The sequence below is a fragment of the Rhodococcus spelaei genome (assembly GCF_006704125.1).
GTDB classification, from domain to species: Bacteria; Actinomycetota; Actinomycetes; order Mycobacteriales; family Mycobacteriaceae; genus Rhodococcus_G; species Rhodococcus_G spelaei.
The window spans coordinates 461374-515099 of the sequence record NZ_VIGH01000002.1; the positions used below are offsets into that span (position 1 = coordinate 461374).

General features: G+C 68.8%; 63 protein-coding genes, 4 tRNA genes and 1 riboswitch (2 of these 68 only partly in view). Of the genes, 38 read left to right on the forward strand and 29 right to left on the reverse strand.

Going from position 1 to position 53726, the window contains the following annotated elements:
• A protein-coding gene (locus FK531_RS05955; protein ID WP_142096208.1) for a DUF2771 family protein crosses the window boundary here: on the forward strand, positions 1 to 222 show its 3' portion. The gene continues 246 nt to the left of window position 1, outside the view; the window shows 222 of its 468 coding nt (coding positions 247-468); the start codon falls outside the window, past its left edge; it ends in the stop codon at positions 220 to 222.
• On the opposite strand, the gene FK531_RS05960 is transcribed toward FK531_RS05955, so the two are convergent.
• Complete coding sequence (locus FK531_RS05960) at positions 219 to 635, reverse strand: cold-shock protein (protein ID WP_142096723.1); 417 nt, start codon at positions 633 to 635, stop codon at positions 219 to 221. The genes FK531_RS05955 and FK531_RS05960 overlap by 4 nt on opposite strands.
• A gap of 121 nt (positions 636 to 756) precedes the next feature.
• Here FK531_RS05960 and FK531_RS05965 point away from each other — a divergent pair, with 121 nt between their 5' ends.
• From FK531_RS05965 to FK531_RS05980, 4 genes are all read left to right on the forward strand, one after another.
• Positions 757 to 981, forward strand: a complete 225-nt coding sequence (locus tag FK531_RS05965) for a hypothetical protein (protein WP_142096211.1) — start codon at positions 757 to 759, stop codon at positions 979 to 981.
• Positions 981 to 1388 carry a YccF domain-containing protein gene (locus FK531_RS05970; RefSeq protein WP_142096215.1) on the forward strand — a complete coding sequence of 136 codons (408 nt, stop codon included), beginning with the start codon at positions 981 to 983 and terminating at the stop codon, positions 1386 to 1388. Before FK531_RS05965 ends, FK531_RS05970 begins: the two co-directional genes overlap by 1 nt.
• On the forward strand, positions 1385 to 2707 hold the full coding sequence (locus FK531_RS05975; RefSeq protein WP_142096218.1) for a glycosyltransferase 87 family protein: 1323 nt from the start codon (positions 1385 to 1387) through the stop codon (positions 2705 to 2707). Before FK531_RS05970 ends, FK531_RS05975 begins: the two co-directional genes overlap by 4 nt.
• A 131-nt stretch (positions 2708 to 2838) precedes the next feature.
• Positions 2839 to 3041, forward strand: a riboswitch (cyclic di-AMP (ydaO/yuaA leader).
• A 3-nt stretch (positions 3042 to 3044) separates the two neighbouring features.
• Positions 3045 to 3665 (forward strand): transglycosylase family protein, encoded by a 621-nt coding sequence (locus tag FK531_RS05980; RefSeq protein WP_142096221.1) that lies wholly within the window; start codon positions 3045 to 3047, stop codon positions 3663 to 3665.
• Between the two features lie 67 nt (positions 3666 to 3732).
• On the opposite strand, the gene FK531_RS05985 is transcribed toward FK531_RS05980, so the two are convergent.
• Positions 3733 to 3927 carry a hypothetical protein gene (locus tag FK531_RS05985; RefSeq protein WP_142096224.1) on the reverse strand — a complete coding sequence of 65 codons (195 nt, stop codon included), beginning with the start codon at positions 3925 to 3927 and terminating at the stop codon, positions 3733 to 3735.
• A gap of 60 nt (positions 3928 to 3987) precedes the next feature.
• Here FK531_RS05985 and FK531_RS05990 point away from each other — a divergent pair, with 60 nt between their 5' ends.
• The 5 genes from FK531_RS05990 to FK531_RS06000 all read left to right on the forward strand — a co-directional run bounded on the left by FK531_RS05990 (position 3988) and on the right by FK531_RS06000 (position 9399).
• Positions 3988 to 6300, forward strand: a complete 2313-nt coding sequence (locus FK531_RS05990) for a helicase-associated domain-containing protein (RefSeq protein ID WP_142096227.1) — start codon at positions 3988 to 3990, stop codon at positions 6298 to 6300.
• Positions 6301 to 6406: 106 nt separating this feature from the next.
• Positions 6407 to 6532, forward strand: coding sequence for a hypothetical protein (locus FK531_RS22850; protein ID WP_290367599.1), 126 nt, complete (start codon positions 6407 to 6409; stop codon positions 6530 to 6532).
• Positions 6533 to 6697: 165 nt separating this feature from the next.
• Positions 6698 to 6862, forward strand: a complete 165-nt coding sequence (locus FK531_RS22280) for a hypothetical protein (RefSeq protein WP_181762839.1) — start codon at positions 6698 to 6700, stop codon at positions 6860 to 6862.
• Positions 6863 to 7041: 179 nt separating this feature from the next.
• A complete protein-coding gene (locus FK531_RS05995; RefSeq protein WP_142096230.1) occupies positions 7042 to 8700 on the forward strand; it encodes a DNA repair helicase XPB in 1659 nt (552 codons plus the stop codon).
• A gap of 27 nt (positions 8701 to 8727) precedes the next feature.
• Positions 8728 to 9399 (forward strand): DUF3239 domain-containing protein, encoded by a 672-nt coding sequence (locus tag FK531_RS06000; RefSeq protein ID WP_142096233.1) that lies wholly within the window; start codon positions 8728 to 8730, stop codon positions 9397 to 9399.
• Here the strand turns inward: FK531_RS06000 and FK531_RS06005 are convergent.
• On the reverse strand, positions 9396 to 9965 hold the full coding sequence (locus tag FK531_RS06005) for a GNAT family N-acetyltransferase (protein ID WP_142096236.1): 570 nt from the start codon (positions 9963 to 9965) through the stop codon (positions 9396 to 9398). The two genes, FK531_RS06000 and FK531_RS06005, sit on opposite strands and share 4 nt — an antisense overlap.
• Before the next feature lie 9 nt (positions 9966 to 9974).
• A complete protein-coding gene (locus FK531_RS06010; RefSeq protein ID WP_142096239.1) occupies positions 9975 to 10964 on the reverse strand; it encodes an LLM class F420-dependent oxidoreductase in 990 nt (329 codons plus the stop codon).
• A 55-nt stretch (positions 10965 to 11019) separates the two neighbouring features.
• On the opposite strand from FK531_RS06010, the gene FK531_RS06015 reads away from it, so the two are divergent.
• Entirely contained in the window at positions 11020 to 11979 is a 960-nt protein-coding gene (locus tag FK531_RS06015) for a sigma-70 family RNA polymerase sigma factor (protein ID WP_142096242.1), read from the forward strand.
• On the opposite strand, the gene FK531_RS06020 is transcribed toward FK531_RS06015, so the two are convergent.
• Positions 11906 to 12508 carry a carboxymuconolactone decarboxylase family protein gene (locus tag FK531_RS06020; protein ID WP_142096245.1) on the reverse strand — a complete coding sequence of 201 codons (603 nt, stop codon included), beginning with the start codon at positions 12506 to 12508 and terminating at the stop codon, positions 11906 to 11908. The two genes, FK531_RS06015 and FK531_RS06020, sit on opposite strands and share 74 nt — an antisense overlap.
• A gap of 124 nt (positions 12509 to 12632) precedes the next feature.
• Between FK531_RS06020 and FK531_RS06025 the strand changes: the two genes are divergently transcribed.
• Both FK531_RS06025 and FK531_RS06030 read left to right on the forward strand, forming a co-directional pair.
• The gene (locus tag FK531_RS06025; protein WP_142096248.1) at positions 12633 to 13814 is read left to right on the forward strand and encodes a pyridoxal phosphate-dependent aminotransferase; all 1182 of its coding nucleotides are present in this window, start codon (positions 12633 to 12635) and stop codon (positions 13812 to 13814) included.
• Entirely contained in the window at positions 13811 to 14830 is a 1020-nt protein-coding gene (locus FK531_RS06030; protein ID WP_142096251.1) for an AraC family transcriptional regulator, read from the forward strand. Before FK531_RS06025 ends, FK531_RS06030 begins: the two co-directional genes overlap by 4 nt.
• Positions 14831 to 14845: 15 nt before the next feature.
• Here the strand turns inward: FK531_RS06030 and FK531_RS06035 are convergent, their stop codons facing one another.
• Positions 14846 to 15271 carry a VOC family protein gene (locus tag FK531_RS06035; RefSeq protein ID WP_142096254.1) on the reverse strand — a complete coding sequence of 142 codons (426 nt, stop codon included), beginning with the start codon at positions 15269 to 15271 and terminating at the stop codon, positions 14846 to 14848.
• A gap of 156 nt (positions 15272 to 15427) precedes the next feature.
• Here FK531_RS06035 and sigJ point away from each other — a divergent pair, with 156 nt between their 5' ends.
• The gene (gene sigJ / locus FK531_RS06040; protein WP_142096257.1) at positions 15428 to 16306 is read left to right on the forward strand and encodes an RNA polymerase sigma factor SigJ; all 879 of its coding nucleotides are present in this window, start codon (positions 15428 to 15430) and stop codon (positions 16304 to 16306) included.
• Here sigJ and FK531_RS06045 read toward each other — a convergent pair.
• From FK531_RS06045 to FK531_RS06060, 4 genes are all read right to left on the reverse strand, one after another.
• A complete protein-coding gene (locus tag FK531_RS06045) occupies positions 16300 to 17763 on the reverse strand; it encodes an MFS transporter (RefSeq protein WP_142096260.1) in 1464 nt (487 codons plus the stop codon). The genes sigJ and FK531_RS06045 overlap by 7 nt on opposite strands.
• Before the next feature lie 220 nt (positions 17764 to 17983).
• Complete coding sequence (locus FK531_RS06050; protein WP_142096263.1) at positions 17984 to 18412, reverse strand: CBS domain-containing protein; 429 nt, start codon at positions 18410 to 18412, stop codon at positions 17984 to 17986.
• Between the two features lie 107 nt (positions 18413 to 18519).
• Positions 18520 to 19164: a LysE family translocator gene (locus tag FK531_RS06055; RefSeq protein ID WP_142096266.1), complete on the reverse strand. Its 645-nt coding sequence runs from the start codon at positions 19162 to 19164 to the stop codon at positions 18520 to 18522.
• 179 nt (positions 19165 to 19343) lie between these two features.
• Positions 19344 to 19742, reverse strand: coding sequence for a VOC family protein (locus FK531_RS06060; RefSeq protein WP_142096270.1), 399 nt, complete (start codon positions 19740 to 19742; stop codon positions 19344 to 19346).
• Between the two features lie 106 nt (positions 19743 to 19848).
• Here FK531_RS06060 and FK531_RS06065 point away from each other — a divergent pair, with 106 nt between their 5' ends.
• On the forward strand, positions 19849 to 20844 hold the full coding sequence (locus FK531_RS06065; RefSeq protein ID WP_142096273.1) for a helix-turn-helix transcriptional regulator: 996 nt from the start codon (positions 19849 to 19851) through the stop codon (positions 20842 to 20844).
• A gap of 52 nt (positions 20845 to 20896) precedes the next feature.
• Complete coding sequence (locus tag FK531_RS06070) at positions 20897 to 21580, forward strand: alpha-ketoglutarate-dependent dioxygenase AlkB (RefSeq protein WP_142096276.1); 684 nt, start codon at positions 20897 to 20899, stop codon at positions 21578 to 21580.
• On the opposite strand, the gene FK531_RS06075 is transcribed toward FK531_RS06070, so the two are convergent.
• The 4 genes from FK531_RS06075 to FK531_RS06090 form a co-directional block, all read right to left on the reverse strand.
• Positions 21546 to 22646, reverse strand: coding sequence for a 3-deoxy-7-phosphoheptulonate synthase (locus FK531_RS06075; protein ID WP_142096279.1), 1101 nt, complete (start codon positions 22644 to 22646; stop codon positions 21546 to 21548). The two genes, FK531_RS06070 and FK531_RS06075, sit on opposite strands and share 35 nt — an antisense overlap.
• Before the next feature lie 252 nt (positions 22647 to 22898).
• Positions 22899 to 24236: an MFS transporter gene (locus tag FK531_RS06080; protein WP_142096281.1), complete on the reverse strand. Its 1338-nt coding sequence runs from the start codon at positions 24234 to 24236 to the stop codon at positions 22899 to 22901.
• Positions 24233 to 25600, reverse strand: coding sequence for an MBL fold metallo-hydrolase (locus FK531_RS06085; RefSeq protein ID WP_142096284.1), 1368 nt, complete (start codon positions 25598 to 25600; stop codon positions 24233 to 24235). The genes FK531_RS06080 and FK531_RS06085 overlap by 4 nt, the downstream gene beginning before the upstream one ends.
• 119 nt (positions 25601 to 25719) lie before the next feature.
• Positions 25720 to 26370 (reverse strand): ArsR/SmtB family transcription factor, encoded by a 651-nt coding sequence (locus FK531_RS06090; protein ID WP_142096287.1) that lies wholly within the window; start codon positions 26368 to 26370, stop codon positions 25720 to 25722.
• 93 nt (positions 26371 to 26463) lie between these two features.
• Between FK531_RS06090 and FK531_RS06095 the strand changes: the two genes are divergently transcribed.
• Both FK531_RS06095 and FK531_RS06100 read left to right on the forward strand, forming a co-directional pair.
• Positions 26464 to 27648 (forward strand): cysteine desulfurase family protein, encoded by a 1185-nt coding sequence (locus FK531_RS06095; protein ID WP_142096290.1) that lies wholly within the window; start codon positions 26464 to 26466, stop codon positions 27646 to 27648.
• Between the two features lie 150 nt (positions 27649 to 27798).
• Entirely contained in the window at positions 27799 to 28332 is a 534-nt protein-coding gene (locus tag FK531_RS06100) for a glutathione peroxidase (protein WP_142096293.1), read from the forward strand.
• 104 nt (positions 28333 to 28436) lie between these two features.
• Here FK531_RS06100 and FK531_RS06105 read toward each other — a convergent pair whose 3' ends face one another.
• Positions 28437 to 29165, reverse strand: coding sequence for an alpha/beta fold hydrolase (locus FK531_RS06105; RefSeq protein ID WP_142096296.1), 729 nt, complete (start codon positions 29163 to 29165; stop codon positions 28437 to 28439).
• On the opposite strand from FK531_RS06105, the gene FK531_RS22855 reads away from it, so the two are divergent.
• Positions 29068 to 29937, forward strand: a complete 870-nt coding sequence (locus tag FK531_RS22855) for a helix-turn-helix transcriptional regulator (protein WP_290367600.1) — start codon at positions 29068 to 29070, stop codon at positions 29935 to 29937. The genes FK531_RS06105 and FK531_RS22855 overlap by 98 nt on opposite strands.
• Positions 29938 to 30019: 82 nt before the next feature.
• Here the strand turns inward: FK531_RS22855 and FK531_RS06115 are convergent, their stop codons facing one another.
• The gene (locus tag FK531_RS06115) at positions 30020 to 30598 is read right to left on the reverse strand and encodes a TetR/AcrR family transcriptional regulator (protein WP_142096299.1); all 579 of its coding nucleotides are present in this window, start codon (positions 30596 to 30598) and stop codon (positions 30020 to 30022) included.
• An 88-nt stretch (positions 30599 to 30686) separates the two neighbouring features.
• Here FK531_RS06115 and FK531_RS06120 point away from each other — a divergent pair, with 88 nt between their 5' ends.
• Both FK531_RS06120 and FK531_RS06125 read left to right on the forward strand, forming a co-directional pair.
• Entirely contained in the window at positions 30687 to 31661 is a 975-nt protein-coding gene (locus FK531_RS06120) for a quinone oxidoreductase family protein (protein WP_142096302.1), read from the forward strand.
• Between the two features lie 102 nt (positions 31662 to 31763).
• On the forward strand, positions 31764 to 32183 hold the full coding sequence (locus FK531_RS06125; RefSeq protein ID WP_142096305.1) for a hypothetical protein: 420 nt from the start codon (positions 31764 to 31766) through the stop codon (positions 32181 to 32183).
• Positions 32184 to 32232: 49 nt separating this feature from the next.
• Here the strand turns inward: FK531_RS06125 and FK531_RS06130 are convergent, their stop codons facing one another.
• The gene (locus FK531_RS06130; RefSeq protein ID WP_142096308.1) at positions 32233 to 32604 is read right to left on the reverse strand and encodes a hemophore-related protein; all 372 of its coding nucleotides are present in this window, start codon (positions 32602 to 32604) and stop codon (positions 32233 to 32235) included.
• A gap of 185 nt (positions 32605 to 32789) precedes the next feature.
• Here FK531_RS06130 and FK531_RS06135 point away from each other — a divergent pair, with 185 nt between their 5' ends.
• Positions 32790 to 33245 carry a MarR family winged helix-turn-helix transcriptional regulator gene (locus FK531_RS06135; protein ID WP_142096312.1) on the forward strand — a complete coding sequence of 152 codons (456 nt, stop codon included), beginning with the start codon at positions 32790 to 32792 and terminating at the stop codon, positions 33243 to 33245.
• Positions 33246 to 33266: 21 nt separating this feature from the next.
• Positions 33267 to 33695 carry an organic hydroperoxide resistance protein gene (locus FK531_RS06140; protein WP_142096315.1) on the forward strand — a complete coding sequence of 143 codons (429 nt, stop codon included), beginning with the start codon at positions 33267 to 33269 and terminating at the stop codon, positions 33693 to 33695.
• Positions 33696 to 33698: 3 nt separating this feature from the next.
• Here the strand turns inward: FK531_RS06140 and FK531_RS06145 are convergent, their stop codons facing one another.
• Together FK531_RS06145 and FK531_RS06150 are read right to left on the reverse strand one after the other, a co-directional pair.
• Positions 33699 to 34232 (reverse strand): VOC family protein, encoded by a 534-nt coding sequence (locus FK531_RS06145; RefSeq protein WP_142096318.1) that lies wholly within the window; start codon positions 34230 to 34232, stop codon positions 33699 to 33701.
• A 9-nt stretch (positions 34233 to 34241) separates the two neighbouring features.
• Positions 34242 to 35120 carry an oxidoreductase gene (locus tag FK531_RS06150; protein WP_142096321.1) on the reverse strand — a complete coding sequence of 293 codons (879 nt, stop codon included), beginning with the start codon at positions 35118 to 35120 and terminating at the stop codon, positions 34242 to 34244.
• Between the two features lie 48 nt (positions 35121 to 35168).
• On the opposite strand from FK531_RS06150, the gene FK531_RS06155 reads away from it, so the two are divergent.
• On the forward strand, positions 35169 to 35390 hold the full coding sequence (locus FK531_RS06155; protein ID WP_142096324.1) for a hypothetical protein: 222 nt from the start codon (positions 35169 to 35171) through the stop codon (positions 35388 to 35390).
• Between the two features lie 127 nt (positions 35391 to 35517).
• On the opposite strand, the gene FK531_RS22860 is transcribed toward FK531_RS06155, so the two are convergent.
• Positions 35518 to 35646: a hypothetical protein gene (locus FK531_RS22860; RefSeq protein WP_290367601.1), complete on the reverse strand. Its 129-nt coding sequence runs from the start codon at positions 35644 to 35646 to the stop codon at positions 35518 to 35520.
• Between the two features lie 156 nt (positions 35647 to 35802).
• Between FK531_RS22860 and FK531_RS06160 the strand changes: the two genes are divergently transcribed.
• A complete protein-coding gene (locus tag FK531_RS06160) occupies positions 35803 to 36900 on the forward strand; it encodes a Gfo/Idh/MocA family protein (RefSeq protein WP_142096326.1) in 1098 nt (365 codons plus the stop codon).
• Between the two features lie 73 nt (positions 36901 to 36973).
• Here the strand turns inward: FK531_RS06160 and FK531_RS22285 are convergent, their stop codons facing one another.
• Positions 36974 to 37120, reverse strand: coding sequence for a hypothetical protein (locus FK531_RS22285; RefSeq protein WP_181762840.1), 147 nt, complete (start codon positions 37118 to 37120; stop codon positions 36974 to 36976).
• Between the two features lie 226 nt (positions 37121 to 37346).
• On the opposite strand from FK531_RS22285, the gene FK531_RS06165 reads away from it, so the two are divergent.
• Together FK531_RS06165 and FK531_RS06170 are read left to right on the forward strand one after the other, a co-directional pair.
• Positions 37347 to 38246, forward strand: a complete 900-nt coding sequence (locus tag FK531_RS06165; protein ID WP_142096329.1) for a pseudouridine synthase — start codon at positions 37347 to 37349, stop codon at positions 38244 to 38246.
• Between the two features lie 86 nt (positions 38247 to 38332).
• A complete protein-coding gene (locus FK531_RS06170) occupies positions 38333 to 39544 on the forward strand; it encodes a globin domain-containing protein (RefSeq protein ID WP_142096332.1) in 1212 nt (403 codons plus the stop codon).
• 117 nt (positions 39545 to 39661) lie between these two features.
• Here FK531_RS06170 and FK531_RS06175 read toward each other — a convergent pair whose 3' ends face one another.
• Together FK531_RS06175 and FK531_RS06180 are read right to left on the reverse strand one after the other, a co-directional pair.
• Positions 39662 to 40585 carry an MBL fold metallo-hydrolase gene (locus FK531_RS06175; RefSeq protein ID WP_142096335.1) on the reverse strand — a complete coding sequence of 308 codons (924 nt, stop codon included), beginning with the start codon at positions 40583 to 40585 and terminating at the stop codon, positions 39662 to 39664.
• Positions 40586 to 40590: 5 nt separating this feature from the next.
• Positions 40591 to 41145 carry a TetR/AcrR family transcriptional regulator gene (locus FK531_RS06180; RefSeq protein ID WP_142096338.1) on the reverse strand — a complete coding sequence of 185 codons (555 nt, stop codon included), beginning with the start codon at positions 41143 to 41145 and terminating at the stop codon, positions 40591 to 40593.
• A gap of 94 nt (positions 41146 to 41239) precedes the next feature.
• Here FK531_RS06180 and FK531_RS06185 point away from each other — a divergent pair, with 94 nt between their 5' ends.
• Both FK531_RS06185 and FK531_RS06190 read left to right on the forward strand, forming a co-directional pair.
• Positions 41240 to 42109 (forward strand): alpha/beta fold hydrolase, encoded by an 870-nt coding sequence (locus FK531_RS06185; RefSeq protein ID WP_142096341.1) that lies wholly within the window; start codon positions 41240 to 41242, stop codon positions 42107 to 42109.
• Between the two features lie 26 nt (positions 42110 to 42135).
• Positions 42136 to 42651, forward strand: coding sequence for an HPP family protein (locus FK531_RS06190; RefSeq protein WP_246097921.1), 516 nt, complete (start codon positions 42136 to 42138; stop codon positions 42649 to 42651).
• Positions 42652 to 42935: 284 nt separating this feature from the next.
• Here the strand turns inward: FK531_RS06190 and FK531_RS06195 are convergent.
• The 5 genes from FK531_RS06195 to FK531_RS06215 all read right to left on the reverse strand — a co-directional run bounded on the left by FK531_RS06195 (position 42936) and on the right by FK531_RS06215 (position 45382).
• Positions 42936 to 43012, reverse strand: a tRNA-Phe gene (locus FK531_RS06195).
• 38 nt (positions 43013 to 43050) lie between these two features.
• Positions 43051 to 43124 (reverse strand) — tRNA-Asp (locus tag FK531_RS06200).
• An 85-nt stretch (positions 43125 to 43209) separates the two neighbouring features.
• Positions 43210 to 43282 (reverse strand) — tRNA-Glu (locus FK531_RS06205).
• 80 nt (positions 43283 to 43362) lie between these two features.
• Positions 43363 to 44091 carry a TetR family transcriptional regulator gene (locus tag FK531_RS06210; protein ID WP_142096344.1) on the reverse strand — a complete coding sequence of 243 codons (729 nt, stop codon included), beginning with the start codon at positions 44089 to 44091 and terminating at the stop codon, positions 43363 to 43365.
• A gap of 268 nt (positions 44092 to 44359) precedes the next feature.
• Complete coding sequence (locus FK531_RS06215) at positions 44360 to 45382, reverse strand: magnesium transporter CorA family protein (protein WP_181762841.1); 1023 nt, start codon at positions 45380 to 45382, stop codon at positions 44360 to 44362.
• A gap of 221 nt (positions 45383 to 45603) precedes the next feature.
• On the opposite strand from FK531_RS06215, the gene FK531_RS06220 reads away from it, so the two are divergent.
• From FK531_RS06220 to FK531_RS06240, 5 genes are all read left to right on the forward strand, one after another.
• Entirely contained in the window at positions 45604 to 46047 is a 444-nt protein-coding gene (locus tag FK531_RS06220; protein ID WP_142096347.1) for a MarR family winged helix-turn-helix transcriptional regulator, read from the forward strand.
• Positions 46044 to 47441 (forward strand): MFS transporter, encoded by a 1398-nt coding sequence (locus FK531_RS06225; protein ID WP_142096350.1) that lies wholly within the window; start codon positions 46044 to 46046, stop codon positions 47439 to 47441. Before FK531_RS06220 ends, FK531_RS06225 begins: the two co-directional genes overlap by 4 nt.
• Before the next feature lie 15 nt (positions 47442 to 47456).
• Positions 47457 to 47529, forward strand: a tRNA-Lys gene (locus tag FK531_RS06230).
• Positions 47530 to 48011: 482 nt separating this feature from the next.
• Entirely contained in the window at positions 48012 to 48380 is a 369-nt protein-coding gene (locus FK531_RS06235; protein WP_142096353.1) for a hypothetical protein, read from the forward strand.
• A gap of 117 nt (positions 48381 to 48497) precedes the next feature.
• On the forward strand, positions 48498 to 48887 hold the full coding sequence (locus FK531_RS06240; protein ID WP_246097923.1) for an SPW repeat domain-containing protein: 390 nt from the start codon (positions 48498 to 48500) through the stop codon (positions 48885 to 48887).
• A 103-nt stretch (positions 48888 to 48990) separates the two neighbouring features.
• Here FK531_RS06240 and FK531_RS06245 read toward each other — a convergent pair whose 3' ends face one another.
• Positions 48991 to 49596, reverse strand: coding sequence for a hypothetical protein (locus FK531_RS06245; RefSeq protein ID WP_142096359.1), 606 nt, complete (start codon positions 49594 to 49596; stop codon positions 48991 to 48993).
• Positions 49597 to 49727: 131 nt separating this feature from the next.
• Here FK531_RS06245 and FK531_RS06250 point away from each other — a divergent pair, with 131 nt between their 5' ends.
• The 4 genes from FK531_RS06250 to FK531_RS06265 all read left to right on the forward strand — a co-directional run.
• Positions 49728 to 50324: a DUF937 domain-containing protein gene (locus tag FK531_RS06250; RefSeq protein WP_142096362.1), complete on the forward strand. Its 597-nt coding sequence runs from the start codon at positions 49728 to 49730 to the stop codon at positions 50322 to 50324.
• Between the two features lie 249 nt (positions 50325 to 50573).
• Positions 50574 to 51527: an acyl-ACP desaturase gene (locus tag FK531_RS06255; RefSeq protein WP_142096365.1), complete on the forward strand. Its 954-nt coding sequence runs from the start codon at positions 50574 to 50576 to the stop codon at positions 51525 to 51527.
• Between the two features lie 66 nt (positions 51528 to 51593).
• Positions 51594 to 52751, forward strand: coding sequence for a tRNA dihydrouridine synthase DusB (gene dusB, locus FK531_RS06260; RefSeq protein ID WP_142096368.1), 1158 nt, complete (start codon positions 51594 to 51596; stop codon positions 52749 to 52751).
• Positions 52752 to 52915: 164 nt separating this feature from the next.
• A protein-coding gene (locus FK531_RS06265) for an LCP family protein (protein WP_435531023.1) crosses the window boundary here: on the forward strand, positions 52916 to 53726 show its 5' end (the start). Its footprint extends 914 nt past the window's final position; 811 of the gene's 1725 nt are visible here — the first part of the coding sequence; its start codon is at positions 52916 to 52918; its stop codon lies beyond the right edge, outside the window.

Sequence of the window (53726 nt, forward strand, 5' to 3'; positions counted from 1 at the left end):
CTGTCACTGCCCAAGGACGTGTCGAACTCCGACTGGCGGCTGAATGTGCAGATCGGCAACCCGAAGACCGGTGAGGTGTTCAACGGGTACCGCGACTACACCCCGGGCGAGGCGGCCGCCGTGACGGTGCCGTCCGGCAAGGACGAGCAGCTCCTGGGCGTCGTCATCCAGCTGCCGACCGACGGCGGCCTCGCACCGGTGTGGGCGGTCCAGACGTTCTAGCTGTCGAGTTCCCGGGCCACAGCGCGCACGACCTCTGAGATCCGCTGCGCGGTCTTGCGGTCCGGGTACTTGCCCCGACGCAGGTCGGGCTGCACCTTGGCCTCGAGCAGCGTGATCATGTCCTCGACCATGCCGTGCAGCTCGTCGGGGGTGTGCTTGCGGGCGGCGTCGGCGGTGCGACTGCCGCCGCCGCTCTGACGAAGCGTCGGAGCCGGGTCGAGCACCTTCAGGCTCAGCGCCTGCGGCCCGCGGCGGCCCGCGGCCATCCCGAACTCGACGCGCTGACCGGCCTTCAGTCCCTCGACACCCGCGGGCAGCGCAGACGACCGGACGTAGACGTCCTCACCCTCTTCCTGGGCGAGGAAGCCGAAGCCCTTTTCAACGTCGTACCACTTCACCTTGCCGGTAGGCACTGTGTTCACCTGCTCATCCACATAAAGGAACGCGCCCCACCGTGTGTGAGACGCGACATCCGCAGTCTACCCCCGCGTGCCCCTGGGGGGCACCGGGGATTTCAGGGGATAACGTTGAGCGGTGGCCAGTGAATCGTCCCCCCGCGGCGCCGTGACCCTCCGCGTCGCGCTCGTCCTCTTCGCACTCGGCATCGCCGCCATCGTCGCGATCTTCGTGGTCTACGCCACCGGCCACGAACCGGGCCTCGGCCTGTACCTGCTGGCCCTCGCGTGTCCGCTCGGATTCCTGCTCGGCATCGTGTCCGCGCTGCAGTCCGGACGGCGCGTCCGACGAAGGGACGAATGATGAGGATTCTGCTCAACATCATCTGGCTGATCTTCGGAGGCCTCTGGCTCGCACTCGGCTACTTCGTGGCCGGGGTGATCTGCTGCATCCTGATCATCACCATCCCATTCGGCATCGCCTCGTTCCGGATCGGCGTGTACGCACTGTGGCCGTTCGGCAAGACGGTGGTCAGCAAGCCGACCTCCGGCCTGGGCTCCCTGATCGGCAATGTGATCTGGCTGGTCCTGTGTGGAATCTGGCTGGCCATCGGCCACGTGGTCAGCGCGGTCGCGATGGCCATCACCATCATCGGTATCCCACTGGCGATCGCGAACCTGAAGATGGTGCCGATCTCGCTGATGCCGCTCGGCAAGGACATAGTCGACGTCGGCTCGACACCGAGCTACCCGGCGAGCTACGGCTCGTGAGCACCACGCCCCGCACCGTCCCGGTCGCGGGGCGGGCGCTCCCCTCGACCCCCTGGCTGGTCGGGATCCTCGCGGCCCTCGCCGGCACGGTGGTCGTCGCGCACGACCGGGTGGTACCGCTCGGCTACCCGCTGTGGGGCCTGTTCCGCAACGGCCTCGACCTGCTGGTCTACCGCAGTGGCGGCGCCACCGTGTGGACCGACGCCGGCCTCTACGACCACGCACTGCACGGCGGCATGTGGTTCACCTACCCGCCGTTCTCCGCGATCCTGTTCGCGCCGTTGCGGGCCTTCTCCCCCGACATGACCAGCCTGCTCGGCTACATCGCGAACTTCGCGTTCCTCTATCTCGTGGTGGTGTTGTGCTGGCGTCAGCTCGGGTACCGACCTGACCGCACGTTGTACGTCGTCAGCGCACTGCTGACGGTGATCTTCACCTGGCTCGAACCAGTGCGGACAACCATCTGGCTCGGCCAGATCAACCTGCTGTTGATGCTGCTGGTGATCTGGGACCTCGGCAGGCCGCAGGGCAGCAGGCTGCGCGGCTTCGCGGTCGGGCTCACCGCCGGTATCAAACTGACGCCCGCACTGTTCATCGTGCAACTGGTCGTCACCCGGCAGTGGAGGGCGGCAGCGACCGCCGTCGCGACCTTCGCCGTCACCGTCGCGATCGGCTTCGCGGTGATCTTCTCCGACTCCTGGGCCTACTGGACCGTCACGCTCCGGCAGTCGACCCGGATCGGGGAGACGGCGTGGCCGGCGAACCAGTCCGCCGCCGGGGTGATCGCCCGCTGGCTGCACGTGGCGGAACCGCCGCGGCTGCTGTGGCTGGCCGTCGCGGCGGTGCTGGCGGCCCTCGGCATGTCGGCGGTGCACCTGGCGCACCGACACGGCCAGGCCCTGCTCGCGACCACCATGTGCGGCCTGACCGCGTGCGCGGTCTCCCCGTTCTCCTGGGGCCACCACTGGGTGTGGTTCGTGCCCCTGATCATTCTGGCGATCGACCGCGCATTCCGCTCGTCGCGGGCGGTCGCCTTCGCCCTGCCGGTGGCCCTCGCTGCGCCGCTGCTGTGCTGGGCGCACCAGTTCCCGGACGGGGTGTGGGCGGTCGGACTGTTCATGATTCCGGCGCCCACCGCGCTCGTCCCGGTCTTCGCTGCGGTGTACCCGTTGCTCTTCGTCGTGACCGCGGTCACCGTGGTCGCGACACTCGCCCGACGGCGCGTCGAGGAACCCGAGGTCAGCCCCCAGACGTCCTGTGATCTGCCTCACATCACGGTGGGATCACGGGAGGGTCTCGGGCCGACACCGGTCGCCTGACCTGCAAAAACATCGAAAAACTCGGGCGAAACGCCGAAGATCCCGAAAATTCCACAGGAGATGACTCACCGCGTTCGGCCACGTACGGTCATGTGCGGCCGGAACTTCGGCCGATCCGGACCGCCGCGCCAAACCTTGTCCCGCGGAACGGATTCCCACGAATTACCCAGGGACGAGGACGGGGGACCCACGTCCCCAGCGGACACCGGAAGGCAAGCACCAGGCCTTCCTTGGGGTGAAGCCGGAATCGCATCGATCACGACGCGATAACGGCCGGGCGACCTCTCAGCCCGAACCCGACAGCTGACCTCGCAGGCGCGTGCGGAGAGGAACCACCATGACCGCTGGACGCCATCGCAAACCGACGAACACGCGCAAGACTGCCGCCAAGGTCGTCGTCACCACCGCAGTCTTCGGCGCAGCGGGTGCGGCCTTCGCGGCCCCCGCCAATGCAGCTCCCGACTCCGACTGGGACCGGCTCGCGCAGTGTGAGGCCGGCGGCAACTGGGGCATCAACACCGGCAACGGCTTCCAGGGCGGCCTGCAGTTCTCGCCCAGCACCTGGACCTCGCACGGTGGCGGGCAGTACGCCGCGACCGCCAACCAGGCCAGCCGGGAGCAGCAGATCGCCGTCGCCGAGAAGGTCCTCGCCTCGCAGGGTTGGGGCGCCTGGCCGTCCTGCTCCGCCAGCCTCGGCCTGACCAGCGGCTCCACCCCGCGCACCGCGCCCGCCGCCACCCCGGCGCCGGCTCCCGCGCCCACCAAGACCCCCGCCGTGACCAGCGTCCCGACCACCAACGGCACCGCCGACGTGCTCGAGTCGCTGGACAGCACCCTCGCGACCGTGAAGTCCCACGTTGCCATCGATCCGCAGATCGAGGCGCTCTACGAGCAGGCGAAGCTGAACCCGCAGGTGATCGAGTTCCTCAAGGCGAACTCCGCCCTGCTGCCCCACTGACAGCAACAGTTACACGGAAAAGGCCCCGCACCTTCGAGGTGCGGGGCCTTTTCCGTGTGCGCGGCCGTCAGCGGTTGATGACGGTGTGCGGGTGTGCGTACGGCAGTTCCGACACGGGGCGAGGGAACTCGGTGTCCTCCCCGAACGGGGACAGCCCACCGGAGCGCGTCGACGAGAGCTCCGTGACGGCGTGGTCGCCGTCCTGGATCTCCGCCGCCGGCCAGCCTGGATCAACGTATTGCTTGCTCGAATTGTTAGCCACAAGGCCATTTTGACACCGAGGCCGCGCCTGGACCACCCCAGGTATCTAATCTGAAGAGCGATGACCGACACCGAAGGTGCTGCCCCGGCCGCCGACACTCCTGGCGGCCCCGCCGCGGCGACAGAGAGCTTGGCGCTCTGGCTGGCCGCGCGGAGCGACGCCGAGCTGGCGGAGCTCCTGCGATTGCGCCCGGACCTGGCGGTCCCGCCGCCCGCCAACCTGGCGGTGCTCGCCGCCCGCGCGGAACAGCGCGCCTCGGTGCTGCGCGCCGCCGACGACCTCAACGTCCTCGAGTTGACGTTGCTCGGACTGCTGGCCCTCGAACGGGCGGCGGAGGTAGGCGTGCGCCGCGAGCAGCTCACCGACGCCCTCGCCGGGCGGGCGCCGGTCCGGGCGGTGGACAAGGCTCTGGGCGCGCTGCGAGAGCGGGCTCTCGTGTGGGGCGCCAAGGTGCTGCACGTCGCGGTCGCGGCGGCGGGCGCGGTGACCTGGCGTGTCGATCAGCCGGGCGAGTCCATGACCGCGGACCAGATCGAGGCGTCCCTCGGCCACCTGACGGACGCCGAACGTCGCCTGCTCGAGACGCTGGCGACCAGTTCGCCGATCGGCCGTACCCGGGACGCCGCTCCCGGCACCGCGCCCGACCGGCCCGTGCAGCGGCTGCTGGCACTCGGACTGCTGCACTGGATCGACGACCAGACCGTCGAACTGCCGTACCAGGTGGGCCAGGCGCTGCGCGGCGAGACCGTCACCGACCCGACGGCGCTGACGCCTCCGCCGATCCGCGCGAGCAAGCACAAGATCGCGGACGTCAACGCGGCCGCGGCCGGTGAGGCGTTCGAACTCGTCCGGCACAGCGAGGACCTGATCGCGGCGCTCGGCGACCAGCCCGCCCCGACCCTCAAGGCGGGCGGACTGGGAGTGCGCGAGACCCGCAGGCTGGCGAAGGTCGCGGGCATCGACGAGGCGAGGGTGAGCCTGCTGGCCGAACTGCTCGCGGCGGCCGGGCTGATCTCGAGCGGCGCACCCGACCCGTTGCCCGCGTCGGACACCGGCGACGACTACTGGGCGCCGACCGTCGCCGCCGACGCCTGGCTGAACTCGAGCACCGCGCAGCGCTGGCAGACGATCGCGCAGGCCTGGCTCGAGATGCCGCGCCGACCCTGGTCGGTCGGGCTGCGCGACGTCAACGACAAGCCGATCGCGGCGCTGTCCGAGGAGGTCCGCGCGTCCGGAGCGCCGCGCGACCGCCGATTCGTGCTGGAACTGCTCGCCGAGTTGGGCACCGGCCACGGCGCGACCGTCGCCGAGGTGGCGGCGGCGGTGGCCTGGCGACGACCCCGCTGGTCGGCCCGACTGGGCGCGGGCGCCGTCGAGCACACCCTCGCGGAGGCGACCGCCGTCGGGCTGGTCGGACGCGGCGCACTGACCTCCCCCGGCCGCAGCCTGCTGCACGGCGCGCCACCCGAGTCGGTGCTGGCGGAGATGAACGCGGCCCTGCCCGCCCCCATCGACTACGTGCTGGTGCAGGCCGACCTGACCGTCGTCGCGCCGGGACCGCTGGTGCCCGACCTGCAGGAGCAGATCACGATGGTCGCGGACATCGAGTCGGCGGGCGCGGCCACGATGTACCGGATCGGCGAGTCGAGCGTGCGGCGGGCCCTGGACGCCGGCCAGAGCGCGGCGGAACTGCAGTCCCTGTTCGCGAATCACTCGAGGACACCGGTGCCGCAGGCCCTGACCTACCTGATCGACGACGTCGCCCGTCGGCACGGTCGGCTGCGCGCCGGCATGGCGTCGTCGTTCGTACGGTGCGAGGACCCGGCCCTGCTCGCGGAGGTGGTCTCCTCCCCGGTCGCGGAACGTCTGGCCTTGCGGGCGCTGGCCCCGACCGTCGCGATCTCGCAGGCCGCACTGGCCGAGGTGCTCGAGCAGCTGCGGGCAGCGGGTTTCGCACCCGCGGGCGAGGACTCCTCCGGCTCGATCGTTGACCTGCGCCCGCGCGGTGCCCGGGTCTCGAAGCGTCGGGCGCGCCCGGTGCGCAGTCCCGCCACACCGAGCGAGGAGCAGCTGACGAACCTCGTGCGGGCGCTGCGGGCGGGCGAACGCGCCGCGGCGGTCCCCCGCGGCGGCGGTGTCCGGTCGGACGGCAGCCGGGCCAGCAGCGCCGCGACGATGGCGCTGCTGCAACTGGCAGCTCGGGTCAAGCGCAGCGTGCGGATCGGCTACGTGGACGCGCAGGGCGTGGCGTCGGAACGGATCGTCGACCCGGTCAGTGTCGGCGGGGGCCAACTCGACGCGTTCGACCCGGCGACCGGCGCGATCCGGCGCTTCACACTGCATCGGGTGATCAGCGTCGCGCTCGTCGACTGAGCGCAAAATACTGCGCCAACAATGTTTTGACCAGCGCGACTGGCATTTCCTGCGGAATGACGTATGGTCTGGGCCAGTGATTGCCACTTCGAACTCAGGAGCGACAATGGCAGACAAGAAACCGGGCAAGAGCCTCAAGAAACCTGCACAGTCATTGAAGGAAAGGCGTGCAGAAAAGAGGGATCGGGCGGTGGAATCCGGCGAGTTGATCCGCAGGCGGAAACGCCACTGATCCTCGACGCACTCCGCTCGTCCACTATGCACCCCAGCGCGATCGCGTCACCGGACCCGCGGCCAGCAGATCTGCTCCACCAGTGGTTCGCGCAGATGGCCGGGGAGCGTTCCTTCGATCGGGATTCCCGAATACTCCCCGCAGCGAAAGACAGAAGGATTCTCCGTGAAACGTGCGCTGTTGACGCTGGATCGAATCGAGGACAAACTCGAAAATGAACTCGACACCATCGACGGGCATTTCGAACGCGACGCGGGATATCGGTCCGGAATTTCCGAGGCGCTCGTTCAGGTCATGGATGCGAAGAAAGATCTGACGGCGCGTCGATAGGTCACACGAATTGGCAGGATTTCCCGTTTCGTCGGGCAGTCCTGCCAATTTCGTGGGTAACCCGGCGGCCCCGACCGGCGCGGCACGTCTGTGCCGTTGCCGGGCCGTCCTCCTCGGCCGCGACCGCTCCGCCCACGAAGTGTGGACAATGGAGTGGTTGTCATCGCTAGGAGGCGCACGTGACCGATGGACCGCTGATCGTCCAGTCCGACAAGACCCTGCTGCTGGAGGTCGACCACGAGCTGGCCGGACAGGCACGACAGGCCATCGCGCCGTTCGCCGAACTCGAGCGCGCACCGGAGCACGTGCACACCTACCGGGTAACGCCGCTGGCGCTGTGGAACGCGCGCGCCGCCGGGCACGACGCCGAGCAGGTGGTCGACGCGCTGGTCACCTACTCCCGGTTCGCGGTCCCGCAGCCGCTGCTGGTGGACATCGTCGACACCATGGCCCGCTACGGCCGGCTGCAGTTGGTCAAGAACCCGGCCCACGGGCTCACCCTGGTCAGCCTGGACCGCGCGGTGCTCACCGAGGTGATGCGGCACAAGAAGATTGCACCCATGCTCGGCGCGAAGGTCGACGAGGACACGGTGATCGTGCACCCGTCCGAGCGAGGCCACCTCAAGCAGATGCTGCTCAAGATCGGCTGGCCCGCCGAGGACCTCGCCGGGTACGTGGACGGCGAGGCCCACCCGATCGACCTCGCCTTCGAGGAGGGCCACTGGCAGCTGCGTGACTACCAGGAGATGGCCGCGGACTCCTTCTGGGCGGGCGGCTCCGGCGTGGTGGTGCTGCCGTGCGGCGCGGGCAAGACGATGGTCGGCGCCGCGGCGATGGCCAAGGCCAAGGCGACGACCCTGATCCTCGTCACCAACACCGTCGCGGGCAGGCAGTGGAAGCGCGAGCTGATCGCGCGGACCTCGCTGACCGAGGACGAGATCGGCGAGTACTCGGGTGAGCGCAAGGAGATCCGCCCGGTGACGATCGCCACGTACCAGGTGATCACCCGCCGCACCAAGGGTGAGTACAAGCACCTGGAACTGTTCGACTCCCGCGACTGGGGTCTGGTGATCTACGACGAGGTGCACCTGCTCCCGGCGCCGGTGTTCCGGATGACCGCGGACCTGCAGTCGCGACGCCGCCTCGGGCTGACCGCGACGCTGGTCCGGGAGGACGGCCGCGAGGGCGACGTGTTCTCGCTGATCGGGCCCAAGCGGTACGACGCACCGTGGAAGGACATCGAGGCGCAGGGCTGGATCGCCCCGGCCGAATGCATCGAGGTGCGGGTGACGATGACCGACGCCGAGCGGATGGCGTACGCGACCGCCGAGCCGGAGGAACGGTACAAGCTGTGCTCGACGGCACACACGAAGATCGCGGTGGTGAAATCCATCCTCGCGAAGCATCCGGATTCCCCGACCCTGGTCATCGGCGCGTACCTCGACCAACTCGACGAACTGGGCGAGGCGCTGGGCGCCCCGGTCATCAAGGGCTCGACGAAGAACAAGGAGCGCGAGGAGCTGTTCGACGCGTTCCGCCGCGGCGAGATCCAGACACTGGTGGTGAGCAAGGTCGCGAACTTCTCCATCGACCTCCCCGAGGCGTCGGTGGCGGTGCAGGTGTCGGGCACGTTCGGTTCCCGCCAGGAGGAGGCCCAGCGGCTCGGCCGCCTGCTGCGTCCCAAGCACGACGGCGGGCAGGCGCACTTCTACTCGGTGGTCGCGCGCGACACCCTCGACGCCGAGTACGCCGCGCACCGTCAGCGATTCCTCGCCGAGCAGGGCTACGCGTACCGGATCACCGATGCGGACGACCTGCTCGGACCGGCGATCGGATAGGCCCAGTCATCGGGTAGAAATAGGACCGTGCGCAGCTTCGAGTTCCCCGTAGACCATGCCCACGCCAAGTCCGTCAACGAGACGCTCGGCGACGTCCGCAGGCTGCGGTGGTCGTCGATCATCACCGCGCTGCTCTTCGCGGCGCTGGCGGTGTGGCTGTTCACCCTCGCGCACCCCTGGTCGTACATCGTCGGCGTGGTGATCGCGCTGATCGCGCTGACCTCCCTGTGGATGGCGTACTGGGCGCCGCGCAAGGTCGGGTCGATCGAGGCCCTGTACGCCAAGGGCGAGTTGGTGCCGGCCGTGGTCGCGGTGCCGCGGCCGCGCGGCGCGACGCTGCTGGCGCTGGTGAACACGGCGAAGCCGTCCGCGGACCGCCCGCACTACGCGCTGGTCACGCGCAACATCCGCACCCTGCCGGGGCATTCGCTCACCCATGTCGGTGAGCGGGTGCCGTCGATCTCGGTGCTCTCGGATCGCAGCACCAAGTCCGCCTCCGACACCTGGCAGATGGTCAGCCCGATGCCGATCGCGTGGGGCACCCGCGACCCGAAGGTGCTTCGCCGGGCGGCCGAGCAGATCAGTGGCGCCGAGTGGAAGCTGCTGGCGAAATCGATCCCGCTGGCCGAGGACGTCCCGCGCGCGGAGAACCAGCAGATCCCGATCGCGGCCGCCGACCTGCCCGACAACCTGCGCTAGTCGATCCGGGGCCAGTCCTCGGCGGGCTCCCGCGGATCGGCGTAGAGCAGCCCCGCGACCCACTCGTCCCGTCGGCGCCCACGCTGCAACCCGCCGGCACGACGCGTGCCCTCGAACCGAAAGCCCACCCGGCGCGCGACCACGGCCGAGTCCGTGTTGCCGACGAAGGCGCGCCACTCGATTCTCTCGAGCGCAAGTCCGTCCGGTTCGAACCCGAAGTCGCACACCAGGTTCACCGCCGCACTCATCAGCCCTCGCCCGCGGACGGCGGGGTCGAGCCAGAACCCGAGCTCGGAGGCCGAGTCGTCGAGTGCGCCGAGCCCGATCATTCCCACCACGGGGCCGCGAGGGGTGTGTCGCAACGCCCAGGTCGGACTGCGATCGGCCCAGCCGGACGGCACCACGGTCGACACGAACCGCTCGGCGTCCTTCAGCCCGTAGGGCTTCGGGAGGGTGGTCCACTCCCCGATCTCCTCGTCCCGACAGCACCGGGTGATCGACTCGACGTCGTCGACGGTCGGCGGTGTCAGGCACAGACCCTGGCTGGACAGCTCTCGTACGAACATCACACCCTCCTATCCGGCGAGCGCAGGAATCACCTCACGCTCGAACAGTTCGATCCCGGTGGTGTCGTAGGCCGCCTCCGGGAAGTAGCAGATCGCGTAGCCGAGTCCCTGGTCGCGCAGTCCGGTGAGCTTCTCGACGATCTGCTCAGGCGTGCCCACCGCGGGCATGCCCCGGAAGGCCGCCATCGAGGCCTCGGCGAGGTCCTCCCCCACGTACCGGGCAATCCTGGCCTCGGTCTGCGCGAGCCTGGCCTCGACGTCGGCCTCGGTGACACCGATCGCCACGTTGAAGTTGGCCGACCGCACGATCGCGTCGAAGTCGGTACCGACGTTCGCGCAGTGCTCCCGCAGCAGTGCAGACTTGCGAGCGAACACGTCCGGGGTGCCGTCGAAGTTGGTGTACTGGGCGTACTTGGCGGCGATCCTCAGCGTGACCTTCTCGCCTCCGCCGGCGATCCAGATCGGAATACCGCCGTCCTGCAACGGCTTCGGCTGCACGATCGCGCCGTCCACCTGGTAGTGCTTGCCGTCGAGGGTGGCCGAGCCGGTGGTCCAGGCCTGGCGCATGATCTGCACACCCTCGTCCAGTCGGGCCAGGCGCTCGCCGGGCGGCGGGAAGCCGTATCCGTAGGCGCGCCACTCGTGCTCGTACCAGCCCGCGCCGATACCCATCTCGATCCGGCCACCCGAGATCAGGTCCGCGGTGGCGGCGACCTTCGCCAGGTAGGCGGGGTTGCGGTAGCTGACCGCCGTGCACATCTGGCCGAGCCGGATGGTCGAGGTGACGGCGCCGAGGGCGGACATCAGCGACCACGCCTCGTGGGTCGCCTCCTCGGTCGGGGCGGGGACGGTGTGGAAGTGGTCGTACACCCAGGCCGACTCCCACGGCCCCTGCTCGGCGCGCAGGGTCACGCCCTTCATGACGCCCCACTGGTCGACAGGGTCGATGCCCGCCAGGTCAAGTCGCCAGCCTTGCGGCACGAACATTCCGAATCGCATCATTCGACCCTACCCAGGGATGCCGACGGGCCGCCTGCTGTAGCAGGATCGAATCATGGCCGTCGCCGAACTCACCGAGAGCTTCGAATCGCACCGCAGCCACCTCCTGGCAGTCGGGTACCGACTGACCGGCAGCGTGGCGGACGCGGAGGACGCCGTGCAGGAGGCGTGGCTGCGGCTGAGCGAGACCGACGCCGGTGCCATCCGGGACCTGCGCGGCTGGCTGACCACGGTGGTCGGCCGGATCTGCCTCGACCACCTGCGCAGCGCTGCCGTCAGACGGGAAAGCTATGTGGGACAATGGCTTCCGGAGCCGATCGTCACCCCGCTCGGATCGCTCGCACCCGCCGACCCGCTCGACGAGGTGGTTCGCAGCGAGGACTCGCGCCTGGCCGCGATGATCGTGCTCGACACCCTCGGCGCGGACCAGCGCACCGCGTTCGTCCTGCACGACGGGTTCGGCGTCCCCTTCGACGAGATCGCCGGGGTCCTCGGCACCTCGGTCGCGAGCAGCCGTCAGCTTGCCTCCCGGGCCCGCCGCACCGTGGCGGGGGCTCATCCCCCTGCACCGGACCCGGGACACGACGAGGCGGTGGGCCGGCTGATGACGGCCATGTCGTCGGGCGACCTGCAGGCGGTCCTCGACGCCCTGCACCCCGATGCGGTGGTGGTCGGCGACGCGAACGGCACCACCCGCACGGCGGTCAACGTGATCCACGGCGCGGACAAGTTCGCCCGCTTCTTCCTCGGACTGTTGAATCGTTATGGGGCGCAGGCACTCCAGTCGGCCGAGCCGGTTCTGGTCAACGGCGAGCTCGGCATCTTCACGCACGGCTGCGCCGGGGACGCGACGCATCCGGGCTTCCCGTCGCGGGTCGGCGGATTCGCCGTCCGCGACGGGAAGGTCTGCGCGGCCTACGACATCGCCAATCCGGACAAGCTCAGCGGCGTCCGGCTTCCCGACCGGCCTCTGCCTGGTCTGCCCACGGCACCCGGCACGCGTCACCGGAGCTGAAGCCCTGGTCGACGATCCCGAGTGCCGAGTTCATCCGCGACCGCTGGTTCTCCAGCGAGATCTGGTAGGTGAGTTCGACGACGCCCGCGTCACCGAACCGGCGCTGCAGGTCCGCGACCTGCTCGTCGGTGACCTCGGTCGGGGTGGCCGTCATCGCGTCGGCGTAGGCGATCGCGGCGCGCTCGTCGTCGCTGTAGAGGGGGGAACTCTCGTAGTCGCCGATCTGTTGCAGCCGGTCCACGTCCAGGCCCTCGAGCCGCATCAGCATGGACCCGAAGTCCACGCACCACGAGCAGCCGACGGTCGAGGCGACCCGGTACACCGCGATGTCACGGACGTTGGCGGGCAGCACGGTCGAGGCCTTCGCCGCGGCCATCTCGTGCCGCGCGGAGGCCACGAACAGCTTGCGGTGATGAGCCAGTACGGCGAACGGCTCCGGCACCTCACCGTACTGACGGCCCGCGTACCAGTAGGCGAGCTTGACCAGCAGGCCGGCATCCTTGGGGGCGACGGGTGAGATTCGAGTCATGGTGCTCTCCTGTTCGCGAGTACGGCGGTCCTCGTGGTGCCGCCTGTCCCTTGGACGAGACAGCCCCGGTAAACGTGACAGTAGGCGTTTTCCCAGCCCGGCGTACGCCGCCTAAGCTGTGACGATGCCCGCAGCACGCCACTCGCAGACGGTCTCGCGCCTGCAGCCCTTCGGCTCCACGATCTTCGCGGAGATGACGGCACTGGCGACTGCCACCGGCGCGATCAATCTCGGCCAGGGATTCCCGGACACCGACGGACCGCGCGCCATGCTCGACGTGGCACGGGCCGCGATCGCGGACGGCCTCAACCAGTACCCGCCGGGGCCGGGTATGCCGGTGCTGCGCGAGGCGATCGCCGCAGACCGCGCCGCCCGCTACGGGATCGCCCACGATCCGGACACCGAGGTGCTCGTCACGGTCGGTGCCACCGAGGCAATCAGCGCCACCCTGCTCGGACTGGTCGAGCCGGGCCAGGAGGTGGTGCTGATCGAGCCGTACTACGACTCCTACGCCGCCGCCGTTGCCCTGGCGGGCGGCGTCCGGCGCACCGTGCCACTGGTCGCGGACGGCGACGGTTTCGCGCTGGACCTGGACGCGCTGCGCGCCGCGGTCGGGCCGAACACCCGGATGCTGGTGGTCAACACCCCGCACAACCCGACCGGCACGGTCCTGACCGACGCCGAACTCGCCGCGATCGCGGACGTGGCGACCTCGAACGACCTCCTGGTGCTCAGCGACGAGGTGTACGAGCACCTGGTGTTCGACGGCCGCCGCCACACCCCGCTGGCCGCGCTCCCGGGGATGGCCGAGCGCACCGTCACCGTCTCGAGCGCGGCCAAGACGTTCGCCGTCACCGGCTGGAAGACGGGCTGGGTGTGCGGGCCGGCCGAACTGGTGGACGCCGTGCGCACGGCCAAGCAGTTCATGTCCTTCGTCGCGGGCGGGCCGTTCCAGCCGGCGGTCGCGCACGCACTGCGGCACGAGCAGGACTGGGTGGTCTCGCTGCGGGAGTCGTTGCAGCGCAAGCGCGACGTGCTCGGCGCCGCACTCGCCGAGGCGGGCTTCGGGGTGCGCGCGAGCGGCGGGACCTACTTCGTGTGCGCGGACATCACCCCGTTCGGCACCACCGACGGGCTGGCGTTCTGCCGGTCCCTGCCGGAACGGGTCGGCGTGGCGGCGGTCCCGGTCAGCGTGTTCGCCGACCACAAGGAGCCGTGGAATCATCTGGTGCGCTTCGCCTTCTGCAAACGCGACGACGTGCTCGCCGAGGCGGCCGAGCGACTGCGCGGCCTCGCGGGGTCATGAGCGCGCGCACTGTGCCCGCGGATTTCGTCCGGCGCGCCGCTGAGGTCGCCGCGGGCGGCGGGTTCGACATGGCCTTCCCGCTGGACGCGGCCGGGGTGTCCGCGTCGGTACTGCGCGACCAGTCGGCGCGCATCACCCCGGACCAGCTGACCCGCTTCACCCAGGCCGCCTGGCAACTCACCGACGACGAACTGTTCGGCCTCAGCGCGGCGCCCGTGCCGCGGGGCACGTTCAAGCTGGTGTGCCTGGCACTGATCCACACCCCGGACCTCGGCAGCGCGCTCGAACGGATGTCCGACGTGATCCGCGCCCTGCCCGGACTGCCGCCGCTGGACCTGGAGACGGGCGAGTCGACCACCCGGCTGGTGGTGCGGATGCCCGCCCGGTCGAGCACACTGCCGCCCGCGACGGCGCGGGCAGCGGACCGACTGCTCACCGACTTCGTGCTGATGCTGATGCACCGGTTCGCAGCCTGGCTGATCGGCCGACGGGTCCGGCTGGTCGCGATGGAACTTCCCTATCCGGCACCGGATTCGGCGCTCGCGAAGAGCTACGACGCCATCTTCGGGGTACCGGTCACCTTCGATGCCGGGGTCGCCGCGCTCGAGTTCGACAACTCGCTGCTGCGGGCGCCGATCGTCCAGACCGAGGAGACGCTGCTCGACTATCTCCGCGCGTCGCCGAATCTGCTGTTCTCCGAGCGCGACTACGAGAGCACCGCGTCGGCCCAGGTGCGCAAGGTGTTCGAGGCCGGGGTCAAGGGCCGCACGTCCACCGCGGACGACATCGCGGAGATGCTCTCGATCAGCGTCCCGCACCTGCGCAGGCTGCTTCGCCAGGAGGGAACCTCACTGAACCAGTTGCGCGAGGAAGTGCTGCGGGACGCGGCGATCTCCGGCCTCGGGCGCGGCGAGCCGGTGGACGAGCTGTCCGCTCGGCTCGGGTTCTCCGAACCGAGCGCGTTCCGCCGCGCGTTCAAGCGCTGGACCGGGGAGACCCCCGGCGCCTACCGCTGACCACGAACTGTCAGGTCAGCTGACGCAGAATTCGTTGCCCTCGGGGTCCGCCATGGTGATCCACCGGAACGGGCCTTGCTCGCCGTGATGCAGCACGGTCGCGCCGCGTGCGACGAGTCCGTCCGCGACGGCCTGCTTGTCCTCGCCGACCCGCACGTCGAGGTGCAGTCGGTTCTTCACCGACTTCGTCTCGGGCACAAGCTGAAAGAGCACCCGCGGACGGTCCGGGTGGTCTGGGTCGCTGATCGCCGCGCCGACCTTCCAGACCAGGACGCCGTCGTAGACCTCGGTGTCCTCCTCGCGCGCGTGCCCGGCCGCGACGACGCCCCGGATGAAGTCCTCGTCGCTCGGCTCGACCCGCCAGCCCAGTGTCTGCGCCCACCACTTCGCCTGGTCGTGCGGTCGTGCGGAGTCGACGGTCACCTGGAATTCGTAGCCCATGCCGGGACCCTACTTCCGGCCACCGACACCGCGCTCGGGTCCGCGCATCTTGCACGGACCTCCTGCGAGGTGTGTGGTTGAGGACGTGCCCCCGTCACATCGGCCGGGTTTCGCCGGTCATCTCTCATGACAGCCGGCGACGAAGGAATGTGACCGATGGACGAGAACGAATTCATGGCACAGCAGTTCGAGTCGCACCGCCCGCACCTGCACGCGGTGGCCTACCGGATGCTCGGTTCGGTCAGCGAGGCAGAGGACGCCGTCCAGGAGGCCTGGATCCGGCTGGCGCGTGCCGACACCAGCGACGTGGAAAACCTGGCGGGCTGGCTGACCACGGTGGTCGCGCGGGTGTGCCTGAACCTGCTGCAGTCGCGTCGCTCGCGACGGGAGAACCTGCTCGGCGTCCACCTGCCCGATCCGATCGTCCGGACGGTCGACGACGTCGGTCCCGAACACGATGCGCTCCTCGCAGACTCGGTGGGTCTGGCTCTGCTGGTCGTGCTCGACACCCTTGCCCCGGCGGAGCGGCTCGCGTTCGTGCTGCACGACATGTTCGCGGTGCCCTTCGAGGACATCGCGCCGATCGTCGAGCGCTCCCCCGCTGCAGCGCGGCAACTCGCCAGTCGCGCCCGTCGGCGGTTGCAGGGCGCTCCGGTGCCCGATTCGGACCTGACCCGCCAGCGCGAGGTGGTCGACGCCTTCCTGGCCGCCGCCCGCGGCGGCAGCTTCGAGGACCTGGTGGCGGTGCTGGACCCGGACGTCGTGCTCCGAGCCGACGTCGGGGTGGTGCCCGCGGGCGCGTCGACGGAGGTCCACGGCGCGGAGGCGGTGGCCGAGCGGGCGCTGAACTTCGCCAGGCTGGCGCGGTTCGCCCATCCGGCCCTGGTCAACGGGACCGCGGGCGCCGTGGCGATCGCCGAGGGCCAGATGCTCTCGGTCCTGGGCGTCACGATCAGGGGCGGCCGGATCGTCGAGATCGACATCCTCGCCGACCGCGACCGGCTCGCCCAACTGACCGTGGAGGACCTTCACTGACCGGTCCCCGCGTCGTCCCCGTTGCCCGCGACGTGCGCATTGACCGTCCGCAACCCGATCACTGCGGCGCCGAGCAGGAAGATGCTGCCGGCGAGCAGTGCTCGCTGGAAGCCGGAAGTGAGCGCGTCCGGAATCGCCGCTCCGGATCCGATCAACTGGTTGGAGTACGAGGTCGCGATGGCCGCGAAGATCGCCAGGCCCAGCGCACTGCCGACTTGCTGCGCGGCGTTGAGCAATGCTGCGGCCAGGCCCGCCTTGTCCTCGGGCACACCGGCATTGGCGGCGGTCGTGACGGCGACGAACACCGCCCCGAGGCCGAACGAGACGATCATCAGCCCGGGCAGCAGGTCGGTCAGGTAGGAGCCGTCGACGGGAATCCGGGACAGGTAGTACAGGCCGGTGGACGCGATCAGTGCGCCCGCGACGATGACCGGGCGGGTTCCCATCCGGCCCAGCAGTTGCGACGAGATGCCTGCGGCCACACCCACTCCCAGGCACAGCGGCAGGTACGCGGCGCCCGTCTGCATGGGTGAGTAGCCGAGAACGTTCTGCATGTAGATGGTGAGGAAGAAGAACATCGCGATCAGTCCGGCGAAGGCGATCAGTCCCGTGACGTTGGCCGCGGCCAGACCCTTGATCCGGAAGATCGACAACGGCAGCAACGGATTACGGCTTCGCTGCTCGTTGACCACGAACGCGGCGAGCAGCGCGAACGCACCGGCGAACTCGCCGACCGTGCGGGCCGTGCCCCAGCCCTGGTCGGGCGCCTTCACCAGGGCGTAGACGAGCAGGAGCATGCCGCCGGTGACCAGGACGGCACCGACGGCGTCGAAGTTGGCCAGCCTGCCGCGCCGCCGGTCGGTCGGGATCAGCGCGAAGACGGCGGGGAGCACGAGGATGCAGGCGACCGGGTTGACGAACAGCACCCATCGCCAGCCGGGTCCCTCGGTCAGCAGCCCGCCGAGGAACACCCCCACCGCCGATGCGAGCCCGCCGACGCCGCCCCAGACCCCGAGCGCGGCTCGCCGCTCCGGCCCCTCGGCAAAGGTCGTCGTCAGGATCGACAGTGCGGCCGGCAGCATCAGCGCGGCTCCGATCCCCTGTGCCAGCCGCGCGCCGACCAACACGCCGCCGTTGCCGGCGAACCCGCCGATCAGCGAGGAGATCCCGATGAGCACGGTGCCGGTGACCAGCACGCGACGGCGGCCGATCAGGTCGGCGGCGCGCCCGCCGAGCAGCATGAACCCGCCGTAGGTGAGCAGGTACGCGCTCGGCACCCACTGCAGTCCCTGCACGGAGAAGTCCAGGTCTCGGCGGATGTCGGGCAGGGCGATGTTGACGATGGACGCGTCGACGAAGTCGAGGAAGGCGACTGCGCACAGCAACGCGAGCGTGAGCTTGCCGAGTCCGGTCGAGAGCGACGGCCCGGTCCTGGGTTCGGTGGTCGAGGTGAACATGTCGGAACCTTTCTGTCACCCCTCATGACAGATCTGGCCTCGACGATGTGACGGGGACGGTGTCTCGTGCTCGAAGTCCGTCGATGGTTGCCGGGGATCCACGTGGATGCACCGGAAGGCGGAGGAGTCCCAGGTAGCGGTGTTCTACCTGGGACTACGACAACGCAGCGAGGCGCCGCGTGGGCCGCGGCAACCGCGAGAAGACTTCGGGCGCGAGGCACTAGCTCCGGTCGATGTACGCCTCGAGTTGATCGCGTTCGCTCTGCAACTCGTCGATGCGGCTCTTCACGACGTCACCGATGCTCACGATGCCGACCAGGTGTCCGTTTTCGAGCACGGGCAGGTGCCGAATCCGTCGCTCGGTCATGGTGGCGGCGAGGCTGTCCACCGTGTCGGCGGGCGCGCAGGTGAACACCGCCGTGGTCATGATGTCGGCGACGCTCGCATTGAGCAGTCCGGCGCCCCGTTCGTGGATCTGACGCACCACGTCTCGTTCCGTGACGATCCCGACCATCGCGTTGTTCCGGACCACGACGAGGGCGCCCACGTTGCGTCGGGCGAGTTCGCCGATCAGCGCACTGACCGTGATCCCCGGATCGACCGTGACCACCGCGGGACCCTTGTTCTGCAACACATCCGCAATTCGCATCCGGATACCCCGATCCATCCGCTGCCGGCTTCCTGTGTAGATCATAGGCAGCGTCGAGGCCGCCGACCATCGTTACGGACGCGACCATCGGTTTGCACGGCGGTGCACTATCCGACGGCGGGAAGTGATCGATCCGCGGCGAGCCTCACCGCCAGCCCGCCGAGCACCGAGCCCGTCAGGTAGCGCTGCATCCTCAACCATCTCGGCCGCCTCGCGAGAAGACCCGAAATCGATCCCGCAGCAACAACTATCGCGGCATTGACGGTCAACGCGACCGCAATCTGCACGCCGCCGAGCCCGAGGCTCTGCAGCCACACCCGCCCGGCGACGGGATCGACGAACTGCGGGATCAACGCGAGATACATGATCGCGATCTTCGGATTGAGCAGATTGGTGAGCAGACCCATGGCAAACAGTCGCGACGCGGAATCGACGGGTAGGGATCGGGGCGCGAAGACCGACCTCCCACCCGGCCGGACCGCCCGCCAGGCCAGCCACACGAGATAGCACGCGCCCGCGAGCTTCACTCCGAGGTAGGCCTGCGGCACCGCGACGAACACCGCCGACAGGCCCACCGTGGCCGCGATCAAGTAGCAGAGGAAGCCGGCTGCGACGCCGCCGAGCGAGATCAGTCCCGCGCGCCTGCCCTGGGTGACGCTGCGCGAGACGAGGTACATCATGTTCGGACCCGGGGTGAGCACCATGCCCAGTGCGACCGCCGAAACTCCGAGAACTGCCACACCTGACATCATGACCACGACGCTGTCATGCGCCATGGTCCGGTGTCGCGGGCCAGTTGGGAGCCACTGGACGGGCCGCCACTGGAACAGCCGTTCTCCAGGGTCGCGCTGATGGTGTTCTCGATGTCACCGGCGTATCCGGTTGCGCCTGTTCAGCTTCCGGTTCGAGGGTGTCACCCGCTGAGCCGATGTCAACCGGCGAACTTCGCGACGGCCTGCTCGGTGACCGGGGTGAAGAGGTTGATCAGGTTGCCGTCGGGATCGCGAAACAGCAACGACCGGTTCCCCCACGGCATCGTCGTCGGCTCGTTGACGAAATCCTCGACCGTATCCCGCAACCGCCGGTAGTCGGCATCGACGTCGGGGACCAGGAATTCGATGATCGCGGTGTGATTGTCGGCTGGGCGCGCGCTGCCCGCAGCGAACAGGGCCACGGTGCGGGCGCTTCCGATCGCGAGGGTGCCGGCCGGTGTGACGATCTCGGCGAAATCCGATGTAGCCCAGTTCACTTCGCCGTCGGTCACGTGCTGATAGAAGCTGACCAGCCGCTGGATGTCGTCAGTGATCAGACGGATCGAGACGAGCTTCATGATTGTGCGCTCCTACTGTCGGATGGGGCAGAGGTTCCACCGCCGCCCGCCACGGTAGAGCCGATACCGGACAGTTTCCGCCCGGTATCGGTGCGAGAATTTCCCGATGACCCGCCCCACCGCCAGAGTGCTGGCCCTGCTCGAGCTGTTGCAGACCGGCGGTACCCACACCGTTGGAGAACTCGCCGGACGGCTCGACGTCGATGAACGCACCGTCAGGCGATACGTCACCCATCTCGTCGACCTGGATATCCCGGTCCGATCGGTGCGGGGCCGCTACGGGGGATACCGGCTCGCTCCCGGGTACCGAATGCCACCGCTGATGCTGACCGACGACGAGGCGGTGGCCGTGTTACTCGGGCTCCTCACCAGCCGCGGCACCGACCGGTCGACAGTGGCCGCCCGCGCAGCCGACAGCGCGACGGCCAAACTCCGCCGCGTCCTGCCCGCACGTCTGACGGCCCGCCTGGACGCGCTGATCAACACTGTCGAATTCACCGCCGACGCGCGCCCGGAAGTGGCGGTCGAGACCGCCGTCCTGCTCCGGCTCGCCGAGGCCACCCGCGAGCACCGACCGGTCACAATCTGGTACACCGACCGAAACGGGCGGTCCAGCCAACGGACCGTGCATCCCTACGGGCTCGTCGACCACTCCGGCCGGTGGTATCTGACAGGGATGGACAGCAACAGCGACGAACTACGTCAGTTCCGGCTGGACCGCATCACCGCGGTCAGCACTCAGGCCGGAACGTTCGCTCCGCCCACCGGATTCGAGCCTGCCGCTCATCTGTTGTCCGCATTGGCCAACGCGCCTTATCGGCACGAGGTATCGATCCGAGTCCAGGGCACACTCACCCAAGTCCGCCCGCTGCTCCCTGCGACGATCGCGACCGTGCATGAGATCGACTCGCAGCCCCCTGACGCCGACCCGTGGGTCCGGGCCCGAATCCGCGCCGAACAACTCGACTGGATTCCCGCCCTCCTCGCCGGCCTGAACCGCCCGTTCGTCATCGAACACCCCGACACGCTCAACGACGCCGTACGCGCCCTGGCCCGCCGACTCACCGCGGCCGCCGACGGCCGATACCAAACCCATAGGTAGACACCGTCCGCCACCCGAACGCCCTGATCCGGTGCCGCGCTGCGGTCAACCAATGGAACATACGTTCGACGAGGCGTACGATTCAGCCGTGGACATCGCGGTACAGGCGTCGCTGTTCGACGACCCGACCGGCGGCGCTCGTCTGGGCCCGCTCGGCACTTCGGTCCGCCGTCGGGTCCTGACCGACGGCGCCTGGGTGGACGTGCGCCCCGGCTGGCTCACCGGATCCGAGCTGTTGTTCGCCGACCTGGCCGACACGGATCGGCCCGGCGCGGTGCCGTGGCGGGCCGAACGCCGGCAGATGTACGACCGTGTGGTCGACGTACCGCGGCTGGTGAGCTTCTACGACCAGGACGTGCCGTTGCCCGACCCGCTGCTCACCGAGGCCCGCGATGCACTGAGCGCGCATTACCTGCCCGAGCTCGGCGAGCCGTTCACCACCGCGGGCCTGTGCTTCTACCGCGACGGCTCCGACAGCGTTGCCTGGCACGGCGACACCATCGGTCGCAGCCGCACCGAGGACACGATGGTCGCGATCGTATCGCTCGGCGCGGCAAGGACTCTCGCGCTGCGCCCGCGCAGCGGCGGGCCCGCGGTCCGGTACGCGCTCGGCCACGGCGACCTGCTGGTGATGGGAGGGTCCTGCCAGCGCACCTGGGAGCATGCGGTGCCCAAGACCGCCCGACCGACCGGGCCGCGGATCAGTGTGCAGTTCCGGACTCGCGGCGTGCGGTAGCGACCGCGTCGGCGAGCCGGTCCAGCTGCGCGGCGGTGGTGTCCCAGTCCAGGCAGGCGTCGGTGATGGACTGGCCGTAGGTCAGCTCGTCCGCCTTGCCCAGCGTCAGGTCCTGCCGTCCGGCCACCAGGAAGCTCTCGAGCATCACGCCGACGATGCCCTGCTCGCCCGCCGCGATCCGCGCCGAGAGGTCGGTGACGACGTCGACCTGCCGCTGGTGGTCCTTCTGGCTGTTACCGTGACTCGCATCGATGACCACCCGCTCGGGCAGCCCCGACTTGCGCTGGCGCGCAAGGGTGTCGGCGACCGTCTCGGCGTCGTAGTTCGGTCCGGCGCTGCTGCCGCGCAGGATCACGTGGCAGTCCGGGTTGCCGACGGTCCGGATGAGCGCCGACTGCCCGTTCAGGTCGGTGCCGGGGAAGACGTGGCTCGCGGCGGCGGCGCGGGTGCCGTCGACCGCGACCTGGATGTCACCCTCGGTGGAGTTCTTGATCCCGACCGGCATCGACAGGGCGCTGCACAGCTGCCGATGCACCTGGCTCGCCGCGGTGCGCGCTCCGATCGAGCCGTAGCTGACCAGGTCCGCGATGTACTGCGGGGTGATCGGGTCGAGGAACTCGCAGCCGACCGGAAGCCCGAGCGCCGAGATGTCGAGGAGCAGCTTGCGGCCCATCCGCAGGCCGGTGTTGATGTCGAAGCTGCCGTCCAGATGCGGGTCGTTGACCAGGCCCTTCCACCCGAGAGTGGTGCGCGGCTTCTCGAAGTACACCCGCATGACGACGTGCAGGTTCTCGCGGTGTTCGGCCGCCTTGACCGCCAGGCGCCGGGCGTAGTCGAGCGCGGCCTCGGTGTCGTGCACCGAGCACGGCCCGACCACGACGATCAGCCGGTCGTCGTTGCCGGAGAGGATGTCGACGGTGCCGGCGCGGCCGGCCCGCACGGTGTCGGCGACCGCGGGGTCGACCGCATGCTCGCGGCGCAGTTCGGCGGGCGCGAGCAGCGGGGAGATGGAGATGGTCCGCTGATCGTCGAGGCCGAGAGCGTCGGTGTCGAGAGTGAGAGTCATGGGTGTCCTGTTCGTTCTAGGCCGACCCAGGAGAATGCGTGCACACCCGCGAGCCGGTCGATTCCGGCTCTGGGGGTGGAAGAAGTCAGCGCGTGGTTACGCCGACCGACCCACCCGGGGCCGGCCTGCTAAACCAGAAATACGCGCGCTGCACGTTCGCCACTGTAGCAGTGGTTCCGGAACCAAACGGGGAACGGTCACCCCATGTGACAGATGGTCACCTGCTTGGCGGAGTCGCCACTGCGTAGAAGCTCAAGCGCCATGACTTGTCGGGAGATGATCATCTCGGTCCGGGAGCGATCGGTGTCGAGAGTCCGACGGGGTTGGGCGCGGGTGGGTTTCGTACATGCGGAGCGCGACGAGCAGTGCGGCGGCGGCGCTGACTGTTGCGGCCGCCCACACGGCGGCATGCAGGCCGAGCACGTCGGCGACGATGCCGCCGAGGATGGCGCCGACCGCGTAGCCGCTGTCACGCCAGACCCGGTAGATCCCGACTGCGCGACCACGCCACTGCGGGTGGGCGACATCGCCGACGACCGCGAGCAGTGTCGGGTAGACCATCGAGGTTCCGGCGCCGAGCAGGACCGCACCGACCGCCCATCCGGTGAATCCGGTGCTGGCGGCGATCAACGCCAGGGCGGCGGCCTGCACTGCCATCCCCGCTGTGATCAGGTGCTTGCGACCGATCCGATCCGAGAGGGCTCCGGTGACGAGTTGCCCTGCGCCCCATACTCCGGGGTAGAGGGCGAACAGCAGGCCGATCTGCGCGGGAGCGAGGTCGGCGGTGGCGAACAGCAACGGAAACAGGCCCCAGGAGAGTCCGAAGTTGAGGTTGTTGACCAGTCCGGCGTGGCTGGCCGACGCCAGTGCGGGTTCGGTGAAGGACGTCTCGACCGCGATCTGACGGTTGGTCAGGTCCGCGTGCAGATGGTCGTGGAGTCCGTCGCTGCGCTGGGTGTGTGCGGCCGCCTCCAGTCGGGCATGGTCGCGGGTCTCGCGCACGAAGACCCCGGACAGGACGAGCGCGATGGCTGTGTAGGCGAGGCCGAGCAGGAACGGTGCGGGGCGAAGCCCGTGTTGTTCGGCGAGGTAGCCGGCCAGCAGCGAGCTCACGGCGACCGCACCGTATCCGGCGGCCTCGTTCAGGCCCATGGCCAGGCCGCGTTTCGCGGGTCCGACGAGGTCGATCTTCATCACGACGGTGGTCGACCAGGTCAGTCCCTGGTTGATGCCCAGCAGGACGTTGGCTGCCACCACCCATCCCCAGTTCGGGGCGAGGATGAGCATCAGCGGCACGGGGACCGCGAACAGCCAACCCGCCAGCAGGACCGGTTTGCGGCCGTAGCGGTCCGAGAACGTGCCGGCGAAGTAGTTCGCGATCGCTTTGGTGATCCCGAACGCCGCGACGTAGGTGAAGATGAATGTGTAACCGGTGAGCCCGAATTCGTCTTCGGCAAGCAGCGGCAGCACGGTCTGCTGCTGTCCGACCATGCCGCCGACGAGGGCGTTGACCGCGACGAGGAGGGTGAACTGGGCGGCGTTCTCCCTCAGCCCGAGCACCGGCGGCCGATGTGGGGTTCGGGTCCTCATTTGTCGACCTGCAGACTCTGCCCGACGGCGCGGGCGTAGTCCGCCGGGCAGCCGTCGAGGACCCGGACGTCGCGGTGTCCGGCCTGTTCGAGGATGCTCGCGGCACCCATGGCGCGTTCACCGTGCCCACACATCACGACCACCGGGCGACCCGGGACCTGGTTGAGGTGCCGGCTGAGCGCGCCGAGCTCGATGTGCAGGGCGCCGGGGAGGTGCCCGGTGGTGAACTCGCCCCGCTGGCGGACGTCGAGGACGGTCACCGGATCCGTGGCGGCGAGGTGGTCGGCGTCGAGGAGCGCGACCGTGGCGACCTCGTCGTCCGGCCATGCGAACATGCCTCCGTCCAACTCGCCGGCGAGCGAATCGAATCCGACCTTGGCTGTCTCCCAGGCGATGTCGTCGGGGTCCTGGTCGGCGGCGCGGACGATCACCACCGGCCGGTTCGGGTCGACCAGCCAGCCGAACCAGGTGGCGAACACCGGCCGAAGGGTGATCGACAGGGCACCGGGTAAGTGACCGGCGGCGTAGTCGGTTGCCTCACGCGTGTCGACGACCTGCGCTCCGTCGGCGATCAGGTCGCGGACGTCACCGGCCGTCAACGTCGGGAGGGTGGGCGTGGCGCCGAGGACGGCCGGGCCCTTGTGGTTGATCTCTCCGAGGCGCAGGAAGTAGTCGGGGAAGGTACCGAGGGAGCCGAGCAGGGCCGCGACGAACTCGTCTTCTCCCGCCACCTGGAGAAGTGGATTGGTGGCGCGTTCGCGGCCGATGGTGCTCACTCGCTCACCGGTGAGGGTGGACGAGCAGAACGAGCCCGCGCCGTGGGTGGGCCACACCGGCGTGCCATCGGGCAGCTCCATCAGCTTCTGCAGCGAGCGGTACTGCGCGCGGGCCAGGGGCACCGTCCGGTCCGGGCTGACGAGGTCGGTGCGGCCGGCGGTCCCGACCATCAGCGAGCCCCCGGTGAACACCCCGAGCAGCCGGTCCCCCGCGCGAAGCAGGTAGGACAGGTGCTCCGGGGAGTGACCGGGCGTGAACAACGCCTCGAGGGTGAAGGCCCCGAGGTCGACCGTGTCGCCGTCCGCCAGTGCGGTGACCTCGAATCCGCGCGGCCCGACGTCGGGTGCGAGCACCACGGCGCCGTCGACGGCGGCGAGTTCGTGGGCCCCGGAGATGAAGTCGGCGTGCAGATGGGTCTCGACCGCGTAGGCGATGCGCAGGTTGCGCCGCTCCGCCTCGGCGCGGACCTGCCGCAGGTCCCGTTCGGGGTCGAGCACCAGTGCCCGCCCCTGACCGACATCCAGGAGGTAGGTGGAGTTCCCCAGCCCTTCGTCTACAACGGGGACGAGGGTGAAATCGGTGGACATCGTCTGGCTCCCTGGTCGCGAAACCCCAGAACAGAGGCTTATTCCAATACTCTATGGATTAGTATCCCATGGATTGCTGGAGCAGCCAAGGCAAGGGACTTCCCGACGCGCCGATCGACCTAGGGACTCACGACGGGCAGGCCCGCGAGGCGCCACTCGAGCATTCCCTCGTCGAGCCGTTTGATGGTCAGTCCGGCCTCACGAGCGATGCGGACCGCGTCGGGAGCCATGACGCAGTAGGCGCCGCGGCAGTAGGCGATGATGTCGCGCCCCACAGGTAGCGCGTCGAGGCGACCGGCCAGGTCCGCGAGCGGGACGTTGATGGAACCGGGGATGTGTCCCGCCTCGTACTCCTCGTGCGGGCGCACATCGAGCAGCGTGATCTCGCCTGCATCGCGCCGGCGGATCAACTCCTCACGGGTGACGGCGTCGTCGGGTGAACCGAGCACCGCCGCCGCGGCGTGTGCGACGTCTGCCAGGTGCGCCTCCGCGACCGTCTGGACGAGAACGAACAGCGCGGCGACGTCCGGGCCGGCCAGGCTGTAGATCTGCCGGGTGCCGTCCCGCCTCGCCACGACCAGGCCGCTGGATTTGAGTGCCTGCAGGTTCGCCGACGCGGTAGTCACGTTCATCTCGGTCGCCGCCGCGATGGCGTCGACCGTTCGCTCGCCCTGCGCGAGCAGGTCCAGGATCTGCAGTCGCCCGCCGTGGCCGAGCGCCTTCCCGACACGCGCAATCTGGTCGTAGAGCGCTGATTTGCGGCTCGACACTCAACACACCTCACTTATTCCAATGAATTATGGAATAGTGTAGTCACTGTCGTGTCCGCTCGCCACGGACGACATCCCGCTCGAAGGACCACCATGCCTCACCCCGACCACGATGCCGACGTCGCCTTCCGGCCGGACGGAGGCGGCCGACCCGTGTACCTCGACTACCAGGCCACCACACCGGTCGACCCGCGCGTCGTCGACGCGATGCTGCCCTACCTGACCACCGAGTTCGGCAACCCCTCGAGCGGCCACTGCTACGGCAGAGCGGCGAGGGCCGGCGTCGACAGGGCCCGCCGGGAGGTCGCCGAACTCATCGGCGCCGATCCTGCCGAGATCGTTTTCACCGCCTCCGGCACCGAGAGCAACCACCTCGCACTCACCGGGACCGCGCAGGCAGTGCGAGCTGCCGGCGGCGGAAACCACATCGTCATCAGCGCGATCGAACACCCCGCCACCCAAGAAACCTGCGACCGACTCGGCCGCGACGGCTTCGAGATCACCCACGTACCGGTCGGCCCGGACGGACGGGTCGACCCCCGACTGTTCGCCGCCACACTTCGCCCGGAGACGATTCTGGCGTCGATCATGCTGGCGAACAACGAGATCGGCACCATCCAGCCACTCGAGCAGCTCTCCGCAATCACGCGGGACCGAGGAATCGTGCTGCACTCCGACGCCGCCCAGGGGCCCGCGACGATCGACGTCGACGTCGACGCACTCGGAGTGGACCTGCTCACCGTCGTCGGCCACAAGATGTACGCACCGAAAGGTGTTGCCGCACTCTACGTGCGCTCACGTGCACCGAGACCTCAGCCGCAACTCGTCGGCGGCGGCCAGGAACGCGGACTGCGCGCATCGACCGAGAACGTCCCAGGGATCGTCGCACTGGGCGCCGCCGCCGGCATCGCGCGACAGGAACAGCCCGCGGACGCGGCCCGCATTCTCGACCTGCGCGTCCGACTTCTCGACGGACTCGCAGACGCAATGCCCGACCTGACCGTCAACGGATCCCTCACCCACCGGATCCCCGGCAACCTCAACCTGACGATCCCCGGCGTGACCGCGGCCGAACTCATGACGAAAGCGCCGGGACTCGCCTTCTCCGCCGGAAGCGCCTGCCACACCGGCGATCCCGCCCCATCCCCGGTCCTGGCGGCCATCGGCCTCACCGGCGAGGAGGCGGCCCACACCGTCCGACTCGGCATCGGCCGCTACACCACCAGTGCCGACATCACCGCCGCCATCACGGAGCTGAGTGCTGCCGCCCGCCGGTAGGCGAGGCAGGCATCAGAATCTGCCCGAGGGTGGGGGTGGTTCGCCACCCTCCCTCTGCTGCCGCTGCAAACCCGCGTGCACGAGAATGCCTGTGCACGATCCTTGAACAGCTGCCCCGTTCCACTCACCTGACATCCAGAGGAAGACTTCATGAGCGTCCACAACTTCACCGTCGCGACCGCCGACGGCACCACCGAGGACCTGAGCGGCTACGCCGGCAAGTACCTGCTCATCGTCAACGTCGCCAGCAAGTGCGGCCTGACCCCGCAGTACGAGGGCCTCGAGGAACTGAACCGCAAGTCCGACGATCTCGGCCTGCAGATCATCGGGTTCCCGTGCAACCAGTTCGCGGGCCAGGAACCCGGCACCGACGCCGAGATCCAGGAGTTCTGCCGCGTCAACTACGACGTCACCTTCCCGGTGTACGGCAAGATCGACGTCAACGGCGACGACGCGCACCCGCTGTACCGGCACCTGCGCGCCGAGGCGCCCGGCGACTTCGGCCCCGACAACGGTTTCCTGTTCGACCACGTCAGCAAGACGATGCCCGAGTCGATCGGCACCGACGCGGTCAAGTGGAACTTCACCAAGTTCCTCGTCGACCCCGAGGGCAACGTCGTGCGACGCTTCGAGCCGACCGTCCTGCCCTCGGAGATCGAGACGGCGCTCGCCGGCCAGGCCTAGCGGCAGCCCCGAATCCAGCGCACCCGCCCTCGGGACCGCCGTTCACCGGCTCCCGGGGGCGTCGCCGCAGGTGGCGGATGGTCAGAGATCGGCTTTCCTGAGGTTCAGTCGACTGACGAAGCTGCTGCTGCGAGGACCTGGGCAAGGTCGGCGGGACGGCTCCACATGGGCCAGTGGCCCGTCGGGAGATCTACGAGTTCAAGGTTCTCGAGGTTTGTAACCTCGGCGAACATGGGATGGCCAGCCTTGGCCAGTGCCATCAACTGCGTACTCGGGAGCGAGCAGCACACCACCGTGGTCGGAACCTTCAGGCGTGCATCGTTGTTGAGCTCCACGGATTGACGCAGCACGGGTCCAGGTTCGGGGACAGCTCGAAGCCGGAAACGCTCGAGAACGTCGGCGCTCAGGCCGTCAATGCTGGCCTGCTCCTTGAGCGCCTCGAAGGGCGGCAGTGGAAACTCTTCCAGTTCATCTGGGGCGTCAGGGGCGAAAACAGTGCCGGGCGAGACCGGGCCACTATCGACCCAGATCACCCGGCGGACCAGCTCGGGGTGCCGGTCGAGCACAAGACTCACGGGAGCATTGGCTCCGCTATGCGCCACGATGACCATTGGCTCGGATTCAGAAGCCAAGACCCGCTCGATCGCCGCTGCTTGATCATCGAGAGTCCTGGACGCTCGTTCGGAGTCCGTCTCGTCGAGGCCGGGCAGGGTCATCGGGATAGCCCATCGGCCCATGGCGGTCAGGTGTTCGAGGACCTCGTCCCATGCCCAAGCTCCCAGCCAGTGGCCAGCGATCAAGACCGTGGTCGGGTCATTCGTGTTTGTCGTCATACCGAAATCCTCGCAAGCCACTTGGACAACGGTATGTCACTATTTCTGGCATCATTTTGGATTGGAGGGAAATTTGAGGCGAGCAGAGCGGCTTCACGCGTTGTCGGAGATGCTGCGACGAAGCGGCTCTCGTGGATGCACTGCGGAACAAATGGCGAGCGAGTTTGGCGTGTCAGTGCGCACAGTCAAGCGGGACCTTGATGCACTCGAGAACAGCGGCGCGCCGATCTGGTCGCGTCCGGGCCCTGGCGGCGGATACGGTCTGGCCGCTCGATCCAATCTCCCACCGATCAGCTTGACCCCGGCACAGGCGGTGGCGCTTCTCACGGCAATATCAGCTGCACCCGATGCCCCTTATGCCGACCTTGCCTCTGCCGGCGTTCAGAAGATCTTGGGTGTGCTTGATCCTCGGACTCGGAAGAAGGCTGACGAGCTCGCGCGTCGCGTCTGGGTCGATGTTGAACCGACTGCCACGCGGGCAGTCAGATCGGCCCTTGAGGAGGCAATGGCCGAGCAGCGTGTGGTGCGCATCCGCTACACCGCGGGTGACGGCAACAAGACCACCCGCGACGTCGAGCCGGTGATATTCGCGTCCAGAAATGGTCGCTGGTATCTGATCGGCTGGTGTCGGCTACGGAATGAAATGCGATGGTTCCTCGTGACGCGCATCGAGCACGCCAGCGTAACCAAGACTCACTGTGGCGACCACGGCATTCAGGAGGTTGGCACTCCCCCCGCGACGGCAAGGTCCGCGCAGAGCCGAGGCGAGTGAGGCTGTCGATCAACGTCTCCGGTCAGTACAGCTAGATGTACCCGAAGCGGCGTGTCCCGCCAATCCTCGCTGCATCTCGACATCAATGTCGGTGCGTGACAACCGATTCGACAAGGTCGTGAATGGTCTCCGCGAGACGCTCGGTCTGGTCGGTGCGGATGTGATGAAGGACGAGCTCGCCGTTCACGCTGCTGAGGAGAACCCTCGACAGCACCTCGGCATCCGCGTCGGGTCGAGCTTCGGAGAGCAGGGCCGCGATGTGGCCGTACCAGAAAGCGTGAATCGCCTCGGCGTGCGGATCCTCGGCTGCGTCGTCGTACGCGATCATCAATTCGACGTTGTCGACGACCAGTCGGAACATCGCGTCGAAATACGCGAGTAGTCGGTCGGCGGCCGGTGCACCGGGCCCCAGCGGCGGCGCACCACTGACGACGGCGTCACGCAGCGCCGTTGCGCGATCGAACACCAGCGCCCTCATCAATCCGGCCCGGTTGCCGAATCGGTGAAAGATCGTCCCCTTGCTCACGTGCGCGGCCGCGGCGATCTGTTCGATCGAGACGTTGTCCGCCCCGAACTCGGCGAGTAGGGCGTCGGTGGCCTCGAGAATCGCGCGCCGGTTGCGGACGGCGTCGCTCCGCTCCCGCTTCGATTCGTTACTCACGCGCACCTCCATTGACAAGTTGACCGACGGTCAATATCGTCGGCCTTCATTCCTGAAACTGTACTGACGGTCAAGTTAGGGAGAACCAATGAGAGCGATCGTAATGACAGCGGCGGGCGGCGCGGACGTGCTGGTCGAGCAGGACGTGCCAACTCCGACACCAGCCGCCGGCCAGATACTTGTCAAGGCAGGCGCGATCGGAGTTCACTTCGCCGAGACACAGCTCCGATCGGGGATCTTCCCCATGTCACCCACCCCTCCCGTGGTCTTCGGCAGCGAAGCGGCCGGGACCGTCACCGACGCCGGGCCGGGCGTCGATCCCCGCCTGATCGGCGCCCGGGTCATCGTGACCACCGACGGCACCGGCGCCTACGCCGAACAGGTGGTCGCGTCGGCAGCGACCGCGGTCCGGGTCCCCGACGATGTGCCGTTGACCGACGCCGTCGCCACCGCGGTACCCGGCGCGGTCGCGCTGACCCTGTTGCGTGCCGCCGCGATGGACGGGCACGAATCGGTGCTCGTCGAGGCCGCCTCGACCGGCGTCGGCGCATACCTCCTGCAGATGGCCAAGGAATTCGGCGCCGCGCGGGTCTTCGCGACTGCGGGTACCGACACGAACGGGGAGCGAGCGAAGCTGCTCGGGGCGGACGAGGTGTTCGTCCACTCGACTCCCGGATGGCAGGACGCGATGCGCGGCGTCCTGGGCGACACGACGATCGACGTGGCATTCGAGTCGATCGGCGGCGAGACGGCAACCGGGCTTCTGGATGCAATGACTCCGCTCTCCGGACGGATGCTGTCCTACGGACTGCTCAGTGGGCGCCCCGCCGCGATCTCGGCCCAGGACTTGATGTTTCGCGGACTGACCTTCACAGGATGTGGCGGTCCCGCCTGGCTGGAGCGCGTCGCGGCGGCCAGAGCGGAGATCCTGGAACGGGTGTCGGCAGGGTCGATCAGGCCACTGGTCGACTCGGTGATCCCACTCGCGCACGCCCATCTCGCGCACGAGAAGATCGAGCAGAGGAAGACCTCCGGAAAGGTGATCCTCGACCCCACGGCGTGACACGCCCCGCGTCGGCCGAATCTCGGTCAACCGGGCGGAGGTTGCGCTCCGGGTGGAGGATGGACACCACGCCCCGTCACCCGACTACCGGAGGTCACCGTGATGAATCTCGTTCGCCGACTTGCCGTCTGCGCGGCCGTCGCGGTCGGTACGGTTCTGGCGCCGGCGGCCGTCGCCTCCGCGGCGGTCACCGTTCCGTTCCAGATCAACCCGGCGCCGTTCGGGAACCCGAACGGCAGCTTCGACGCGCCCCCGGTCCGCTGTGTGGCCGTGGTCGGCGAACGGCCGGGCGCGACGACGGTCACCGGCGGTGAGAAGGGCGGGTGGGGCTGCCTGCTCTCGTCCGAGGTGCGCTGGCTGAACCTGTCGACCGGGGCGTCCGGTTCCACCCGGCTGTCGGACGGACTGAACGGGGTCCCTGCCCAGGCGATCCTGCAGACCGGGACCGGACAGGTTGCCATAGCGATCGAGTCTGCCGCCGGAACGATCACCCCAGGTGTCGCGACGTTCTACGTTCCGTAGCCGGCGACCCCGCCTCGCTGCCACACCGAGGCGGGGTCGCCGGGCCGGTCTACCGGCGATGGCAGGCCTTGCGGTAGTCGTGCAGGGCGTGGCGCGCGGCCTGAAGGTCCTTGACCTCCTGCTGATGACCTGCGCGGAAGTTCTTCCACTCGGCTTTGCGCTGCTCCTTGGGCAGAGTGGCGACCTTCGCGAGCTCGCTGGCGACATCCGGGTGCGCGGCAAGGTAGGACGCCACCGCCGGTGCGGTCTCGGCCATCGCCTGCCACCGCGCCTGCGGCGAGCACTGCGGTGCCGCCGGAGTGGGTGCGGGCGCGGTGTCGGCGAGTGCCGCCGCGGGAACGGCAACCATCGCCAGGCCCACCAATCCGACCCCCGCGATCGCGCGCCGAGCCCGGATGGAAATCGATCTGCTGGCTGTCATCGTGTGTCAACTCCTTCGACATACCGACCCGCGGCCGGGACGGCCGCCGCCGTAGCCGGTGCCACCTCTGAATGTGGCAGCCGAACCTGAGATCCACCTGATAGTCGGTGCGGTTTTCAGCGTTCTCTCAGCGGAACAAAGCCAATAGATTGTGCACAACTAAACGGTGCACTACCTTTAAGTCCGTGACCGACGAACTGTCCCTCGACCGCCAGGTGTGCTTCGCCCTGTACTCGGCCTCGCGCGCCGCCACCGCGGTCTATCGCCCACTGCTCGACGACCTCGGCCTCACCTACCCGCAGTACCTGGTGATGCTGGTGTTGTGGGAGCGCGACGGGCGCGGCGTCCGGGAAATCTGCGAGGAGCTCAACCTCGACACGGGGACTGGGTCTCCACTGCTCCGGCGCCTCGAGGGGCTCGGCCTGCTCTCACGACAGCGCCTGGACACCGATGAACGTCGGGTCGAGGTGCACCTCACCGACAAGGGGGCGGCACTGCGTGAGAAGGCCCGAAACATCCCCCGACTACTCGCCGAGTCCACCGGCCTCGACGAGGCAGAAATGGTCGCTCTGCGCGCCGCCCTGGTCCGGGTCACCGAGGCCCTGCACTCGGCCACGACCCCACACCACCACTCGCACTGACCCACAACACAAGGAGAACCCATGAAGGTGCTCTACACCGCCGAAGCCCTCGCCACCGGCGAGGGACGCAACGGTCACGCCCGGACCTCGGACGGCCGGCTCGACCTCGACCTCGCCGTTCCCGCTGCCATGGGCGGCAGCGGCGACGGCACCAACCCGGAGCAGCTGTTCGCGGCGGGCTACGCCGCGTGTTTCCACTCCGCACTGCAGGCCGTCGCCCGCGCGAGCAAGGCGAACGTCGCGGATTCCGCGGTGGGTGCCCGGGTCGGGATCGGCTCGCTCGACGGCGGCGCCTTCGGCCTCGAGGTGACCCTCGAGGTGACGCTGCCGCACCTGCCGCGGGCCGAGGCAGAAGACCTGGTCGCCAGGGCGCACCAGGTGTGCCCGTACTCCAACGCGACCCGCGGGAACATCGAGGTCACGCTGGTGGTCGCGGAGTCCGACGACTGACGGTCAGCCGCGTCCCGCGAAGATCCGCTGCCACACAGCGGGATCCGTGCGCGGACCGCTCGGGGTGTCCGCCCCGTACCGCTCGATTTCGGCGTCGATGTCGAGCGGTCGGGTCGGCGGCATCCCCGGCACGAGTTCCTCCTCGACCCGACTGTCGGGCACCAGCCAGCACACCTCGAAGTCGATGCCGTCGGGGTCCGAGCCGTACAACGCCTTGGTCGACCCGTGATTGCTGGCACCTACCAGTGCGCCTGCGGCACTGAGCTTTCCGCGCATCTCGGCCAACTCGGCGAGGGTCCCCACCTCCCAGGCGAGGTGGTAGAGCCCGACGTCACCCTGGCGGGCACGACTCGGACCGCTCGGGCTCTGGAACAGGCCCAGGTCGTGGTCGTTGGCGGAACCTGCCGCCTGCAGGAACGCCGCACCGGGGAATCCGCCCGGCAGGGGCCGAAATCCGAGCACGTCCCGGTAGAAGGCGAGACTGCGCTCGAGGTCCGCGACGAACAGCACCGCGTGGTTCAGACGGCGAATCGACATGCTCGACCCTCAGCTTTCGAACTCGTAGGTGACGCCTGTCAGCGTCTCGGATTCGCCCCACAGTGCGGCGGCGACCGCCCGGTCGCGCGACTTCGCGTTGGATGCGACCACCTTCGGGTAGCCCCGCTGCTCGAACGGTCCGTCCGGCCCGATGAAGGTGCCACCCACGGCGTCGGCGGCCGTGGCCGCGTACAGCTCCGGCAACGCGCCCATCTCGGCGCTCTGCGCCATCAGGTTGCCGATACCCATCACCCGGTCCCACACCGAGTCGGTGTGCCCCTGCAGGCCGGTGGACGCGTAACCGGGATGTGCGGCAAGCGATTTCACCGCAGACCCGGCGGCCGCGAGGCGGCGGTCGAGCTCGTAGGCGAACAGCAGATTCGCCAGCTTCGACTGCCCGTACGCGGGCCACCGACGGTAGCTGCGATGCTCGTAGTTCGGGTCGGCCAGGTCGATGGTGCCGAGCCGGTGCATCAGCGAGGACATGGTGACCACTCGGTCGGTGATCCGGTCCAGCAGCAGGCCGGTCAGTGCGAAGTGTCCGAGGTGATTGGTGCCGAACTGCATCTCGAATCCGTCGGCGGTCCGACGGTTCGGCACCGCCATCACGCCCGCATTGTTGACCAGAACGTCGACGGAGTCGATCCCGGCGGCGAACTCGCGCACCGAGTCCAGGTCCGCGAGATCCAGTTTGCGGACCCGGGCGCGCGATCCGAGTGGACGCGCCACCTCCTCCCCCTTCGCGACGTCCCGGCAGGCGAGCACCACGTCGGCCCCGGCCCCGGCCAGGGCGCGGGCCGTCACCGCCCCGAGCCCGCTGTTCGCGCCGGTCACCACGAAGGTGCGCCCCTGCTGATCGACGATGTCCTGCGCGGTCCATTTCGTCATTGCCCGAGTTTACGACCGTCGATCCCCGCCGGCGCTAGCCTGGTCGCCATGGCAAAGAAGAAGTGGTCGGCACTCGGTCCTCGCACCCGAAAAGCGATCGTCGCGCTCGGCGTCGTCGAAGTGGTGATGCTGGTTGCCACCCAGATCGACATCGCGCGCCGGCCGGCCGAGCTGGTTCGTGGCCCCAAGAACCTGTGGCGGGCACTGGCGTTCGTCAACATCGTCGGGCCTGTCGCATATTTCGTCAGGGGCCGACGCACCGCACATTGACTGTGCACGCGATGACGGACAGGGCACTGGGCGGAGCGCGCGATCCATCTCGTCACCGGCTCAGCCTGTGACCAGTGCGGGCACGGATCCGACGGACCCGTGCCCGCACTCTGTTGCTGCGACTCGCCTACATGCCGCTCTTGAAACCCGCTGTGACCGACTTCAGCAGGGCGAGCAGATCGACGAGATCCGAGCTCCCGGCGCCACCGTTGTTCGTCGTGGTCGTCGTGGTCGTGGGGGTGGTGCAATCGGCCATTCGTTGCTCCTGCTTGTCATTTCCGGCGCCTCTGTCGGTTCCGGCACGTGATTCGGCAACGTACATTTTCTGCCGCCGCCGCGGGCGGGATCGTCGAATATTGCTTCGCGCCCGGCCCACCGGGACGAGTCCGGTGCGGCCGCTACTGTGCTGGGCATGACGGAGAACACACTCGGGCTGGCCGTGATCGGCACCGGATTCGGCTGCATAACCCACGTACCCGCGTTCCGGGACGCGGGCTTCGAGGTGCGGGCGCTGATCGGGCGCGACCGCGACCGCACGGCCGAGCGGGCCGCGCGTTTCGACATCGCCAACGCGGTCACCTCGCTCGACGAGGCGCTCGCGGCCGCAGACATCGACGCGGTCACCATCGCCACTCCCCCGCACACCCACGCCGAGCTCGCGATCGAGGCGGCCGAGCGCGGCCTGCACGTGGTCTGCGAGAAGCCCTTCGCCGCCGACCTCACCCAGGCGCGGGCCATGCTCGACGCCGTCGAACGCGCCGGTGTGGTGCACCAGATCGGCACCGAGTTCCGATACGCGACGCCGCAAGCCCTGCTCGCCCGACAGGTCGCCGAGGGCGCGGTCGGCACACCGAAGCTCGCCACGCTGCTGATGCACCTGCCGATGTTCGCGGCGGAGGGCAGCGAGGCGCCGGGTTGGTGGACCGACGGCTCCGCGGGCGGCGGCTGGCTCGGCGCCCAGGGCACCCACATGATCGACCAGATTCGCGCCACCCTCGGCGAGTTCGACTCGGTCAGCGCCGGACTTCCGGTGGTTGCGGACCGCGGCCAGACCGCCGAGGACAGCTTCACCGTCCACTTCCGCACGGTCGACGGCGTCGACGGAGTGCTACAGAGCACCGTCGGCTCCTGGGGTCCGCTGATGATGACCACCCGGATCGCAGGCACGGGAGGGACCGTGTGGATCGACGGTGACCGGGTCCGGCACGCCGACGCGACCGGCGAGCGCGAGGTCGAGGTGCCCGCGGACCTGACGAACCCCGCTCCCCAGCCGCCGCCGTTCGACTTCTTCAGCACCACCTACGACTGGCTGCACGCCACCGGCCTGGACCGGGCGCCGTACACCCGCCTCGCCGACGCCTTCCGCCGACGCATCCTCGGCGAGCCGATCGCGGCGACAGAGCCCCGGCCGGCAACCTTCCACGACGGGGTGGCCGGACAGGCCGTGCTCGACGCGATACGACTCTCGGCCGCCGAGGGGCGGTCCGTGCGGGTCTCCGACATCGGCTGACACCGCGGTCGAGCACAGACGAGGGGCGTGGATCCAGCGGATCCACGCCCCTCGTCGACATTGAGGCGACCGGCTACATACCGCTGACGGCGCCCGCCGTGATCGACTTCACGAGCGCCAGCAGCTTCAGGATCGCGTCGAAGTCACTGCTGCCACCGCCCGTGGTGGTGCCGGTGTTGGTGCCGGTCCCGGTGCCGCTGCTGTCAGCTGATCCGAACATTCAAACTCCTCGGTGGTCGTTCCCATACCCCATGGCATCGGACATTGCGCGGACGCTACATCAGCACGTCGTCGGACACGCCGGAAGTACGGATCTTTCTGCAAAGCAATCGATTTGGTTAAACGCTACTTCCTCCGCCGGAAACCCGATGCGGTGCCCGAACGGCCGCGGAGGCACCGGACGACCGTCCGGCCCGCGCCCGTTCCGACAGGCGTAGGTTCGTGACGTGCCCGACGCCCCGCTCCCCGTTCGTGACGGCCTCAACCCGACCCGGTTGCGGCTGCCCGCGGACGACCGATGGACGACGGTCCTCGGCTACCTGCTCGCCCGCTTCCCCGACGATGCACCGCGCCTGCGCGAGAAGGTCGCGGCGGCCGAGGTGGTGAACGAGGCCGGGGTGCCCGTCACCGATGAAACCCCGTACCGTGCCCACTCTTTCGTGTACCTCTACCGCGACCCGCCGGTGGAGGAGCGGGTGCCGTTCGAGGTCGAGGTGCTCCATCGGGACGAGGACCTCCTGGTGGTCGACAAACCGCACTTCCTCGCGAGCACACCCCGCGGACGGTACGTCGCGGAGTCGGCACTGGTTCGGTTGCGACGCGACCTCGACCTGCCCGAACTCACGCCGGCGCACCGACTGGACCGGGTGACCGCCGGCGTACTGGTCTTCACCGTCCGCGCGCAGGCCCGCAGGGCGTACCAGTCGCTGTTCGACGAACGCCAGGTGGCCAAGGAGTACGAGGCGGTGGCCGGCTTCGACCCCGATCTGAGCCTGCCCCGAACCGTGCGAAGTCGGATCGTCAAGCAGCGTGGCATCCTGCAGTGTCTCGAGGTGCCCGGCGAGCCGAACGCGGAGACCCGGATCGAACTGCTGGGGGCCCGAGGAAACCGGGCGCTCTACCGACTGCTGCCGCACACCGGCAAGATGCACCAACTGCGCGTGCACCTGAACTCGCTGGGCATCCCGATAGTCGGCGACAACTTCTATCCGAAGCTGTACGACGTTGCACCCGAAGACTATTCGAATCCGTTGCAGCTGCTCTCCAGATCGCTCACCTTCACCGACCCCTACACCGGGCGGACCCGTCGCTTCGTCAGCGAGCGCCGCCTGGCGGCCTGGGACTGATCGGCCGAAACGTCGTCTACTACGCACCGTAGTGGACTGGGTCACAATATCTTGCATCTCAAATGCAAGTTTCATAGCGTCGGCTCATGAGCCTCTCCCCTGCGTCCACCGAAGTCATCCGAGCCACCCTCCCCGCGGTGGGTGCGGCCATCGAGGACATCACCGCGCTCTTCTATCCGAAGATGTTCGCCGCGCACCCCGAGCTCGAACGCGACCTGTTCAACCGCGGCAACCAGAAGCAGGGGCAGCAGCAGAAGGCGCTCGCCGGAGCAGTCGCCGCATTCGCGACGCTGCAGGTCAGCGCCGACTCCCCGCGGACCGACCTGATCATGTCGCGGATCGCGAACAAGCACGCGTCCCTCGGCATCACCGCGGATCAGTACGAGATCGTGCACAAGTACCTCTTCGAGGCCATCGTCGAGGTGCTCGGCGAGGCAGTGACACCGGAGGTCGCGGCGGCCTGGGACGAGGTGTACTGGCTGATGGCCGACACCCTGATCGCCATGGAGCGGAGCCTCTACACCTCCGCCGGCGTCCCCGAAGGCCAGGTCTGGCGCGACGTGCGCATCAGTCGCCGAGTGCTGCAGTCGGCAGAGACGGTGACCTTCGTGCTCAGCCCGGCCGATGGGAGTTCCTTGCCGAGTTACCGTCCCGGACAGTACATCTCGGTTGCCGTCACCCTTCCGGACGGAGCTCGGCAGATTCGCCAGTACAGCCTGGTCGGCACACCGTCCGCGACGGACTGGCAGATCAGCGTCAAGGCGGTGCCCGCGGACGGTTCCGGAGCTCCCGCCGGCGAGGTGTCGAACTTCCTGTACGACAACGTGTTCGAGGGCGACAGCCTGCAGGTCTCGCTCCCCTTCGGAGACCTGGTCCTCGAGGAGGACGACGCCCCGCTGCTGCTGGTGTCCGCGGGCATCGGCTGCACCCCGATGATCGGGATGCTCAACCACCTCGCGACCACCGAGGACCGGCGCCGCGTGTCGGTGCTGCACGCGGACCGCTCCCCGAGCCGGCATGCACACCGCGCGGAACTCACCGAACTGGTGCAGCGGATCCCGTTCGCCACCATGCACCGCTGGTACGAGAACCTCGGGAACCGCGAGGAGTTCGGCACCACCCACCTCGGCCGTGCGGACCTCTCGACAATCGAGATCGAGGCGGGGACGCAGGTCTACCTGTGCGGTCCGATGCCCTTCATGCTCGCGGTCCGGGACAGCCTGCTCGACCGACAGGTCCCCGCCGAAGCCATCCACTACGAGGTGTTCGGCCCCGACAGCTGGACCGCCACCGTCTGACGCCCACCCCTCAAGGTTCCCCAATGTCACACCGATTCCCCATGCGGGCACCACAGTGACATTGGGGAACCTGCAGGAGGGGGTGTCCGACACAGCCCGGGCGTCAGGGCCGGGACTTCAGCGACCGGACAACAGCTCGACAGCAGTCCACGGCTCCGGCATCAGCACGCGGACTCCGTCGCGCCGCCCCTGCTCGAGCAGGAATTCCATCGCCGCAGCCAGATCGTCGACCGGATACGGCAGGGGCCGCAGCGGTCGACTCAACGGCCGGGTGAAGTCGTCCCAGTGGACGGGGATCACGGTACGGGCGCCGGTCGCGCGGACCACCTCGTGCCAGTAGTCGGACCGGAACCGCGCGCTCTGACGCCCGAGCGTGCCGACACCGAGGTAGACCACGTCCGCATGGTGGCCGTCGAGTCGTCCGGGTACATGGTTTGCGCTGGCGTGCACCAGGACACTGCCACGCGGGTGGCGGAAGAAGATCGAGTAGGCCTCCCCCGTACGCCACTGCCGCGCCCGCGCGGGCGGCACCAGCGGCGAATCGACAGTGCCCGGTGCGACGTCACCGGGGCTGTGCAGGCCGGCGACGAAGGTGACCCCGAAGTCGCCGAAGCGCAACTCCGCCTCGCCCTCGACTGCACGGATCAGCCGGTCGGGCAGCCCGTAACCGCGGGCAATGTTCGCGGTCGACCCCGAACCGATCACCGGAGCGTCGAACTTCTGCGCGATCACCGGGGCGTCGAGCGCGTGGTCGTAGTGCGAATGGGCGCACAGCACTGCGTCGAGCGCGTCGATTCCGGCGCGGCCGAGGCACTCGTCGATCAGGGCGGCGTCCGGTCCGATCTTGCCCAGGACCAGCCTCACGAACCCGGGTCGGGTGACGAAGCCGTCCACGAGCAATGCGGTGCGCGCGTCCCGGATCAGCACGCTGCTGGTGCCGAGGAAGGTCCCGCGCACGGAGGACCCGATCGACCCCTCGGCCGCGGGCAGGGTGTCGTATCCGGCGACCGACGGCCGACGCAGCGGGATGCGGGGCGACACCGGCGTCACCGCGCCGCGGCGAGCAGGACGGCGGCCGCCGCGCGGGCCTGACCGGCCGGGTCCGGTGACTGTGTGATCGCCGCGGTCGCCATCGCGCCGTTGGCCAGGATCGCCAGCTGGTCCGCGAGCGCGGCCGGTTCCCCCGCGTCCTCGACCAGCTCACGCAGGCAGGCCAGGAAAGCCGCCTTGTGGGTGCGGGCGATCTGCGCCACCGCATCGTTGACGCCGCCGAGCTCACCGAAGGTGTTGATGAAGGTGCACCCGCGGAAGTCCTCGCGGCGGAACCACGCGTCCAGGTAGTCGAACACCGCCAGCACGCGCTCGTGGGGATCGTCGTACGGCTCGAGGAAGGCGGCGAGCTCGGCCCGCACCGCCAGATCACGCCTGTTCAGTACGGCCTCGACCAATCGATCCTTCGCCGGATAGAGCTGGTAGAGCCGCTTGAGTGAGACTCCGGAGCCGGACCGGATCGCGTCCATCCCGACCGCCTGCACGCCGTGTTCGTTGAACAGCGCCTCGGCCGCGTCGAGCAGCTTGGCGTCCGCAGTGTCCGCATCCATCTCGATGTCACCCCTTGCGTGGAGAACCAACGTTCTCTACGCTACACCTCACGAGCAGGAGAACGCTCGTTCTCCTCCGAGGTCAGGAGCGACCATGTCCAGCTTCCCCACCCGGCACTGCACCGAGTCCATCGACGGCCAGGAGGTCTTCTACCGAGAGGCTGGCGACCGCGCCAATCCCACTCTCGTTCTGCTGCACGGTTTCCCGAGCAGCTCCCACATGTACCGCAACCTGATCGCCGCGCTCGCCGACGACTTCCACCTGGTCGCCCCCGATCACGTCGGATTCGGGCGGTCCTCGATGCCCGCCGTGGACCGATTCGACTACAGCTTCGACCGGCTCGCCGCGATCACCGAGGCCCTGCTCGACCGACTCGGCCTGGACCGCTTCGCGTTGTACGTCCAGGACTACGGCGCCCCGATCGGCCTACGCATCGCCGCCAAGCACCCCGAGCGAGTGACGGCCCTGATCACCCAGAGCGGCAACGCCTATCAGGAGGGCTTCACCCCCTTCTGGGACGTGCTGTTCGCACACGCGAAGGACCGGCGGGCCAACGAGGCGCGGGTGCGCGAACTACTCGAACTCGACGCAACCCGCTGGCAGTACACCCACGGCGTGCCGGCGGACCGGCTCGACCGGATCGCGCCGGAATCCTGGCTCGTCGACCAGGCCGGACTGGACCGGCCGGGCAACAAGGAGATCCAGCTGCAACTGTTCTGGGACTACCAGTTCAACCTCGACCATTACCCGGCGTTCCAGGAGTACTTCCGCAGCCACCAGCCGCCGACGCTGGTCGCCTGGGGCCGCGGCGACGAGATCTTCGGACCGGCCGGAGCCGAGGCGTTCGCCCGGGATCTGCCCGACGCCGAGATCCACCTGCTCGACGCCGGACATTTCGCCCTCGAGACCCACCCGGACGAGATCGCGGACCTGGTCCGCGACTTCCTCGGCCGCCACCACTGACCAACCCGACCCGACGGAGACGACCAATGTCCTTGCTCACCAGCAACTCCGGACCCACAAGCGCGATCCGGCTACGCACACTCGGGACGAGCGCCCGCGCCGCACTCGCGGCCGGCGCGGTAGTGTCACTCGCGCTCGCGGCGCTCGCGGCGGTCGAGCACGGGCTCGGCCTGCCGGTCTTCGCGTTGCCCTACGCGGCCTCGGCCGCCGTGGTCGCCCTCGCACCGACGGGACCACCCGCACGGCCGGGCGCCATCCTGCGCGCCTATCCGGCGGCGGCACTCGCGGCACTCGCGATCACCGCGGTCGTCGGGCCGTCGGAGGTCGCGGTCGCCGGGTCGGTCGTGGCGGCAGTCGCGGCGATGGCCGTCCTGCGCGCCCCGCACGTTCCCGCCGCCCTGTGCGCGGGCGGCATCGGGCTGGCCGACCCGGGTCCCGGGTACCTGCTGCACACCCTGGTGCCCGGCGTTGCGGTCGTGATCGCTGCCGTCGCGTTGGCCGGGCTGATTGTGCCCGGTTTCAGGTATCCGCTCCGCGGTTGACCCCGGAGGGAAGTGGAACCGGTGCGGTGGGCAACGATTGGGGGCCGCCCACCGCGCCGGTGCCCACGGGATGGGGGTCCCGCGGGATCGAAGCCGCCCCATGCGACTACCCGATCAGTACATCGCGACAGTTAACAGCCCGCAACTTCAGCGGTGCGAATGGGTCGACCGTCACAGATCGACCCGATCGAGACCTTCGTCAAAAGCTGGAACGAATCCGCCGGCATGAACGAGAAAAGCCCCTTCCTCGAGATCGAGGGAGGGGCTATTCGCCTGAATAGGAATGGTGGCCAGGGCCGGGATCGAACCGGCGACCTTCCGCTTTTCAGGCGGACGCTCGTACCAACTGAGCTACCTGGCCGGGCGGCACCCGAACCGAATGCCTAGGCAATACAAAAGCGACCCTGACGGGACTCGAACCCGCGACCTCCGCCGTGACAGGGCGGCGCGCTAACCAACTGCGCCACAGGGCCTTGCTAAGAGCATCGTTGTCATCCGACACTCGGTCTTGCACCGGTTAGGAACTGTAGCAGGCGAACCCGCTACCTCCCAAAACCGTACCCCCTACGGGATTCGAACCCGCGCTACCGCCTTGAAAGGGCGGCGTCCTAGGCCGCTAGACGAAGGGGGCCTACCGAATTTCTCCGGCAAGTACCCGCAACGGCTGTCCGTTGGGAGCTGGGATAGCTTAGGACACTTGTTTCGGAAAACTCAAATCGACTGGTCAGAGCCTGTTTCCGGCGCAAGAAGCTGCTCCGCTTCGGCGACCGGCGGGGCATCCGCCTGCGCCGCGACCGCGGCCTCGGCCCGAAGGTCTTGCCACCCGTCGCGTCGCCACTGCGCCAGCCACTCCTCCGAGGCCATCGCCTGCAGCAGCACCTCGAAGGCCTCCTCGAACCGGTCCCGCAGCCCCGTGCTGTCGGTGGTCATGTCGAGCATGTACCGCTGGCCGGCCAGGCACGCCCCGAGGACCCGACTGAACACCGCCGGATCGGCATCCGCCCGCAGGTGCCCCTCGCGCTGCGCCCGCAACACGAGCTCGTGCGCGGTGTGCCCCCACACCTGACTGCCACCGGAGCGCACCTCGGAATAGAACTCCGGCTCGATGATCAGACGGAATTCCGCCTGCACGATCGTCTCGGCGGCGAATCGCTCGGCCAGTTCGACGATGATGCCGTGCAAGACCTGGAAGGGGTCCGCGTCGACGCGCTTCCAGCGGTCGGTCGACTCGGTGTAGCGCTCGAGCGCTGATGCGAGGACCGCTCGGGCGAGATCCTCCTTCGACTCGAAGTGGAAGTACATCGCGCCCTTGGTGGCGTGCGAGCCTTCGAGAATGGTGTTCACCGATGCCGCCGCGTAGCCGCGGCGAGCGAACTCCACTGCCGCCGCCTCGACAATCGCGGCGCGGGTCCGCCGCGCGCGTTCTTGTTGACGTGCCATATGCGCTTGCCCTGCCTCCGAAACCTGCTAGTCGCCCCGACAGGTCACCAGAAGACCTCGGCTCAACCCTAGCCCCGATCGGGACCGATTCGCCTCAGTCGACACCCGCTACGATTACTACTGGCGAGTAAGTTTCCCCCAGGCGGAACACACCGAGTGGTATGATTTGACCGGGCTCGGGTGCGCGGCAGGGGGTGCGCACCCGAGCTTTCCGCGCCTACGAGCGCTTCTGCGGCGCGAACCTGCAACGGACGAATCCAGTCCGCGGTCACAGCCAGTTGCGCCGCCTGAAGTTCCACCACAGTCCGCTCGCGAGCACCACGATCATGGCCGCGCTGAACCAGAACCCCGACTGCTGACCGAACCCCGGGAACGGGATGTTCTGGCCGAAGTAGCCGGTGACGCCGGTCGGAATCGCGATGATCGCCGCCCACGCAGTGAGCTTCTTCATGATCTCGTTCAGCGAATTACCCTGCATCGCAAGATGTGTCGCGAGTATCGACTCGATGGTGTCGCGCAGTCCGTCGATCCGTTCGGTCGCGCGCAGGGCATGGTCGTAGACGTCCTGGTAGTACGGCACCATCTCCGTCTCCAGCACGTGCGCACCCTGCCGCAGCAGCGCGCTGAAGGCCTCGTTCATCGGCAGCACCGCCCGCCCCAACTGCGCCACCGCCTTGCGGAGCGTGAAACTGCGTAGCTGCACGGCGTTCTTCGGCCCGGCACCCACCAGGAGGTCGTCCTCGAGCGCCTGGATCTGGTCGTCGAGTTGGTCGATCGCCGTGAAGTAGCCGTCGACCATCGTGTCCAGCACGGTGTGCAGCAGGAACCCGACCCCGTATGTCGCGAGGTCAGGGTTGTCGTCCCAGTCGGCGAGGATCGGTTCGAGCGGGAACTCGTCGTCGGCGCGGATGGCGATCAGGGCCCTGGCGAGGATGAAGACCGACAGTCCCGTCGCGGCGAGCACTTCTGTCGACGGGTCGAAGCGGACAGCCCGGGCATGCAGCAGGCTGTGGTCGCGGAACCGGACGAGCCGAGGGCGCTGCCGGCCCGAGATCGCACCCTCGACCGCGAGCGGGTGCAGCTCCACCTCCCCGCCTATCAGCGGCGACAACGCGACGATGTCCGAGACCGACGGGGCGAGCAGATCCAGCCAGATCAACGCGCGCTCGTCCGACCGATGCTCGGCGAGCTCCTCGACCGGAAGGTCCGTGCCCGCCAGCACCCCGTCCCGATAGAGCCGGTTGCGGATCCGGCAGGACACCTGGACGCGCTCGACGTCCGATTCGTTCATCGACCCTCCCGGCTCGCGATTCCACGCCATCATCGCCCGGACCCTGCCGAAAGTCGGGGACCTCGGCCGCGACGGGTCCGGTCAGACACTCACGGGCCCACTCTAAATACGAAGCAAACCTGTTCTTCTGTCCCGATTCCATCAGGTACACCACACGCGCTAGCGGTAGATTAGACAGCTAGACTGATATTTATTGACGCTGCTCAGGAGGTGACGTCGGTATGACCGGCACGCGATCGAACGACCCCGCGATCCAGCTCCGCGAGGACATCGCGACCTTCTTCCGCCGGCTGCGGGCCCAGCGCGCCGAGCACATGCTCACCCCGTCGCAACTCCAGGCCCTCGGTCACCTCGAACGCGGCGGACCGATGACCGCCTCCACGCTCGCCGCCCTGGAACAGGTCACGCCGCAATCCATCTCGCGGACCGTCGCCCTGCTCGAGGACGCCGGCACCATCACCCGGCAGGCCAATCCAGCCGACGCACGGGCCAGCCTGATCAGCCTCACCGACCACGGCCGTCGGATGCTGTCGACCGACCGCGAACGGCGCACCCGCTGGCTCGCCGACGCACTCGAAGCCGACTGCACCGAGGCCGAACGCGAGGTGCTGTTCATCGCCGGGCGGATCCTGCGTCGTCTCGGCACCGGAGAGCCGCGGACGTGACCGCGCAGCCCGACACTCGCACGGCCGAACGCACTCGGCCGGTCCCCCGACGGCTCAGTGTCGGGCTCGGTTCCGGCACCGTCCTGCAGCCGCTGAACTCCTCGATGATTGCCGTCGCCATCGTCGCGATCGGCCAGGACTTCGGGTCCAGCTCGGGGATCGCCTGGGTGATCTCCGCGCTCTACATCGCCACCGCGGTCACCGCGCCGACCGCTGGCAGGCTCGGCGCCCTGTTCGGAGCCCGCCGCGTCTACCTCGGCGGACTGACACTGATCGCACTGGGCGCCGTGGCGGGCGCGCTCGCCCCGAGCCTGGGCTGGCTGATCGCCGCACGGGTGCTGTTGGGCATCGGCACCGCGACCCAGTACCCGAACGCCATGACGATCGTGCGCGAGTACGCGGACCGTCATGGCGCACAGCCACGCTCGGCGATCGCAACACTCGCCGCCTGCGCGCAGGTGGTGGTCGCCCTCGGCCCCACGCTCGGTGGTCTCCTGGTCGGCGCGTTCGGCTGGCAGTCGATCATGTGGGTCAACCTGCCGATCGCCGCCGTGAGCGCCGCGTGGGTGCTCGCGGTCGCCGCCCCCGACGGCCCACGGCGGGCGGGCGGCACCCCCGCCGAGGTGCTGCGGTCGCTCGACCCCGCGGGCATGGCACTCTTCCTGGCCGGAACCTCGACACTGATGTTCTTCCTGCTCTCGCTCACCACCGGCCCGGCGTGGTGGCTGGTGCCGGCGTGCGCGACCGTGTGGGTCGCGTTCGTCGCCTGGGAATCTCGCGCCGCAGCCCCGTTCATCGACGTCCGCGCACTCGCCGGCAACCGCACGCTGAGCACCACACTCGGGCGCACCCTGATCACCTACACGGCCTTCTACTGCGTCTTCTTCGGGCTGCCGCAGTGGCTGCAGGGCGGGCGCGGGATGTCCCCGGCTGCCGCCGGTCTGATGATGCTGCCGGTCGCCGGCGTCGGAGTGTTCGCGACGATGACGGCATCCCGGCTCTACGGGCGCCACGGGGCACGGCGCACCCTGCTGGTGGGCACCACCGGACTGGTCGCCGGCGGCCTGCTGCTCGCCCTCGCGGAGAACTCGACCTCGCCGATCGGCCTGATCCTGGTGGTCGCCGCGATCCTCGGCATCCCCAACGGCTTCAACAACATGGGCAACCAGAACCTGGTGAACTCGGCGACCAGCGCCCGCGAGGTGGGCACGGCGATCGGCATGTACCGCACGATCCAGTACGTCGGGGCGAACCTCGCTGCGGTGGTCATCGAGGTCACGATGCGCGACGGGGCCGACGACATGGGCCTGCACCGCACCGGCGCCGTGATCGCGGTGCTCGGCGCGACCCTGCTCGTGGGGGTGCTGTTCTCGCGAACGCTGCGCGAGCACTAGACTCCTGCACCGCCCGCCCCTTTAGCTCAGTTGGTAGAGCTACGGACTTTTAATCCGCAGGTCCTCGGTTCGAGCCCGAGAGGGGGCACGGTGACGATGCCGGCCTCCGGCAGGGGCGCCGGCATGAGCATGCGACAGCGTGTCACGCAGGCGACCGCGTCCCGCCGGGAGCTCTCCCGGCGGGACGTTCTGCATCCGCGGCCCCACCGCGATCCCGCGATTGTGTCGAGCATCACGTTCCCGGCCACCCTCTCGACACAGCCACGCCCAACCCTCCCCGCCCGGTTACCCGCACGTACCTCGTTGCACCACAAGCACATTTGCGCCGATCAGGACGAACGTCCAACAGCCGCAACATGACCCACGGACCGCCAGGCCGTTAGGTAACGCTTTTGCGTCACCTGACGAATGGATTTCCCGAAAGGTGGTTTCGTCTGATACCACTGACATGGCGGCAATCGTTGAAGAACGGCCACATCGATTAGGAGTCAACATGATTCGTAATTGCGATCGGCCCGCGAGTTCCGGCACGAGCACCCCCACGGGGGACCCGAAGGGCGGTGAGCGGCGATGAGCCCCTCCAACGTCAAGCAGCAGACCTTCCCGCGCAGCTCAGCACTGACACGAGCCTGCCCGGGTGAGCGAATCGTCGCGTCAGCCGAGACCCGGTCGACCGACATCGAACTCGGCCACTCGACGCTCCAGACCCTCGGGGACATGGACGCTTCCCCGCTCACCGACGAGCAGGCCGCCGGCCTCGGACGGCTCGTCCGCCGAATCGTCAACAGCGCCGCCGGACTGCCAGGTGGCTTCGACACCGTCGAAGACCTGTGCCGCAGCTACCTCGACGCGCAGCTGTCCCGCGCGAGCGTCGACCGAACCCGCATCGCGATGCAGCGCACCCTCGACAAGCTCCGTCCGGCCGCGTCGAGCTCGTAGCCGGAGCCGATCCCACCTGGGAACGGACAAACCGAACACCTGCGAAATCGGGGTCGACAGCACGCGCCGTCCGGGCACAGAATGGGGTTCCGAGAGGTCGTACGCAGGGAGGCCACCATGATGGATTCGGTACATGCCCGCGAGGTTCGCCGCGACATCCTGGTCGTCGTGACCGGGGTCGCCCTGGTGCTGTTGAGCTTGTGGGTACCTGTCAACGGCGACCAGCAGATCACCGGCTCGATCCTGGTCCTCGGTCTCGTCGCGTACTCCGCCGGACTCTGGGCCATGACGACCGAGTCGAGGGCGAGCCACGTGGGACTCGTCGTCCTCGGCGCGATGCTGCTGCTGTCGCCACTCGCGATGAACTTCCCCCGCGGCACCACCGCAGCGGCCACCATCGCCGTGGTTGCGGGAGTGATCATCGCCGGGGTGGGCATCCTCGGACTGCTGGCCCGCCGCGACCAGCCGGTCGCCGTCAGCCGGGAACCGGAACACCAGCCGGCCTGACCGGGCGTCGGCCCAGCCAGCCGCACCGCGACAGGTCTGGCGTCGGCCGGTCTCGGGGTCGCGCTGGTACCGGTGCAGGATCCCGCCCCGCTGAGCGAATCGGTCAGCCCTCGCCCGGCGACTCCGACCGCGCCGACGTCTGCTGCTCGGTCGCCCGGGCCTGATCACGCATCCGGCTGAGCTCCCTCCCGCGCCTGCGGTACGCCACACCGAGCCAGACCAGCACCGCGAACGCGAGCACGCCGATGATCGCGCCGACCAGCGAGGCGCCCCGGAATCCCGGCGCGTCGACGTCGAGGATCCGTTCGCCCGCGTGCGCAGCAGTGTTGTTGCCCAGCACGACCGTCAGCGTCATCAGGTTCGGCAACGCCAGGATCACCGCGAGAACCACGGACGCGATCTGCGCGGCCCGGCTGAACTTCCGGCCCCGGACCCGCCAGGCCAGCTGGATCAGCAGCAAGGGAAGCAATGTGCACAGCACGCCGTAGAGCAGGCCCCACGCGATACCCCGGGTGAAGCTGCCCGAGGACAGCGAACCCGCCTGCTGCGCCCACCATCTCGGCAGGAACGCGGCCAGGACGAAGTACGTGATGACGAGGACGACGAGTAGGACCGCGCCGGCGATGGCCTTCTTCGCCCATCCCGGTAGACCCGTGCGTCCCGCATCGACCGGCCGTTCGGCGAAACCATCCTGACTCCCATTGGTCATGGATGAATCCTGCTCGCATGACCCGGGTTCCGCCACCGATCCACGATCGGCGCGCATGGGCGCCAACCGTTCACTACTGTCGGACGCACCGGGCCGCCGGACATCGGTAGTCCTCGACGAGACGGGCTCACATGGCATCGATCGATGAACTACTGTCCCAGATTCCCATCAGTCAGATCGCCGCGAAACTCGGCGTCGACGAGGCCACCGCGACCACCGCGGTCAAGTCGGCGATCCCGACCCTGGTCGGCGGACTCGAGGCGAACGCCCAGGACCCGGCCGGCGCCGCCTCCCTCGAGAACGCGCTCCAGAAGCACTCCGATCCCGCCTTCCTCGAGGGCGGCGTGGACCTCGACCAGGTCGACGCGGCCGACGGTCAGAAGATCGTCGCCAACGTCTTCGGCGACAGCACGGACCAGGTGGTGAGCGCGCTCGGCGGCGTCGGCGGCGCGGGCGGCAGCTCGCTGGTGGGCAAGCTGCTGCCGATGCTCGCACCGATCGTGCTGGCCTTCGTCGCGAAGCAGATGTCCGGCAACAAGGGCGGCGCTGCCGCGACCCAGGCGCAGTCGGGCGGCGGTGGCATCGGCGACCTGCTGGGCGGCCTGCTCGGCGGCGGGCAGTCAGGCGGCGGCCTCGGCAACGTGCTCGGCGGCCTGCTCGGCGGCGGGCAGTCAGGCGGCGGCCTCGGCGACCTGCTGGGAGGCCTGCTCGGCGGCGGCAAGAAGTAGCACGGCCGCTCTACCGACAGTCGGCGTGGAGAACGGCGGCGTCCGTGTACTCGGATGCCGCCGTTGCGCGATCCGATGCCGGCACGTTGGCGTAACGGATCACCCCACCGCCGCGATATCTATGCGGGAATGTGCCCGGAACGCGCAGAAAATTCCCAGCTCGTGACCAATCCGAAGCAATGCCGAACGTGGTTACGGTCCCGTAGGCTAGGTTGAGCCGATTTTCCGCGGATACATGGAGGCAAGTTAATGGCCAGAGATTTGACCCAGCTGGAGCTGCTGCAGGAGCTGCAGCCCGTGGCCGAATCCAACCTCAACCGGCACCTTTCCATGGCGAAGGACTGGCACCCCCACGACTACGTCCCGTGGGACGAGGGCCGCAACTTCGCAGCGATGGGCGGCGAGGACTGGGACCCCGAGCACTCCCGTCTCGATCCGATCGCGAAGGCCGCGATGATCACGAACCTGCTCACCGAGGACAACCTGCCGTCGTACCACCGCGAGATCGCGGAGAACTTCTCCCGCGACGGCGCCTGGGGCACCTGGGTCGGTCGCTGGACCGCCGAGGAGAACCGCCACGGCATCGTGATGCGGGACTACCTGACCGTGACCCGCGGCGTGGACCCGGTGGCCCTCGAAGAGGCCCGGATGATCCACATGACCAACGGCTACTCCTCCCCCGGCGACACCGAGGGCCTGCTGCACTCGGTCGCGTACGTGACCTTCCAGGAACTCGCGACCCGCGTCTCGCACCGCAACACCGGCAAGGCCTGCAACGACGACGTCGCGGACCGCATGCTGGCGCGCATCGCGGCCGACGAGAACCTGCACATGATCTTCTACCGCAACATCTGCGAGGCCGCGCTCGACGTGTCGCCGGACCAGACGATCGCGGCGATCACCGACGTCGTGACGCACTTCGAGATGCCGGGTGCCGGCATGCCGAACTTCCGCCGCAACGGCGTTCTCATGGCCAAGCACGGCATTTACGACCTGCGCCAGCACCTCGAAGAGGTCGTCATGCCGGTGCTGCGCAAGTGGCGCATCTTCGAGCGTGAGGACTTCACCGGCGCGGGCGAGGCCTCACGGGACGCGCTGTCGACGTTCCTGGACGACCTCGGCGTGCAGGCGACCAAGTTCGAGGAGCAGCGCGACCGCATGCTCGCGCGCGAGGCCGCGAAGGCGGAGCGCGAGGCGTCCTGAGGGAAGCACGTATTCTGTGCCCGGTACCGAACTTCGGTACCGGGCACAGTCATTTCCGAGGTATCGATGTCAACTCCCACCGCTCAGCACCTGCGCATCGGCTCGCTGGAGCTACATAGCCCCGTCGTGCTCGCCCCGATGGCGGGCATCACGAACGTGGCCTTCCGCACCCTCTGCCGCGAGCTCGAGCTCGAACGGTCGGGCAGCACGTCGGGCCTGTACGTGTGCGAGATGGTGACCGCGCGGGCCCTCGTCGAGCGGCAGCCCGCCACCCTGCACATGACCACCTTCGGGCCCACCGAGTCGCCGCGGTCGCTGCAGCTCTACACCGTCGACCCGGACACCACCTACGCGGCGGCCAAGATGATCGTCGACGAGAACATGGCCGACCACATCGACATGAACTTCGGCTGCCCGGTGCCGAAGGTCACGAGCAAGGGCGGCGGCGCCGCACTGCCGTACAAGCGCACCCTCTTCGGCCGGATCGTCGCGGCCGCGGTCAAGGCCACCGAGGGCACCGACATCCCGGTGACCGTGAAGTTCCGCGTCGGCATCGACGACGAGCACCACACCCACCTCGACGCCGGCCGGATCGCCGCCGGCGAGGGCGCCGCGGCGGTCGCGCTGCACGCCCGGACCGCCGCGCAGCGCTACTCCGGAACCGCCGACTGGGGCGAGATCGCCCGACTCAAGGACCACGTCACCGACGTCCCCGTGCTCGGCAACGGCGACATCTTCGCCGCCGAGGACGCGGTGCGGATGATGGCCGAAACCGGCTGCGACGGCGTCGTGGTCGGTCGCGGCTGCCTCGGCCGACCGTGGCTGTTCGCCGAGCTCAGCGCGGCCCTGAACGGAACGCCGGAGCCCACGCCGCCGACTCTCGGCGAGGTCGCCACGATCATCCGCAGGCACGCCGAACTGCTCGCCGCCCACCACGGCGAGGACAAGGGCCTGCGCGAGCTCCGCAAGCACGTCGCCTGGTACCTGCGCGGCTTCCCGGCCGGCTCCGACATGCGGGTGGCGATGGCGATGGTGTCCACGCTCGACGAACTGGACGGGCTGCTCGTCCAGCTCCCCCCCGATGTGCCGTTCCCCAAGGACGCCGAGGGACCGCGCGGCAGGCAGGGGTCGCCCGGCAAGGTCTCCCTGCCCGAGGGCTGGCTCGACGACCCCGAGGACTGCCTCGTTCCGGCAGGCGCCGATCTCATGCATTCCGGCGGCTGACCAGCCACGATCGGACCCGACTGGATCACACAGGTCCGGTAAGTATCATGTGGGAACCGTCCGGCGTCGGCGGTGGTGATTACGCGAGAGGTGAGGGTCTGTAGGTGGGCGACGATCACGGTCCGGGCCCCGCGCCCGAGGGTCGCGCCCCGTGGGAGAGGCCCATCTCCCATGTGAGCCGTCCCATCCCGCAGGTTCCCCGCCAGAACCCGCCGCCCCGGAACCCGCCACAACCCCCGCCACCCCCCGAACCCGAACCCGAGCCGAAGCCGACGGGCTGGATGTACCGGGCCGAGCCGGAGGTCGTGTCGCCTGCGGACGACGCGGCGCCGGCCCTGACCCGGCTGGTCGCCAGCAAGCGCCGCAAGCAGAAACGCCTGCGCGTGATCGGTCGCAGCGCGGTCGCGATGGTCGCCGTGCTGGCCCTCGTCCTCACCGGCGTCGTGTGGGGGTACCTGCGCGCGACCGACAACGGCTTCCTGCAGGTCGCCGCCCTCGACCCCGACAGCACCGACGTCGTCGACCCCGGCGGCCAGTACGGTGACGAGACCTACCTGATCGTCGGCACCGACAGCCGGGCGGGCGCCAACGGTGGCGTCGGAGCCGGGTCCGTCGCCGACGCCGAGGGGTCCCGATCGGACACGGTCATCCTGGTCAACGTCCCAGCGAACCGCAGTCGCGTCGTCGCGGTGTCGTTCCCCCGCGACCTGGACATCGTCCGCCCGAGCTGCCAGGCCTGGGACAACGACAAGGGCGAGTACACCAGCGAGATCAACCCGGGCGCCGACAACGACAAGCTGAACTCGGCATACGCCTTCGGCGGTCCGAAATGCCTGGTCAAGGTGATCCAGAAGATGTCGGGTCTGAAGATCGGCCATTTCATCGGCATGGACTTCTCCGGCTTCGAGTCGATGGTCGACCAGGTCGGCGGTGTCCAGGTGTGCGTCAACGCGCCGCTGATCGACGACGAACTCG

Coding starts and splice junctions, on each gene's coding strand:
- FK531_RS06125 (WP_142096305.1), top strand. CDS start 31,764: ATGAATCTCGTTCGCCGACTTGCCGTCTGCGCGGCCGTCGCGGTCGGT.
- FK531_RS06105 (WP_142096296.1), bottom strand. CDS start 29,165: ATGACGACAAACACGAATGACCCGACCACGGTCTTGATCGCTGGCCAC.
- FK531_RS06020 (WP_142096245.1), bottom strand. CDS start 12,508: ATGACTCGAATCTCACCCGTCGCCCCCAAGGATGCCGGCCTGCTGGTC.
- FK531_RS06185 (WP_142096341.1), top strand. CDS start 41,240: ATGTCCAGCTTCCCCACCCGGCACTGCACCGAGTCCATCGACGGCCAG.
- FK531_RS22285 (WP_181762840.1), bottom strand. CDS start 37,120: ATGTTCGGATCAGCTGACAGCAGCGGCACCGGGACCGGCACCAACACC.
- FK531_RS06140 (WP_142096315.1), top strand. CDS start 33,267: ATGAAGGTGCTCTACACCGCCGAAGCCCTCGCCACCGGCGAGGGACGC.
- FK531_RS06255 (WP_142096365.1), top strand. CDS start 50,574: ATGGCCAGAGATTTGACCCAGCTGGAGCTGCTGCAGGAGCTGCAGCCC.
- FK531_RS06145 (WP_142096318.1), bottom strand. CDS start 34,232: ATGTCGATTCGCCGTCTGAACCACGCGGTGCTGTTCGTCGCGGACCTC.
- FK531_RS06120 (WP_142096302.1), top strand. CDS start 30,687: ATGAGAGCGATCGTAATGACAGCGGCGGGCGGCGCGGACGTGCTGGTC.
- FK531_RS06150 (WP_142096321.1), bottom strand. CDS start 35,120: ATGACGAAATGGACCGCGCAGGACATCGTCGATCAGCAGGGGCGCACC.
- FK531_RS06240 (WP_246097923.1), top strand. CDS start 48,498: ATGATGGATTCGGTACATGCCCGCGAGGTTCGCCGCGACATCCTGGTC.
- FK531_RS06015 (WP_142096242.1), top strand. CDS start 11,020: ATGGCCGTCGCCGAACTCACCGAGAGCTTCGAATCGCACCGCAGCCAC.
- FK531_RS06095 (WP_142096290.1), top strand. CDS start 26,464: ATGCCTCACCCCGACCACGATGCCGACGTCGCCTTCCGGCCGGACGGA.
- FK531_RS22855 (WP_290367600.1), top strand. CDS start 29,068: ATGGCGGTCAGGTGTTCGAGGACCTCGTCCCATGCCCAAGCTCCCAGC.
- FK531_RS06070 (WP_142096276.1), top strand. CDS start 20,897: ATGGAACATACGTTCGACGAGGCGTACGATTCAGCCGTGGACATCGCG.
- FK531_RS06080 (WP_142096281.1), bottom strand. CDS start 24,236: ATGAGGACCCGAACCCCACATCGGCCGCCGGTGCTCGGGCTGAGGGAG.
- FK531_RS06160 (WP_142096326.1), top strand. CDS start 35,803: ATGACGGAGAACACACTCGGGCTGGCCGTGATCGGCACCGGATTCGGC.
- FK531_RS06220 (WP_142096347.1), top strand. CDS start 45,604: ATGACCGGCACGCGATCGAACGACCCCGCGATCCAGCTCCGCGAGGAC.
- FK531_RS06010 (WP_142096239.1), bottom strand. CDS start 10,964: ATGCGATTCGGAATGTTCGTGCCGCAAGGCTGGCGACTTGACCTGGCG.
- FK531_RS06050 (WP_142096263.1), bottom strand. CDS start 18,412: ATGCGAATTGCGGATGTGTTGCAGAACAAGGGTCCCGCGGTGGTCACG.
- FK531_RS06035 (WP_142096254.1), bottom strand. CDS start 15,271: ATGGGCTACGAATTCCAGGTGACCGTCGACTCCGCACGACCGCACGAC.
- FK531_RS06045 (WP_142096260.1), bottom strand. CDS start 17,763: ATGTTCACCTCGACCACCGAACCCAGGACCGGGCCGTCGCTCTCGACC.
- FK531_RS06130 (WP_142096308.1), bottom strand. CDS start 32,604: ATGACAGCCAGCAGATCGATTTCCATCCGGGCTCGGCGCGCGATCGCG.
- FK531_RS05980 (WP_142096221.1), top strand. CDS start 3,045: ATGACCGCTGGACGCCATCGCAAACCGACGAACACGCGCAAGACTGCC.
- FK531_RS06210 (WP_142096344.1), bottom strand. CDS start 44,091: ATGGCACGTCAACAAGAACGCGCGCGGCGGACCCGCGCCGCGATTGTC.
- FK531_RS22850 (WP_290367599.1), top strand. CDS start 6,407: ATGGCAGACAAGAAACCGGGCAAGAGCCTCAAGAAACCTGCACAGTCA.
- FK531_RS06190 (WP_246097921.1), top strand. CDS start 42,136: ATGTCCTTGCTCACCAGCAACTCCGGACCCACAAGCGCGATCCGGCTA.
- FK531_RS06030 (WP_142096251.1), top strand. CDS start 13,811: ATGAGCGCGCGCACTGTGCCCGCGGATTTCGTCCGGCGCGCCGCTGAG.
- FK531_RS06155 (WP_142096324.1), top strand. CDS start 35,169: ATGGCAAAGAAGAAGTGGTCGGCACTCGGTCCTCGCACCCGAAAAGCG.
- FK531_RS06170 (WP_142096332.1), top strand. CDS start 38,333: ATGAGCCTCTCCCCTGCGTCCACCGAAGTCATCCGAGCCACCCTCCCC.
- dusB (WP_142096368.1), top strand. CDS start 51,594: ATGTCAACTCCCACCGCTCAGCACCTGCGCATCGGCTCGCTGGAGCTA.
- FK531_RS05990 (WP_142096227.1), top strand. CDS start 3,988: ATGACCGACACCGAAGGTGCTGCCCCGGCCGCCGACACTCCTGGCGGC.
- FK531_RS06005 (WP_142096236.1), bottom strand. CDS start 9,965: ATGTTCGTACGAGAGCTGTCCAGCCAGGGTCTGTGCCTGACACCGCCG.
- FK531_RS22860 (WP_290367601.1), bottom strand. CDS start 35,646: ATGGCCGATTGCACCACCCCCACGACCACGACGACCACGACGAACAAC.
- FK531_RS06055 (WP_142096266.1), bottom strand. CDS start 19,164: ATGATGTCAGGTGTGGCAGTTCTCGGAGTTTCGGCGGTCGCACTGGGC.
- FK531_RS06085 (WP_142096284.1), bottom strand. CDS start 25,600: ATGTCCACCGATTTCACCCTCGTCCCCGTTGTAGACGAAGGGCTGGGG.
- FK531_RS06060 (WP_142096270.1), bottom strand. CDS start 19,742: ATGAAGCTCGTCTCGATCCGTCTGATCACTGACGACATCCAGCGGCTG.
- FK531_RS05970 (WP_142096215.1), top strand. CDS start 981: ATGAGGATTCTGCTCAACATCATCTGGCTGATCTTCGGAGGCCTCTGG.
- FK531_RS06025 (WP_142096248.1), top strand. CDS start 12,633: ATGCCCGCAGCACGCCACTCGCAGACGGTCTCGCGCCTGCAGCCCTTC.
- sigJ (WP_142096257.1), top strand. CDS start 15,428: ATGGACGAGAACGAATTCATGGCACAGCAGTTCGAGTCGCACCGCCCG.
- FK531_RS06065 (WP_142096273.1), top strand. CDS start 19,849: ATGACCCGCCCCACCGCCAGAGTGCTGGCCCTGCTCGAGCTGTTGCAG.
- FK531_RS06100 (WP_142096293.1), top strand. CDS start 27,799: ATGAGCGTCCACAACTTCACCGTCGCGACCGCCGACGGCACCACCGAG.
- FK531_RS06245 (WP_142096359.1), bottom strand. CDS start 49,596: ATGACCAATGGGAGTCAGGATGGTTTCGCCGAACGGCCGGTCGATGCG.
- FK531_RS06215 (WP_181762841.1), bottom strand. CDS start 45,382: ATGAACGAATCGGACGTCGAGCGCGTCCAGGTGTCCTGCCGGATCCGC.
- FK531_RS06250 (WP_142096362.1), top strand. CDS start 49,728: ATGGCATCGATCGATGAACTACTGTCCCAGATTCCCATCAGTCAGATC.
- FK531_RS06075 (WP_142096279.1), bottom strand. CDS start 22,646: ATGACTCTCACTCTCGACACCGACGCTCTCGGCCTCGACGATCAGCGG.
- FK531_RS06235 (WP_142096353.1), top strand. CDS start 48,012: ATGAGCCCCTCCAACGTCAAGCAGCAGACCTTCCCGCGCAGCTCAGCA.
- FK531_RS06180 (WP_142096338.1), bottom strand. CDS start 41,145: ATGGATGCGGACACTGCGGACGCCAAGCTGCTCGACGCGGCCGAGGCG.